At 73.2% G+C, this 57,367-nt stretch carries 47 protein-coding genes, 1 tRNA gene and 2 riboswitches; of the genes, 26 read left to right on the forward strand and 22 right to left on the reverse strand.

The features are described from left to right. Positions 1–192: 192 nt before the first annotated feature. Positions 193–957: a VOC family protein gene (locus ABT048_RS27465; protein WP_350524192.1), complete on the forward strand. Its 765-nt coding sequence runs from the start codon at positions 193–195 to the stop codon at positions 955–957. Here ABT048_RS27465 and lnt read toward each other — a convergent pair. Beyond that, on the reverse strand, positions 933–2,549 hold the full coding sequence (gene lnt, locus ABT048_RS27470; RefSeq protein ID WP_350524193.1) for an apolipoprotein N-acyltransferase: 1,617 nt from the start codon (positions 2,547–2,549) through the stop codon (positions 933–935). The two genes, ABT048_RS27465 and lnt, sit on opposite strands and share 25 nt — an antisense overlap. A 196-nt stretch (positions 2,550–2,745) precedes the next feature. Beyond that, a complete protein-coding gene (gene cobN / locus ABT048_RS27475) occupies positions 2,746–6,372 on the reverse strand; it encodes a cobaltochelatase subunit CobN (protein WP_350524194.1) in 3,627 nt (1,208 codons plus the stop codon). Between the two features lie 178 nt (positions 6,373–6,550). Next, positions 6,551–6,636: riboswitch (cobalamin riboswitch) on the reverse strand. 227 nt (positions 6,637–6,863) lie between these two features. On the opposite strand from cobN, the gene ABT048_RS27480 reads away from it, so the two are divergent. From ABT048_RS27480 to ABT048_RS27490, 3 genes are read left to right on the forward strand one after another with little or no spacing between them, the layout of a single operon-like run. Next, complete coding sequence (locus ABT048_RS27480) at positions 6,864–8,153, forward strand: ferredoxin-like domain-containing protein (protein WP_350524195.1); 1,290 nt, start codon at positions 6,864–6,866, stop codon at positions 8,151–8,153. Beyond that, positions 8,150–8,776: a precorrin-8X methylmutase gene (locus ABT048_RS27485; protein ID WP_350524196.1), complete on the forward strand. Its 627-nt coding sequence runs from the start codon at positions 8,150–8,152 to the stop codon at positions 8,774–8,776. Before ABT048_RS27480 ends, ABT048_RS27485 begins: the two co-directional genes overlap by 4 nt. After that, positions 8,773–10,311, forward strand: a complete 1,539-nt coding sequence (locus tag ABT048_RS27490) for a precorrin-2 C(20)-methyltransferase (RefSeq protein ID WP_350524197.1) — start codon at positions 8,773–8,775, stop codon at positions 10,309–10,311. Before ABT048_RS27485 ends, ABT048_RS27490 begins: the two co-directional genes overlap by 4 nt. Before the next feature lie 107 nt (positions 10,312–10,418). On the opposite strand, the gene ABT048_RS27495 is transcribed toward ABT048_RS27490, so the two are convergent. Then, positions 10,419–12,158 (reverse strand): TIGR03767 family metallophosphoesterase, encoded by a 1,740-nt coding sequence (locus tag ABT048_RS27495; RefSeq protein WP_350524198.1) that lies wholly within the window; start codon positions 12,156–12,158, stop codon positions 10,419–10,421. 415 nt (positions 12,159–12,573) lie between these two features. Here ABT048_RS27495 and ABT048_RS27500 point away from each other — a divergent pair, with 415 nt between their 5' ends. Both ABT048_RS27500 and ABT048_RS27505 read left to right on the forward strand, forming a co-directional pair. After that, on the forward strand, positions 12,574–13,737 hold the full coding sequence (locus ABT048_RS27500; RefSeq protein WP_350524199.1) for a cobalt-precorrin-5B (C(1))-methyltransferase: 1,164 nt from the start codon (positions 12,574–12,576) through the stop codon (positions 13,735–13,737). A 146-nt stretch (positions 13,738–13,883) separates the two neighbouring features. Beyond that, on the forward strand, positions 13,884–15,413 hold the full coding sequence (locus tag ABT048_RS27505) for a UDP-N-acetylglucosamine 1-carboxyvinyltransferase (protein ID WP_350524200.1): 1,530 nt from the start codon (positions 13,884–13,886) through the stop codon (positions 15,411–15,413). 43 nt (positions 15,414–15,456) lie between these two features. Here ABT048_RS27505 and ABT048_RS27510 read toward each other — a convergent pair whose 3' ends face one another. From ABT048_RS27510 to ABT048_RS27535, 6 genes are all read right to left on the reverse strand, one after another. Beyond that, positions 15,457–15,963, reverse strand: a complete 507-nt coding sequence (locus ABT048_RS27510; RefSeq protein WP_350524201.1) for a protein-tyrosine phosphatase family protein — start codon at positions 15,961–15,963, stop codon at positions 15,457–15,459. 31 nt (positions 15,964–15,994) lie between these two features. Further along, entirely contained in the window at positions 15,995–16,498 is a 504-nt protein-coding gene (locus tag ABT048_RS27515) for a DinB family protein (RefSeq protein ID WP_350524202.1), read from the reverse strand. 55 nt (positions 16,499–16,553) lie between these two features. Next, positions 16,554–17,294 carry a cobalt-precorrin-6A reductase gene (locus ABT048_RS27520; RefSeq protein WP_402806536.1) on the reverse strand — a complete coding sequence of 247 codons (741 nt, stop codon included), beginning with the start codon at positions 17,292–17,294 and terminating at the stop codon, positions 16,554–16,556. Continuing rightward, positions 17,294–18,055: a precorrin-4 C(11)-methyltransferase gene (gene cobM / locus ABT048_RS27525; RefSeq protein WP_350524204.1), complete on the reverse strand. Its 762-nt coding sequence runs from the start codon at positions 18,053–18,055 to the stop codon at positions 17,294–17,296. The genes ABT048_RS27520 and cobM overlap by 1 nt, the downstream gene beginning before the upstream one ends. After that, positions 18,052–19,305: a precorrin-6y C5,15-methyltransferase (decarboxylating) subunit CbiE gene (gene cbiE / locus ABT048_RS27530; RefSeq protein ID WP_350524205.1), complete on the reverse strand. Its 1,254-nt coding sequence runs from the start codon at positions 19,303–19,305 to the stop codon at positions 18,052–18,054. Before cbiE ends, cobM begins: the two co-directional genes overlap by 4 nt. Positions 19,306–19,494: 189 nt before the next feature. Continuing rightward, the gene (locus ABT048_RS27535; protein WP_350524206.1) at positions 19,495–19,920 is read right to left on the reverse strand and encodes a gamma-glutamylcyclotransferase family protein; all 426 of its coding nucleotides are present in this window, start codon (positions 19,918–19,920) and stop codon (positions 19,495–19,497) included. Between the two features lie 132 nt (positions 19,921–20,052). On the opposite strand from ABT048_RS27535, the gene ABT048_RS27540 reads away from it, so the two are divergent. Then, positions 20,053–21,177, forward strand: a complete 1,125-nt coding sequence (locus ABT048_RS27540; protein WP_350524207.1) for an EamA family transporter — start codon at positions 20,053–20,055, stop codon at positions 21,175–21,177. Between the two features lie 109 nt (positions 21,178–21,286). On the opposite strand, the gene ABT048_RS27545 is transcribed toward ABT048_RS27540, so the two are convergent. From ABT048_RS27545 to ABT048_RS27570, 6 genes are all read right to left on the reverse strand, one after another. Next, the gene (locus tag ABT048_RS27545; RefSeq protein WP_350524208.1) at positions 21,287–21,850 is read right to left on the reverse strand and encodes an EF-hand domain-containing protein; all 564 of its coding nucleotides are present in this window, start codon (positions 21,848–21,850) and stop codon (positions 21,287–21,289) included. A gap of 129 nt (positions 21,851–21,979) precedes the next feature. After that, a complete protein-coding gene (locus ABT048_RS27550; RefSeq protein WP_350524209.1) occupies positions 21,980–22,417 on the reverse strand; it encodes a cytidine deaminase family protein in 438 nt (145 codons plus the stop codon). 142 nt (positions 22,418–22,559) lie between these two features. Beyond that, complete coding sequence (locus ABT048_RS27555; RefSeq protein ID WP_350524210.1) at positions 22,560–24,341, reverse strand: dipeptide ABC transporter ATP-binding protein; 1,782 nt, start codon at positions 24,339–24,341, stop codon at positions 22,560–22,562. A 13-nt stretch (positions 24,342–24,354) separates the two neighbouring features. Next, the gene (locus ABT048_RS27560) at positions 24,355–25,347 is read right to left on the reverse strand and encodes an ABC transporter permease (protein ID WP_350524211.1); all 993 of its coding nucleotides are present in this window, start codon (positions 25,345–25,347) and stop codon (positions 24,355–24,357) included. 100 nt (positions 25,348–25,447) lie between these two features. Then, a complete protein-coding gene (locus tag ABT048_RS27565) occupies positions 25,448–27,202 on the reverse strand; it encodes an ABC transporter substrate-binding protein (RefSeq protein ID WP_350524212.1) in 1,755 nt (584 codons plus the stop codon). A gap of 141 nt (positions 27,203–27,343) precedes the next feature. Continuing rightward, on the reverse strand, positions 27,344–28,321 hold the full coding sequence (locus ABT048_RS27570) for an ABC transporter permease (RefSeq protein ID WP_350524213.1): 978 nt from the start codon (positions 28,319–28,321) through the stop codon (positions 27,344–27,346). Positions 28,322–28,624: 303 nt separating this feature from the next. Beyond that, positions 28,625–28,721: riboswitch (ZMP/ZTP riboswitch) on the forward strand. A 21-nt stretch (positions 28,722–28,742) separates the two neighbouring features. On the opposite strand from ABT048_RS27570, the gene ABT048_RS27575 reads away from it, so the two are divergent. Continuing rightward, on the forward strand, positions 28,743–30,200 hold the full coding sequence (locus ABT048_RS27575) for a glycine hydroxymethyltransferase (protein ID WP_350524214.1): 1,458 nt from the start codon (positions 28,743–28,745) through the stop codon (positions 30,198–30,200). Between the two features lie 241 nt (positions 30,201–30,441). On the opposite strand, the gene ABT048_RS27580 is transcribed toward ABT048_RS27575, so the two are convergent. Together ABT048_RS27580 and ABT048_RS27585 are read right to left on the reverse strand one after the other, a co-directional pair. After that, positions 30,442–31,869, reverse strand: a complete 1,428-nt coding sequence (locus tag ABT048_RS27580) for an aldehyde dehydrogenase family protein (protein WP_350524215.1) — start codon at positions 31,867–31,869, stop codon at positions 30,442–30,444. A gap of 112 nt (positions 31,870–31,981) precedes the next feature. After that, positions 31,982–32,503: a DUF6624 domain-containing protein gene (locus ABT048_RS27585; protein ID WP_502894084.1), complete on the reverse strand. Its 522-nt coding sequence runs from the start codon at positions 32,501–32,503 to the stop codon at positions 31,982–31,984. Positions 32,504–32,894: 391 nt separating this feature from the next. Between ABT048_RS27585 and ABT048_RS27590 the strand changes: the two genes are divergently transcribed. Then, positions 32,895–33,896, forward strand: coding sequence for a class I SAM-dependent methyltransferase (locus tag ABT048_RS27590; protein ID WP_350524216.1), 1,002 nt, complete (start codon positions 32,895–32,897; stop codon positions 33,894–33,896). 213 nt (positions 33,897–34,109) lie between these two features. On the opposite strand, the gene ABT048_RS27595 is transcribed toward ABT048_RS27590, so the two are convergent. After that, positions 34,110–35,768 carry an APC family permease gene (locus tag ABT048_RS27595; RefSeq protein ID WP_350524217.1) on the reverse strand — a complete coding sequence of 553 codons (1,659 nt, stop codon included), beginning with the start codon at positions 35,766–35,768 and terminating at the stop codon, positions 34,110–34,112. A gap of 295 nt (positions 35,769–36,063) precedes the next feature. Then, positions 36,064–36,148, reverse strand: a tRNA-Leu gene (locus ABT048_RS27600). Positions 36,149–36,481: 333 nt separating this feature from the next. Here ABT048_RS27600 and ABT048_RS27605 point away from each other — a divergent pair. After that, on the forward strand, positions 36,482–37,063 hold the full coding sequence (locus tag ABT048_RS27605) for an ATP-binding protein (RefSeq protein WP_350524218.1): 582 nt from the start codon (positions 36,482–36,484) through the stop codon (positions 37,061–37,063). A gap of 35 nt (positions 37,064–37,098) precedes the next feature. Here the strand turns inward: ABT048_RS27605 and idi are convergent, their stop codons facing one another. Beyond that, positions 37,099–37,743, reverse strand: a complete 645-nt coding sequence (gene idi / locus ABT048_RS27610; RefSeq protein WP_350524219.1) for an isopentenyl-diphosphate Delta-isomerase — start codon at positions 37,741–37,743, stop codon at positions 37,099–37,101. Between the two features lie 523 nt (positions 37,744–38,266). On the opposite strand from idi, the gene ABT048_RS27615 reads away from it, so the two are divergent. The 15 genes from ABT048_RS27615 to ABT048_RS27685 all read left to right on the forward strand — a co-directional run bounded on the left by ABT048_RS27615 (position 38,267) and on the right by ABT048_RS27685 (position 55,942). Next, entirely contained in the window at positions 38,267–39,022 is a 756-nt protein-coding gene (locus tag ABT048_RS27615; RefSeq protein WP_350524220.1) for a phosphocholine cytidylyltransferase family protein, read from the forward strand. Continuing rightward, positions 39,010–40,071: an iron-containing alcohol dehydrogenase family protein gene (locus tag ABT048_RS27620; protein WP_350524221.1), complete on the forward strand. Its 1,062-nt coding sequence runs from the start codon at positions 39,010–39,012 to the stop codon at positions 40,069–40,071. The genes ABT048_RS27615 and ABT048_RS27620 overlap by 13 nt, the downstream gene beginning before the upstream one ends. A 91-nt stretch (positions 40,072–40,162) precedes the next feature. Next, positions 40,163–40,900, forward strand: coding sequence for a CDP-alcohol phosphatidyltransferase family protein (locus ABT048_RS27625; RefSeq protein ID WP_350524276.1), 738 nt, complete (start codon positions 40,163–40,165; stop codon positions 40,898–40,900). After that, positions 40,897–41,796 carry a glycosyltransferase family 2 protein gene (locus ABT048_RS27630; protein WP_350524222.1) on the forward strand — a complete coding sequence of 300 codons (900 nt, stop codon included), beginning with the start codon at positions 40,897–40,899 and terminating at the stop codon, positions 41,794–41,796. Before ABT048_RS27625 ends, ABT048_RS27630 begins: the two co-directional genes overlap by 4 nt. A gap of 143 nt (positions 41,797–41,939) precedes the next feature. Beyond that, on the forward strand, positions 41,940–42,881 hold the full coding sequence (locus tag ABT048_RS27635; RefSeq protein WP_350524223.1) for an ABC transporter permease: 942 nt from the start codon (positions 41,940–41,942) through the stop codon (positions 42,879–42,881). Further along, entirely contained in the window at positions 42,874–43,683 is an 810-nt protein-coding gene (locus ABT048_RS27640) for an ABC transporter ATP-binding protein (protein ID WP_350524224.1), read from the forward strand. Before ABT048_RS27635 ends, ABT048_RS27640 begins: the two co-directional genes overlap by 8 nt. Positions 43,684–43,998: 315 nt before the next feature. Then, complete coding sequence (gene hpnC / locus ABT048_RS27645) at positions 43,999–44,946, forward strand: squalene synthase HpnC (RefSeq protein ID WP_350524225.1); 948 nt, start codon at positions 43,999–44,001, stop codon at positions 44,944–44,946. Positions 44,947–44,987: 41 nt separating this feature from the next. Further along, positions 44,988–45,845 (forward strand): presqualene diphosphate synthase HpnD, encoded by an 858-nt coding sequence (gene hpnD / locus ABT048_RS27650; RefSeq protein WP_350524277.1) that lies wholly within the window; start codon positions 44,988–44,990, stop codon positions 45,843–45,845. 127 nt (positions 45,846–45,972) lie between these two features. Further along, positions 45,973–47,406: a hydroxysqualene dehydroxylase HpnE gene (gene hpnE, locus ABT048_RS27655; RefSeq protein ID WP_350524226.1), complete on the forward strand. Its 1,434-nt coding sequence runs from the start codon at positions 45,973–45,975 to the stop codon at positions 47,404–47,406. A gap of 233 nt (positions 47,407–47,639) precedes the next feature. Then, positions 47,640–48,728: a polyprenyl synthetase family protein gene (locus ABT048_RS27660; RefSeq protein ID WP_396553413.1), complete on the forward strand. Its 1,089-nt coding sequence runs from the start codon at positions 47,640–47,642 to the stop codon at positions 48,726–48,728. Positions 48,729–48,735: 7 nt separating this feature from the next. Beyond that, entirely contained in the window at positions 48,736–50,817 is a 2,082-nt protein-coding gene (shc, locus tag ABT048_RS27665; protein ID WP_396553412.1) for a squalene--hopene cyclase, read from the forward strand. After that, positions 50,814–51,494, forward strand: coding sequence for a 5'-methylthioadenosine/S-adenosylhomocysteine nucleosidase family protein (locus ABT048_RS27670; RefSeq protein ID WP_350524227.1), 681 nt, complete (start codon positions 50,814–50,816; stop codon positions 51,492–51,494). The genes shc and ABT048_RS27670 overlap by 4 nt, the downstream gene beginning before the upstream one ends. Before the next feature lie 2 nt (positions 51,495–51,496). After that, a complete protein-coding gene (gene hpnH, locus ABT048_RS27675) occupies positions 51,497–52,525 on the forward strand; it encodes an adenosyl-hopene transferase HpnH (RefSeq protein ID WP_350524228.1) in 1,029 nt (342 codons plus the stop codon). Positions 52,526–52,641: 116 nt separating this feature from the next. Beyond that, positions 52,642–54,552 (forward strand): 1-deoxy-D-xylulose-5-phosphate synthase, encoded by a 1,911-nt coding sequence (dxs, locus tag ABT048_RS27680; RefSeq protein ID WP_350524229.1) that lies wholly within the window; start codon positions 52,642–52,644, stop codon positions 54,550–54,552. Beyond that, a complete protein-coding gene (locus ABT048_RS27685) occupies positions 54,542–55,942 on the forward strand; it encodes an aspartate aminotransferase family protein (protein WP_350524230.1) in 1,401 nt (466 codons plus the stop codon). The genes dxs and ABT048_RS27685 overlap by 11 nt, the downstream gene beginning before the upstream one ends. Positions 55,943–56,054: 112 nt before the next feature. Here the strand turns inward: ABT048_RS27685 and ABT048_RS27690 are convergent, their stop codons facing one another. Beyond that, positions 56,055–56,327, reverse strand: a complete 273-nt coding sequence (locus ABT048_RS27690) for a DUF6343 family protein (protein WP_350524231.1) — start codon at positions 56,325–56,327, stop codon at positions 56,055–56,057. 77 nt (positions 56,328–56,404) lie between these two features. Here ABT048_RS27690 and ABT048_RS27695 point away from each other — a divergent pair, with 77 nt between their 5' ends. Next, entirely contained in the window at positions 56,405–56,623 is a 219-nt protein-coding gene (locus ABT048_RS27695; protein WP_350524232.1) for an I78 family peptidase inhibitor, read from the forward strand. Between the two features lie 38 nt (positions 56,624–56,661). Here ABT048_RS27695 and ABT048_RS27700 read toward each other — a convergent pair whose 3' ends face one another. Next, positions 56,662–57,330 (reverse strand): phosphatase PAP2 family protein, encoded by a 669-nt coding sequence (locus ABT048_RS27700; protein WP_350524233.1) that lies wholly within the window; start codon positions 57,328–57,330, stop codon positions 56,662–56,664. Positions 57,331–57,367: the final 37 nt, after the last annotated feature.

Here is a 57,367-nt window from a genome sequence, read left to right on the forward strand (position 1 = left end):
TTCCGATCTAACAGATGACAGCTGACAGATTTCGAAATCTGTCAGCTGTCATCTGTTATCTGTTTCCCGTCTCCTGTCGTCCCGTCTCCCGCCCCGCCCCGTTCGGCCCACCAGCGCCCGCCCCCGGCCCTCCTGCCCCGCATCCTGGGCGGGGAGGGCCGGGGGCCGAGAACGAGCTGGAGAACCGACGCCATGAAGCAGACCTCCGTGACCACCGACGGCCCCTGCTGGGTCGAGCTGGGCACCTCCGACCCCACCGCCGCCCGGGCCTTCTACCGCGAGCTGTTCGGCTGGCGGGAGGACGACGGCGAACGGCCCGAGGACGGCGACTACGTCCAGATGCTCCTCAAGGACACCCCGGTCGCCGCGATCACCCCGCGCTACGCGCCGCAGCAGCCGACGGCCTGGTCGGTCTGCTTCGCCGTGGCCGACGCCGACGCCACCGCGGCCAGGGTCGAGAGCGCCGGCGGCACCCTCCTCAAGGCGCCCGCCGACGTCCTCGACCGCGGCCGCTTCGCGGTGGCCGCCGACCGCTCCCACGCGGTCTTCCTGCTCTGGCAGGCCCGCTCCTTCAAGGGCGCCGGGGTGTTCAACGAGCCCGGCTCGCTCGGCTGGGTGGAGCTCCTCACCCGGGACCGGGACGGCGCGGTCGCCTTCTACCCGGCGGTCTTCGGCTGGTCCGTCGCCCCCTCCGAGCACTACACCCAGTGGGGCCTGGCCGGTGAGGACTTCGGCGGCATGCTGGTGATGGGCGACGCCTTCCCGCCGGAGGTGCCGCCGCACTGGCTGCCGTACTTCTCGGTCGCCGACGTGGACAACACCGTCGACCGGGCGGTGGCCCTCGGCGGGGACGTGCTGATGCCCGCCTACTCCATGCCGGGCGGCCGGCGGATCGCCGTGCTGCGCGACCCGCAGGGCGCCGCCTTCGGCGTCTACCGGCCCCCGACGGAGGGCTGAGCCGGGCGCGGCTCCGTGCGCGGGCGCCGTCGCGCCGCCACCGTCGTCACCGCCGCCCCCGCCGTGATCAGCAGCGCCCCGGCCGGCACCACGTCGCCGACGCGGTCGTACCAGGTCATCGTGGCGGGCTCGGTGAGCGGCAGCCGGACGGTCAGCGCGCCGGTGCCGTCGGTGCCGAGCCGGGCCAGTTCCCGGCCCTGCGCGTCGAAGGCCGCCGAGACCCCGGTCAGCGAGGCCTGGACGGCCGGCCGCCCGGTTTCCGCCGCCCGGATCGCCGCCAGTGAGACGTGCTGCTCGGGCGCCCAGGTCTGCTGGAAGGTCGAGGTCGAGGACTGGTAGACGAGCACCCGGGCGCCGTCCCGCGCGGCGGTGCGGGCCATGTCGGGGAAGGCCGACTCGAAGCAGATCAGCGCCCCGACCGGCAGCGGAGCGCCCGTCCGGTCGGTGGCCGGCAGCAGGTGGAACGCGGTGCCGGGCGCCCGGTTCTCGCCCGCCGCGCGGCTGACCCCGGCGACCCAGCCGAGCACCGGCCGCAGCGGGATGTACTCGCCGAACGGCACCAGCCGGATCTTGCGGTAGCGGTCCACCACGCCGGCCGGGGAGACCAGCACCGCGTCCTTGGAGATCCGCCCGTCCGCCTTGCGCGCGTCCTCCCCGGCGATGACCCGGGCGCCGGTGGTCGCGGCGAGGCCGCGCAGCGTGTCCAGCGCGGCCGGGTCGTGGTCCAGGTCGGCCGTGGTGCTGCTCTCGCCCCACACCACCAGGTCCACCGGCTGTCCGACCAGTGCGGCGGTGGCCCGCGCGCTCGCGTCGAAGCGGGCCTGCGGGTCCTCCACGACGCCGGGCTGGACGAGCGCGACCGTGACGGCCCCGGCCCCGGCGGGCGCCTCGCGCAGCGCGAACAGCAGCGGACCGGAGGCCACCACCAGTACCGCCGCCGAGGCCGCGACGGCCCGCGGTCGCCAGTGCACCGCGGTGAGCGCGATCAGTACCCCGGTGTTCACCGCCGCCACCGCCGCGCTGACCAGCCAGATCCCGCCCGCCGAGGCCAGCCCGAGGATCGCCGGGTGCTGCCACTGGGTGGCGCCGAGCAGGGCCCACGGCCCGCCCAGCGCCGGCCAGGACCGCCCGTACTCGGCGGACACCCAGACCGCCGGGACGACCACCAGCGCGAGCAGGGCCCGACGGGCGGTCAGCGGCGGGTGCAGCAGCCGGTGCACGGTGTACCCGACGGCGCCCTGCAGCGCCCCGAACAGCACCGCGAGCACCGGGAGTCCGGGCCCGATGGACGGCACCAGCCAGTACATCGCGGTCAGGATGAACCCCGCTCCGAACCACCAGCCGCGCACCGCCGCCTCCCGGCCCCCGGGCGCCCGCTGCATCAGGAGCAGCCCGGGGACGAGCGCGATCCACGCCAGCCAGGCCTGCCCCGGCGCCGGGAACGCGAGCACCGGTACCGCCCCGGCCGCGAGCGCCCCGAGCCGCGCCCGGTAGCGGTGTGGCGCGGGCGGCTCGTGTTCCTCCGCTTCCCGGGCTTCGTCGGCGGGGGTCGTGCTCAGGTCTGGGCTGGTGGGACCGGTGCGGCGCGGCATGCCCCGTATTGTCCGCTCGGACGGCGTGCGCCACCAGTGTTCCCCTCACCCGAATGGACGACGGGAACACCGTCAGCGAGCTGCCGCCCCGCCCTCCCGGACGGCTGCGGGACCGCCCGGGAGGCCGGGGACCGCCCGCGGGACCGGGAGGCCGGGGACCGTCCGGGAGATCGCCCGGGAGATCGCCCGGGAGGCCTCAGCCCTCGTCGCCCTCCAGGTCCCCCTCGGTCTCCAGGAACGCGGCCTGCAGCTGCGCGATCAGCTCCGGGTCCGGCTGCTCCCACAGCCCGCGGCTCGCCGCCTCCAGCAGGCGCTCGCTGATCCCGTGCAGCGCCCACGGGTTGGCGCCCGCGAGGAACTCCCGGTTGACCGGGTCGAGCACGTACTCCTGGGTCAGCTTCTCGTACATCCAGTCCGCGACCACGCCCGTGGTGGCGTCGTAGCCGAACAGGTAGTCGACCGTCGCGGCCATCTCGAAGGCGCCCTTGTAGCCGTGCCGGCGCATCGCCTCGATCCAGCGCGGGTTGACCACGCGGGCGCGGAAGACGCGGGCGGCCTCCTCGGTCAGCGTCCGGGTGCGGACCGTCTCCGGGCGGGTGGAGTCGCCGATGTACGCGGTCGGCGCCTTGCCGGTGAGGGCGCGGACGGTGGCCACCATGCCGCCGTGGTACTGGAAGTAGTCGTCCGAGTCGGCGATGTCGTGCTCGCGGGTGTCGGTGTTCTTCGCGGCGACGGTGATCCGCTTGTACGCGGTCTCCATCTCCTCGCGGGCCGGCCGCCCGTCCAGCCCGCGCCCGTACGCGTAGCCGCCCCACACCGTGTACACCTCGGCGAGGTCGGCGTCGGTGCGCCAGTCGCGGCTGTCGATCAGCTGGAGCAGGCCGGCCCCGTACGTGCCCGGGCGGGAGCCGAAGACGCGGACGGTGGCCTTGCGCTCGTCGCCGTGCACCGCCAGGTCGGCCTGGACGTGGGCCCGGACGAAGTTGTCCGAGTCGGCCTCCTCCTGGGCGGCGGCCAGGCGCACCGCGTCGTCCAGCAGGGCGACCACGTGCGGGAAGGCGTCGCGGAAGAACCCGGAGATGCGCAGCGTCACGTCGATGCGCGGGCGGCCCAGCTCCTCCAGCGGGATCGGCTCCAGGCCGGTGACCCGGCGGGAGGCGTCGTCCCAGACCGGGCGGACGCCGAGCAGGGCGAAGGCCTCGGCGATGTCGTCGCCGGCGGTGCGCATCGCGCTGGTGCCCCACAGCGAGAGCCCGACCGAGGGCGGGTACGCGCCGTCGTTGTCGGCGGTGTACCGCTCGACCAGCGAGGAGGCGAGCGCCTGGCCGGTCTCCCAGGCGAGCTTGCTGGGGACGGCCTTGGGGTCGACGGAGTAGAAGTTGCGGCCCGTCGGCAGCACGTTGACCAGGCCGCGCAGCGGCGAGCCGGACGGGCCGGCCGGGACGAAGCCGCCCTGCAGCGCGTGCAGCACGGCGTCCAGCTCGTCGGTGGTGGCGGCCAGGCGCGGCACCACCTGGGTGGCGGCGAAGGTCAGCACCTCGTGGACGGCCTCCCGGACGGTCTCCGGCAGCTCGGCGGTGACCTTCTCGACCGCCTCGGGCGCCCAGTCCTGCGCCTCCATGGCCTCGACCAGGGCGCGGGCCCTGGCCTCGGCCGCGTCGGTGGCGCCGAGGGTCAGCGCCGCCTCGTCCAGGCCGAGCGCCTCGCGCAGACCGGGCAGGGCGCTGACGCCGCCCCAGATCTGCCGGGCGCGCAGGATGGCGAGCACGATGTTGACGCGGTCGGTGCCGGACGGCGCCTGGCCGAGGACGTGCAGGCCGTCGCGGATCTGGGCGTCCTTGACCTCGCAGAGCCAGCCGTCGACGTGCAGCAGGAAGTCGTCGAAGCCGTCGTCCTCGGGGCGCTCGTCCAGGCCGAGGTCGTGGTCGAGCTTGGCCGCCTGGATGAGGGTCCAGATCTGGGCGCGGATGGCGGGCAGCTTGGCCGGGTCCATCGCGGCGATGTTGGAGTGCTCGTCCAGCAGCTGCTCCAGGCGCGCGATGTCGCCGTAGGAGTCGGCGCGGGCCATCGGCGGGACGAGGTGGTCGACCAGGGTGGCGTGGGCGCGGCGCTTGGCCTGGGTGCCCTCGCCCGGGTCGTTGACCAGGAAGGGGTAGACCAGCGGGAGGTTGCCGAGGACGGCGTCCGGGCCGCACTCGGCGGACAGCGCGGCGGTCTTGCCGGGCAGCCACTCCAGGTTGCCGTGCTTGCCGAGGTGGATCACGGCGTGGGCGCCGAAGCCGCCGTCCTCCTGCGTGGCCTCGATCCAGCGGTAGGCGGCCAGGTAGTGGTGGCTCGGCGGCAGGTCGGGGTCGTGGTAGATGGCGACCGGGTTCTCGCCGAAGCCGCGCGGCGGCTGGATCAGGACCAGCAGGTTCCCGGAGCGGATCGCGGCCAGCACGATGTCGCCGTCCGGGTTCTGCGAGCGGTCGACGTACAGCTCGCCGGGGGCCGGGCCCCAGTGCTCCTCGACCTGCTCGCGCAGGGCCTGCGGGAGGGTGGCGTACCAGCGGCGGTAGTCGGCGGCGGGGATGCGCACCGGGTTGCGGGCCAGCTGGTCCTCGGTGAGCCAGTCCTGGTCGTAGCCGCCGGCCGCGATCAGGGCGTGGATGATCGCGTCGCCCTCGTGCCCCTCGTCCTCGGTGCCGTCGAAGCCGGGCAGGTCGTGCCCGAGGTCCATGCCCTCCTCGCGCAGCCGCTCCAGCAGGCGGACGGCGCTGGCCGGGGTGTCCAGGCCGACGGCGTTGCCGACCCGGGCGTGCTTGGTCGGGTACGCGGACAGCACCAGCGCGAGGCGGCGCTCGGCGGCCGGGACGTACCGCAGCCGGGCGTGGCTGACGGCGGTGCCGGCGACGCGGGCGGCGCGCTCCGGGTCGGCGGCGTAGACCGTCAGGCCGTCCTCGTCCAGCTCCTTGAAGGAGAACGGGACGCTGATCAGGCGGCCGTCGAACTCCGGCACGGCGATCTGGGTGGCGGTGTCCAGCGGGGACAGGCCGTCGTCGCTGGCCTCCCACTGGGCGCGCGACCAGGTCAGGCAGAGCGCCTGCAGGATCGGGCGGTCCAGGGCGGCGAGCGCGCCGGCGTCCCAGGCCTCCTCGTCGCCGCCGGCCTGTGCGTCGGCCGGGCGGGTGCCGCCGGCGGCGAGCACGGTGGTGACGATCGCGTCGGCCTCGCCGAGCGCGGCCAGCAGCTCGGGCTCGGCGCCGCGCAGCGAGGCGCAGTAGTAGGCCCGGGCGCGGGCGCCCTGGTCCTCGATCGCCCGGCAGAGCGTCTCGACGAAGGCGGTGTTGCCGCTCATGTGGTGGGCACGGTAGTAGAGCACCGCGACCGTCGGGCCCTCGCCGGTACGGGCTTCGCGCTCCAGCGGGCCCCAGGCCGGGGCGGAGGCGGGCGGGGCGAAGCCGTGGCCGGTCAGCAGCACGGTGTCGGAGAGGAACGAGGCCAGCTCGGCCAGGTTGGCCGCGCCGCCGTGGGCGAGGTAGGCGTGCGCCTCGGCGGCGATGCCGGCCGGGACGGTGGACAGCTCCATCAGCTGGGCGTCGGGGGCCTGCTCACCGGTCAGCACCACGACCGGGCGGGGGCCGGCCAGCAGTGCGTCCAGGCCCTCCTGCCAGGCGCGGCGTCCGCCGAGCAGGCGGACCACGACGAGGTCGGTGCCCTCCAGCAGCGCGGGCAGGTCCTCGGGGGTCAGCCGGGCCGGGTTGCCGAGCCGGTAGCGCACCGGCCCCTCGGCGGCACGGGCGCTGAGCAGGTCGGTGTCGGACGTCGACAGCAGCAGGATCATGCGAAGGCCCTCCCGGCCTCGTCGGTGGCCGGGACGGCCGTGAAATGGGCCGGGACGGCCGTGAAGTGAGCCGGAGTGGCCGTGGGGACGGCCGTGGACGCGTGTGCGGGCATGCGACAGCGCTGGTGCATTTCTGCCTTCCTCGGGGTCCGCGCCCCGGGCCGGTGGAGGACGGCAGGAGTTCCTGGCTCCCGCGGCCGACCGGTTTCCCGGTGAACCGCGGTCACAGTGGCGGGACCGCACCGGGCTTGCACCGGTTTCCTCCCCTGCGCCGTCGCTGGCGTGTGCGGACGGTCCGCCGGACCGTCCGCCCAGCATCGTACGGGGTACGGCTGACCTGGGGGAGAGTGAGCTTTCGGTCGCGGGCTCTGGACCGCCCGGCGCACGGCTGTCCGTCGTGCGGACCGGCCGCCCGGCGTACGCGGCGGGTGCGCCGGAGTGTGATGCAGCGGACGGAGGCAAGCGATCGGATCATCTGTATGCTCGCCGCCATGCCACCGACACCCGACGCCACCGCGCCGGGCGCCGCCGTGCCCGACCGGGAGGTGCCCGACCGGGGGCGCGGGGACGCCTGCCCCGGAGCGCTGCGTCTGCACCAGGCCGACGACGGCGCCCTGGCCCGGATCCGCCTGCCCGGAGGCCTGCTGACGGACCGTCAGGCGCTCGCCCTGGCCGAGGCCGCCGAGGCCCTGGGCGACGGGGAGTTGGAGACCACCTCGCGCGGCAACGTCCAGCTGCGCGGCCTGGCACCGCAGTGCGCGGCGGACCTCGCGGAGCGGCTGCGCGCCGTCGGTCTGCTGCCCTCGGACACCCACGAGCGGGTCCGCAACATCGTCGCCTCGCCGCTGGCGGGGCTGGACGGCACGGACTCGGCCGATGTCCGGGCCTGGGTACGGGAACTGGACGCGCGGCTGTGCGCGAGCGACTGGGCGGCCGGGCTCTCCGGCAAGTTCCTGTTCGCGCTGGACGACGGGCGGGGCGACGTCGCCGCGCTCGACGCCGATGTGACATTGATCGCAGGCTCGGGGGCCGCCACCGCGGACCGCGACCGGCCCGCCCTGCTGCGCCTCGGGCGCGCGGGCCACGGGCACCCGGTCGAGGCCGGGCAGGAGGTGACGGCCGTGCTGGACGCGGCCCGCTCCTTCCTGGACGCGCTGCGGACGAGCGGCCGCAAGGCCTGGCACCTGCGCGAGGTCCCCGAGTTGCTGCCCGCCGGCTCGGTGCCGCTGCCCGCCTTCGCCGGTGCGGCGCCCGCCGTGGGCGCGCTTCCCGGCGGGCTCTCGGTGGGCCTGCGCTTCGGCCGGGCGAGCGCCGCTCAGTGGCGGGCGCTGGTCGCCGCCGCGACGGCTTCGGCCGGTGAGCTGCGGCTGACGCCCTGGCGCGGTGCGGTCGTGCCCGGCGCCTCCGCCGACCTGCTGCCCGCGCTCGCCGGGGCCGGTTTCCGTACCGAACCGGGCTCGCCCTGGGAGCGGGCCACCGCCTGCACCGGGCTGCCGGGGTGCGCCAAGTCGCTCGCCGACGTCCGCTCGGACGCGGCCCGGGCGCTGGACACCGACCCCCGGTCCGCGGCCGGTGACGGGGGCCACGACGCGCTGCCCGTCCACTGGTCGGGCTGTGAACGGCGCTGCGGCCACCCGGCCGGGCGGTGGGTGGACGTGCTCGCCACGGGGCACGGCTACCGGGTGACGGTGAACGGACCGGCGGCTGCCCCCACGGCCGCCGAGGTGACGAACGAGGAGATGGCCGAGGCGGTCGCCGAGGCCAGGAGGACCACGAAGTGATCGAGTACGAGAAGGACGGCGCGTCCATCTACCGCCAGTCCTTTGCCACCATCCGCGCGGAGGCCGATCTGGCCGCCCTCCCGGCGGACGTCTCCCAGGTCGCGGTGCGGATGATCCACGCCTGCGGGATGGTCGACCTGGTCGAGGACCTGGTGTACTCGCCCGGCGTGGTCGCCTCCGCGCGCGCCGCGCTGCACGCCGGTGCGCCGATCCTCTGCGACGTCAACATGGTCGCGAGCGGGGTGACCCGCAAGCGGCTGCCCGCCGACAATGAGGTGATCTGCACCCTCACCGACCCGTCGGTGCCCGAGCTCGCCCGGAAGATGGGCAACACCCGCAGCGCCGCGGCCATGGAGCTGTGGCTGCCCCGGCTGGAGGGTGCGGTGGTCGCCGTCGGCAACGCGCCGACCTCGCTGTTCCGGCTGCTGGAGATGATCGAGGCGGGCGCGCCGCGCCCGGCTGCGGTGATCGGCGTCCCGGTCGGCTTCATCGGTGCCGCAGAGTCCAAGCAGGCCCTGGCCGAGCACCCCTCCGGCCTGGAGCACATGGTGGTGCGCGGCCGGCGCGGTGGCAGCGCGATCGCCGCCGCCGCCGTCAACGCGATTGCGAGCGAGGAAGAGTGACGGAGCATCAGAACGCCTCGGTCGGACGGCTGTACGGTGTCGGGCTCGGCCCGGGCGACCCGTCGCTGGTGACCGTCCGCGCCGCCGACCTCATCGGCAAGGCCGACGTGGTGGCGTACCACAGTGCCCGCCACGGCCGGTCCATCGCGCGCTCGATCGCCGAGCGCTATCTGACGGGTGGTCAGATCGAGGAGAAGCTGGTCTACCCGCTCACCGTCGAGACCACCGACCACCCCGGCGGCTACCGGGGCGCGCTCGACGACTTCTACGAGGAGGCCGCCGCCCGGCTGGCCGCCCACCTGGACGCCGGCCGCGACGTCGTCGTCCTCGCCGAGGGCGACCCGCTCTTCTACGGCTCCTACCAGCACATGCACAAGCGGCTCGCGCACTGCTACCCGACCGAGGTCGTGCCCGGCGTGACCTCGGTCAGCGCCGCGGCGGCCCGGCTCGGACAGCCGCTGACCGAGGCCGAGGAGACGCTCACCGTCATCCCGGGCACGCTGCCCGAGGAGGAGCTGACGGCGCGGATCGCGTCGGCCGACTCCGCCGTGATCATGAAGCTGGGGCGCACCTTCCCGACCGTCCGCCGGGCCCTGGAGCGGGCGGGGCGGCTGGCGGACGCCCAGTACGTCGAGCGGGCCTTCATGGCGGGGGAGCGCATCGCGCCGCTCGCGGAGGTCGACGAGGAGACGGTGCCGTACTTCTCGGTCGCGGTGCTGCCGAGCAAGGTCGCGCCGCTGGAGCCCGAGGTCCGGCTGTCGGAGGGCACCGGCAGCGTGACCGTCGTCGGCACCGGGCCGGCCGGACCGCTCTGGCTCACCCCCGAGGCGCGCGGCGCGCTGGCCGAGGCCACCGACCTGGTCGGCTACACCACCTACCTGGCCCGGGTGCCGGAGCGCCCGGGGCAGCTCCGGCACGGCTCGGACAACAAGGTCGAGTCGGAGCGCGCCGAGTACGCGCTGGACCTCGCGCGGCGCGGGCACCGGGTCGCGGTGGTCTCCTCGGGCGACCCGGGCGTGTTCGCGATGGCCACCGCCGTGCTGGAGGTCGCCTGCGAGGAGGCCTACCGGGACGTACCGGTGCGGGTCCTGCCGGGGATGACCGCCGCCCACGCGGCCGCCTCCCGGGCCGGCGCCCCGCTCGGGCACGACTACGCGACGGTGTCGCTCTCGGACCGGCTCAAGCCCTGGGACGTGGTGGCCAAGCGGCTGCGCGCCGCCGCCGAGGCGGACCTGGTGCTCGCGCTGTACAACCCGGGCTCGCAGTCCCGCACGACCCAGGTCGGCCTCGCCCGGGACCTGCTGCTGGAGTACCGGGCGCCGGAGACGCCGGTGGTGATGGCCCGCGACGTCGGCGGGCCGACCGAGCGGGTGCGGATCGTCCGGCTCGGCGAGCTGGACCCGGGGCTGGTCGACATGCGGACGATCCTGCTGATCGGCTCCTCGCAGACCCGGGCGGTCGAGCGCGGCGGCGGCGTGGAGGTCGTCTGGACGCCCCGGCGGTACCCGGAGACCGAGGGCCCCGCGGCGGAGTGACGGCGATCGACTGACGGATGACAGCTGACAGATTTCATCATCTGTCAGCTGTCATCTGTTTTCCGTCAGCCGTCAGCCGCACGTTGTCAGCCGTCAGCCGTCGGCCGTCAGCGGGTCGGCTTGGCGAGCAGCAGCTCCGTGTTGTGGTCCTCGCCCGAGCCCAGCAGCGACGTCACCCGCCCGTTCGGGTCGTTGTACGACAGCTCGCGGTAGAGCGCCGCGAGGTTGGCGTCCGAGGTGCTGCCGAAGTCCGTGCCGTACGGCGCGGAGGACTCGATCAGCGTGGTGAACAGCGAGATCGTGGCGTCCCCGTTGTCCACGACCTCGATGATCCGGCCGTGCTGCGGGTAGTCGATGTGCGAGGCGGTGTTGATCTCCCAGAACGCCCGCTCCGGCACCGCGTGGCCGTGCGGCGTGATCTTGTTCATGTGGGTGTGCCCGTTCACCCACCCGACCACGTTCGGGTAGCGCTGCAGCAGCGCCACCAGCTCGTTGCCGTCGTGCCGCTTCTCGAAGATGTTCCGCGGGTCCGGCAGCAGGTTGCCCATGCTGGTGCTGGTGTGGTGGCTGAAGACCAGGATCAGGTCGTCCGTGCTGCCGCCCGTCACCCGGTTCCCGTTGGTGTCGTACCAGTGCCCGCTGTGCGCCTTCAACTGCTGCTCCAGCCACCGCAGTTGCGCGGTACCCAGCGAACCGTCGGCGAACCCGGCCTGGTTGGTGGTGTCCAGGCTGATGCCGACCACCTTCTCCGAGATGCGGAAGGTGTAGTAGAGCTTCCCGCTGCCCACCATGTCCGAGGTGAAGCCGTGCCCGTACGGGCCCGCGCCGGTGGCGGCCGGGTCCAGGTGGGCCTTGGCGAACTCCTTGAGCGTGAACGGCTTCCGGCGCTCGTCGGGGGTGATCCGGCGCACCGCCTCGCCGTTGGCGATCAGCTTGGCGAGCAGCAGCACGGCACCCGCGGGGTCGCGGCGCAGCGAGTCCATCAGCTGGGCGGCCGTGGCGTCGTCGCAGCCCTCCAGCTTGTACTGGCCGGTGTAGAGGTCGTTGAGCAGCCCGAGGTCCGGCAGGGTGCCCTCGATGCTGTCGTCGTGGTTGCCGACCGTCGTGTACCAGGGCGTACGCAGGCCCGGCGCGTCGAAGGGGCGCCCGGCGGCGGAGAGGAAGCCCGGCACCTGCGGGAAGCCCTTGGCCTTGTAGCCGTCGCTGTAGGCGAGTTCGGGGTTCCAGTAGGCCGCGTTGCCGGAGTTCTGCACGCCCTCGTAGCGGTTCGGGTCGCCGGTGTTCTGGGCCAGTCGGCCACCACCCATGACCTTGAGGTACCAGTCGAGCTCGGCCAGTTCGTGGTTGTCGGTGTTGTCACCGGTGGCCATCACCATGCTGAACGGCATCCCGGTGTAGGGGCCGCCGGCGAGCGAGTTGACCCGCTCGACGAGGGCCGACACACCGCGGGCGTTCAGGGCCTCCTGCGGCCGGTAGGCGCTGCCGTTGAACCGGGCCAGGTACTCGAAGCGCACCGGGGACTCGGTGTCCACCAGGTGCAGGTCGCTGAACTGGACGAAGCTGGCGAGGCCGGTGCGGCGGTCGTCCCGGCCGGAGCCCGCTGCCGCCAGGTCGCCGCGCACCACCAGCGGCCAGCCCGGACCGGCCGTCAGCCGCTTGTAGCCGCCGGTCCCGACCGGCGTGGCCACCTGCTCCAGGGTGGTCCCGGTGACTCTGACCGCCCGCGCGGCCGTGGCCGCCAGCGCCTGGTCGCGTACCGCGGCCGAGGCGAACTGTGCGCCGCCGAGCGACAAGGCCGACCACGCTGCGGCCACCGACGTACCGGTGAGGAACGTACGCCGACTCATCCCTGCCACAGAAAACCCCCACATAGTGATGGCCCGGTAGGGCGGACAACCCGTGCACCGGACCGACGTGTCATGAACCCGTATCTAACGGACGGCCAGATTACTCACTGGTAGGCCGCGGGACGAGACCCGTGCAGAGAACTATTCGGGAACGGATCGGAAGGACTCCTCCGCAAGTCGCACACGGCTCCCCGGCGGCCCGTGCCGCCGCTCGCGCTCCGGCCGCCACTTGCGCTCCGCCCGCTACGGCCCGCCGCCGGGCACCGTCCGCCGCCTGCTACGGCCCGCCGTCGGTCACCGCCGGTCACCCCGGTCGGGCCCCGCCCGGGCGAGTGGGGGAAAATCGGCGGCGGCGGCCGAGGTGGCCGCCCGGGAAGACGGGACGGCGCGGGGCGCCGTCGGAAGCGAGGCGCAGGTGGCCGCAGCGGGAGCCGATGGCGGAGCCCAGGCGGGGGCCGGGGCGGGCGGCCGGGCCGGCCAGCTGAAGAGCAGCGGCCTGCGGCACGGCTGGACGACTGGTGCCTGCGCCACCGCCGCCACCAAGGCCGCGTACACCGCGCTGCTCACCGGCGAGTTCCCCGACCCCGTGGCCGTCACCCTGCCCAAGGGCCAGCAGCCCTCCTTCGCCCTCGCCGCCGAGGAGCTGGGGACGAACGGGCGGCCCCACGCCACGGCCGGGGTGGTCAAGGACGCCGGCGACGACCCCGACGTCACGCACGGCGCGCTGATCCGGTCGACCGTCCGGGCCGGGGAGCCCGGCGCCGGGGTGGTGTTCCGGGCCGGTCCCGGGGTGGGGACGGTCACCAAGGCGGGCCTGCCGCTGCCCGTCGGCGAGCCGGCGATCAACCCGGTGCCCCGGCAGATGATCCGGGACGCCGTCGCCGAGGTGGCCGCCGAGTTCGGCGGCACCGGGGACGTGGTGGTCGAGATCTCCGTCGACCACGGCGAGGAGATCGCCCGCTCGACCTGGAACCCGCGGCTCGGCATCCTCGGGGGCCTGTCGATCCTCGGGACCACCGGGATCGTCGTCCCCTACTCCTGTTCGGCCTGGATCGACTCCATCCGCCGCGGCGTGGACGTGGCCCGGGCGGCGGGGCGCACGCACGTGGCCGGCTGCACCGGCTCGACCTCGGAGAAGGTCGCGGTCGCGGTGCACGGGCTGCCCGAGGACGCGCTGCTCGACATGGGCGACTTCGCCGGTGCCGTGCTCAAGTACCTGAAGCGCCACCCGGTGCCCCGGCTGACCATCGCGGGCGGCTTCGCCAAGCTGTCCAAGCTCGCGGCCGGCCACCTCGACCTGCACTCGGCGCGCTCCCAGGTGGACAAGGGGTACCTGGCCGAACTGGCGCGCCGCGGTGGGGCGGACGAGGCGCTGGCCGCGGCGGTGGCGGCCGCCAACACCGGTCTGGAGGCGGTGCAGCTGTGCCGTGCGGCCGGGGTCCCGCTCGGGGACCTGGTCGCCGAGGCGGCGCGGGCGACGGCGCTCGGCGTGCTGCTGGGCTCGCCCGTCGCGGTGGACGTCATCTGCATCGACCGTGCCGGAACCGTCGTCGGCCGGGCGGAGCCGTTGGGCCCGTGACATCGTCACGACTGTCATGGGAGCGTGACAACGCCGCGTGGTGATGTGAAGATCTGACGGCCATACAGGGAGAGAAACGGACAAAAGGAGCGCCACGCCGTCCTCGGGTTCCGTTGCCATCTCAACCATGAGATATGGTCTGGCGAGTGACAGGCGACTACCTCACCCGTATCGGCACCCTCATCCGCACCGCGCGTCAGCACCGTGGCTGGTCCCAGGCGCAGCTCGGAGAGGCACTCGGCACCAGCCAGAGCGCGGTCAACCGCATCGAACAGGGCAAGCAGAACGTCAGCCTTGAGATGATCGCTCGCATCGGCGAAGCCCTCGACAGCGAGATCGTCTCCCTCGGCTACTCCGGCCCGATGCACCTGCGGGTCGCCGGCGGCACCCGGCTCTCCGGCGCGATCGACGTCCGCAGCAGCAAGAACGCCTGCGTCGCGATCCTCTGCGCCTCGCTGCTGACCACCGGTCGCACCACGATCCGCAGCGTCGCCCGGATCGAGGAGGTCTACCGCATCCTCGAAGTGCTCACCAGCATCGGCGTCAAGAGCCGCTGGATCAACGACGGCCGCGACCTCGAACTCACCCCGCCCGCCGAGCTGGACCTCGCCGCGATGGACGTCGAGGCCGCCCGCCGCACCCGCAGCGTGCTGATGTTCCTCGGCCCGCTGATGCACCGCGCCGAGCACTTCGAGATCCCGTACGCGGGCGGCTGCGACCTCGGCACCCGCACCGTCCAGCCGCACCTGACCGCGCTGCGCCGCTTCGGCCTGGAGGTCGCCACCACCGGCGGCGCCTACCACGCCTCGGTCCAGCCGGGCGTGCCGATGGACCGCCCGATCGTGCTGACCGAGCGCGGGGACACCGTCACCGAGAACGCCCTGCTGGCCGCCGCGCGCCACGACGGCGTGAGCGTCATCCGCAACGCCTCGCCCAACTACATGGTCCAGGACCTCTGCTTCTTCCTGGAGGAGCTGGGCGTCAGGATCGAGGGCATCGGCACCACCACCCTCACCGTGCACGGCGTCCCGCAGATCACCCGCGACGTCGACTACACCCCGGCCGAGGACCCGGTGGAGGCGATGAGCCTGCTCGCCGCCGCCGTCGTCACCTCCTCCGAACTGACGATCCGCCGGGTGCCGATCGAGTTCCTGGAGATCGAGCTCGCGGTGCTCGAAGGCATGGGCCTCGACTACGACCGCACCCCCGAGTACCGGGCCCACAACGGGCACACCCGTCTGGTCGACCTCACGGTGCGCCCCTCCAAGCTGACCGCGCCGATCGACACCATCCACCCGATGCCGTTCCCCGGCATCAACATCGACAACGTGCCGTTCTTCGCCGCCATCGCCGCGGCCGCCCACGGCACCACGATGATCCACGACTGGGTCTACGACAACCGCGCGATCTACCTCACCGAGCTGACCCGCCTCGGCGCGGACGTCAAGCTCCTCGACCCGCACCGCGTGCTGGTCCAGGGCCCCACCCGCTGGCGCGCCGCCGAGATGATGTGCCCGCCCGCGCTGCGCCCGGCCGTGGTCATCCTCCTTGCGATGCTCGCCGCCCAGGGCACCTCCGTCCTGCGCAACGTGTACGTCATCAACCGCGGTTACGAGGACCTGGCCGAGCGCCTCAACTCGATCGGCGCCCGGATCGAGACCTTCCGCGACATCTGACGCACAGTCATCGACGTCATCACCGCCATCCTGCCGGCCGGCCTCACGCGTTGAGCCCGGTCAGCAGGATCGCCACGTCCAACCCGGTGTTCAGGTACTCCGTGAACACCGGGTTGTTCAGTGCCCAGGGCGAACGCCGCTCCCGCACCAGCCGGACCGCCTCACCGGTGTCCCGGCCGAGCCCGACCAGTGCCTGCGCCACCACCAGGCCCGAGCGGTTGTAGCCCGAGTGGCAGCGCACCAGCGTCCGGCGGCCCCGGCGGACGGCCGCCGTCGTGAGCTCCGCCGCCTCCTGCACCGCCAGCAGCTGGCCGGCGGAGAGCGGATCGTCCGGCACCTCCCGGACGACGTGCTCCACCCCCGGCGCCGGGCCGTGGCCGGGCAGCGTGAACAGGCTGACCACCAGGTCGAACTCGTGCCGGACGACGGCGGGTTCCAGCTCGCCGCCGGGCGGGGTGAAGTAGTGCCCGCCCATCCAGAGCCCGGGGACGATCTCGTTCCACGGGTCCGACGGTCCGGGGGTGCCGCGTTCCTTCTGGCGGGTCCGCACCGGTGCTCCCTCTCGGCCGACCCGTCCGGCGCTACTCGCCGGTGGTGCCGTCGAGGTGTTCGCGCAGGAGGTCGGCGTGGCCGTTGTGGCGGGCGTACTCCTCGATCATGTGGGTGACGATCCAGCGCAGCGAGAAGACCTCCTCGCCGTAATGGCCCAGGACGTCCAACGACTCGGCGGCGGCGACGAGTTCCCGGGCGTGGTCGCATTCGCCGCGCCAGGTCGCGAAGGCCTCGTCCGGGTCGGCGGTGTCGACGTCGAACTCGGCGAAGGAGCCGTCGGGGTGCTTCCAGAAGCCGGGCGCGTCCTCGCCGGCGAGGACGTTGCGGAACCAGCTGCGCTCCACCTCGGCGAGGTGCCGGACCAGGCCAAGCAGGGAGAGTCCGGAGGGTTCCAGCACCCGGGCGCGGAGCTGCTCGGTCGTCAGACCGGCGCACTTCATCGCGAGGGTGTCCCGCTGGTAGTCCAGGAAGCCTGCCAGGGTGGCGCGTTCGTCGGCGGCCTGCGGGGTCCGGGTGCGCTGATCGTCGCTCATCGGGCCATCCTGCCGGGCGGACGGCGCCGCCGCCCGGCTTTTCCACGGACCGGACTCAGCCGAGCTGCTCCAGCCAGTGCACCGCGCCCGCCACGTCCGGAACGACCGGCACGCCGTCCGGCACCGGGGGGCGCTCCACGATGACGACGGGCAGCCGGAGCCCGCGGGCGGCGGTCAGCTTGGGCGCGGTCGCGGCGCCGCCGCTGTCCTTGGTGACCAGGACGTCGATGCGGTGCGCGCGCAACAGCGCCTCCTCGCCCTGGACCGTGAACGGGCCGCGGTCCAGCAGGACTTCGAAGGAGGGCGGCAGCGGCGGTTCGGGCGGGTCGACCGAGCGGGCGATGAAGTGCACCCCGTCGACGTGGGCGAACGCGGCGATGCCCTGCCGTCCCGTGGTGAGCAGGACCCGCTCACCGCGCCGCGGCAGCAGGTCGGCCGCCGCGGCGAGCGAGGGGACGGGGAGCCAGCGGTCCCCCTCCACGGGGGTGAAGCCGGGGCGGCGGAGCACCAGCAGCGGTACGCCGGTGGCGGCCGCCGCGAGGGCCGCGTTCTGCGACATGCCGGCCGCGAACGGGTGGGTGGCGTCGACGACGGCGTCCACCCGCTCGGCGCGCAGCCAGTCGGCCAGACCCTCCGGGCCGCCGAACCCGCCGATCCGCACCTCCCCGGCGGGCAGTCGGGGGTTGGCGACCCGGCCGGCCAGCGAGCTGGTGACCCGCAGGGCCGGTCGGCCGTCGAGGGCGGCGGCCAGCTCCCGGCCCTCCGTCGTCCCGCCGAGGACGAGCAGGTGGCGCATCACGACCCGCAGGGCTCGTGCGGCCGCTCGCGGTCCGCCGAGTAGAGGTGGCTGTCGCGGAACTGTTCGGCGGCCAGCGTCCGGCCGACGAGGATGACGGCGGTGCGGACCACGCCCGCCGCCTTGACCTGCCCGGCGATGTCGCCGACGGTGCCGCGCAGCACCAGCTCGTCCGGGCGGCTGGCCATCGCGACGACGGCGGCCGGGCAGTCGGCGCCGTAGTGCGGGAGCAGCTGCTCGACCACGTCGTCCACGTACCCGGCGGCCAGGTGCAGCACCAGCAGGGCGCCGCTGCGGCCGAGGGTGGCGAGGTCCTCGCCCTCGGGCATGGGCGTGGCGCGCTTGGCGATCCGGGTGAGGATGACGGTCTGGCCGACGGTCGGCACGGTCAACTCCCGCTTCAGCGCGGCCGCGGCGGCGGCGAAGGCGGGCACGCCGGGGACGACCTCGTACGGGATGCCCACCGCGTCCAGGCGGCGCATCTGCTCGGCGACCGCGGAGAAGACGGACGGGTCGCCGGAGTGCAGCCGGGCCACGTCCTTGCCCTGGTCGGACGCGCTGGTCATCTCGTCGATGATCGTGTCCAGGGTCAGGTTGGCGGTGTCGACCAGGCGGGCGCCGGGCGGGCACTCGGCCAGGAGCTCCTCCGGGACGAGGCTGCCGGCGTACAGGCAGACCTCGGCGCGGGCCAGGAGCCGCTGGGCGCGCAAGGTGATCAGGTCGGCGGCACCCGGGCCGGCTCCGATGAAGTAGACGGTCACGAGGCGTCCTCCTGGCGGGTGTTGGGCGTGCCGGTTTCGGGTTTGACGGCGGACCACTGGGTGACCGGCATGGCCTGGCGCCAGCCGGTGAAGCCGCCCACCGGGACGGCGTGGGCGACGGCCAGCTTGACGAGCTCGCCGCCGTGCCGCCGGTACCACTCGGTGAGCAGCGCCTCGGACTCCAGGGTCACGGTGTTGGCGACCAGCCGGCCGCCCGGCCGCAGTGCGGCCCAGCAACCGTCCAGCAGGCCGGGCGCGGTGAGGCCGCCGCCGATGAACACGGCGTCGGGGGTGGGGAGTTCGGCGAGCGCGGCGGGGGCGCGGCCGGTCACCACGCGCAGTCGGGGCACGCCGAGCGCGGCGGCGTTGCGGGTGATCCGCTCGGCGCGCACCGGGTCGCGCTCGACGCTGACGGCCTGGCAGTCGCGGTGGGCGCGCAGCCACTCGATGGCGATCGAGCCCGAGCCGCCGCCGACGTCCCAGAGCAGCTCGCCGGGGGAGGGGGCGAGCGTGGCGAGGGTGGCGGCGCGGACGTGGCGCTTGGTGAGCTGTCCGTCGCTCTCGTACGCGGCGTCGGGCAGGCCGGGGACGAGGGAGCTGCGGGGGCCGTCGCCGAGGTCGACGGCGATGAGGTTCAGTGCGTCGCCGGGCGGGTGCGGCCAGCCGTCGGCCGGGCCGTCCAGGTGCCGTTCGGCGGGGGAGCCGAGCTGTTCGAGGACCCGCAGTCGGGCGGTTCCGTAGCCGCGCGCGGTGAGCAGCGCGGCGACGGCGGCCGGGGTGGCGGCGTCGGCGCTGAGCACCAGCAGGCGGCGGCCGGGGTGGAGGGTGAGCGCGAGGGTGTCCAGCGGGCGGCCGACCAGGCTGACCACCTCGGTCGCCTCCAGCGGCCAGCCGAGCCGGGCGCAGGCGTGGGAGACGGAGGAGGGGTGCGGCAGGACGCGCAGCCGCTCGGCGCCGAGGGTCTCGGCGAGGGTGCGGCCGATGCCGTAGAACATCGGGTCGCCGCTGGCCAGGACGGCGACGCGGCGGTCGGCGTGGGCGGCGAACAGGGCGGGGACGGCGGGGCGCAGCGGGGACGGCCAGGGGACGCGCTCGGCGGTGACCTCGTCCGCGGGGAGGAGGTCCAGTTGGCGGGGGCCGCCGACGACCACCTCGGCGTCCCGCAGCGCGGCCCGGGAGGTGGCGGCGAGGCCGGGCCAGCCGTCGGCCCCGATCCCGACGACGGTGATCGGGGGTGGCAGCTCGGGCACCGGGTGGCTCCTCGTCGTTCGGTCCGGGGTCCAGCGATCCTGCTGGTCGGGGCAGCCTACCTGGCGGTATCCGGGCGGGTCCGGGGGGTCAGCCGACTGCCGGCGGGCGACGGAGAACAGCTGACAGATTTCAAACTCTGTTCGCTGAAATCTGAAAGCTGTCACCTGTCACCTGTCACCTGTCACGCGTCACCTGTCCGCCCAGTCCCCCGACGCGATCAGCGCCGGCCGCTCCCGGAGCCGCGCCGCCACGGCCGGCCCGGCGAGGTAGACCCACGCGTCCCGCGACCCGCCCGCCGCCGTCCGCACCGCCAGCCGCCGCCGCACGTACAGTCCGGTTCCGTCCGCCCGGCACTCCTCCAGCACGTCCAGGTCCGCCAGTGCTCCGGCGTACGCGCCCGGGCGTACGGTGATCAGCTCGCCCAGGATCCGGCGCCCGGGCCTCGCATCGAGCAGCGCGTACGGGAAGCCGGGGCCCGCGTGCAGCGCGGCGCCCTCCAGCACCGCCGGGCGGATGTCCGCACAGCGTCCGGCCAGGTGCACCGCGTGGTTGCGGCCGCCGCTGCGCAGGGTTCCGTAGACGAAGAAGGGCAGGTCCTCGTCGGATGCGGACACGGGTTCGACCTCCTGGCTGGGGAGCGCCCACGGTACGTGCTCCGGTCCGATTCGTGATACCGACTGGCGCACCGGGCCGTCGATGCGCTGTCATATCGGATGTTCGGCCAGCACCATTCAAGGGGGACACACATGACACCGCCCGCTTCCTCACAACCGGCCACCACCCCCGACCCGCCGTCCGACGCCATCCCCACCCCGGTCGACGACGCCGTTCCCTCCCCGCTGGGCGACGCCGCCGCCACCCCGGTCGACGACGCCGTCCCCTCCCCGCTGGGCGACGCCGTCCCCTCCCTGCTCAAGGACGCCCGCCCGGCCGCTCGCCTGGGCGGCGCGGTCTGGCTCGCGCTCGCCGTGGTCTACGTCGTCTGGGGCTCGACCTACCTGGCGATCCGGATCGCGGTGGAGACGATGCCCTCCTTCCTCTCCGCCGCCGCCCGCTTCCTCGTGGCAGGGCTCCTGCTGACCGGCTACCTGCTGGTGCGTCAGGGCCCGGCCGGGCTGAAGGTGAGCGGGCGCCAGCTGGCCTCCTCCGCCCTGGTCGGCGTGCTGCTGCTGACCGGCGGGAACGGACTGGTGGTCCTGGGCGAGACCTCCGTCCCGTCCGGCCTGGCGGCCCTGCTGGTGGCCGCCGTCCCGCTGTGGATGGTGGTGCTGACGTCCTTCGGCGGCGAGCGTCCGAAGCCGGCCGAACTCGTCGGTGTGCTGCTCGGGCTGGTCGGCCTCGGGGTGCTCTCGGCCCCGGCGATCGGCGGGTCCGTCGAGCCGCTCGGCGTGATCCTGATCATCTGCGCCACGCTGCTCTGGGCGTCCGGCTCGTTCGCGAGCAAGAAGGTCCCGATGCCGGGCAACGTGCTGGCCGCGAGCGCCTACCAGATGCTGGCCGGCGGCCTCTGCGATCTGGTGATCGGCCTGGTCCGCGGCGAGCAGCACGGGCTGGACCCGGCAGCCGTCTCCGGCCGCTCCTGGCTGGCCCTCGCCTACCTGGTGCTGTTCGGCTCGCTGCTCGCCTTCACCGCGTACGCCTGGCTGCTGCGCTCGGCGCCGCTGACACTGGTCGCCACCTACGCGTACGTGAACCCGGTGGTCGCCGTGCTGCTGGGCTGGCTGATCCTGGCCGAGCCGCTGACCGGCCCCACCCTGGCGGGCGGGGCGATCGTGGTCGTGGGCGTCTGCCTGGTGGTGAGCGTCAGCCGGCGGCCGCGGCGCGGTCCGTCGTCGACGCCTCCGGCGAAGGGCGTGTCCGGGCGTCGGTGAGGTGACGAGCCGCCGTCGGGGTGACGGTCGCGGGGCCGCCCCCGAGCTTCCGGCTCGCGGGGGCGGCCCCGGGTTCGTGCAGGTCGGAGGCGCGGGGCCGAGGCCCGGCTCAGAAGGCGTGCGGGGGCTTCCCCGTCCACCAGTTGCCGGGTGCGTCGGGGTCGCGGCTGGTCCAGTACTCGATGATCGCGTTGGTGAACTCGGTCGCGGACAGCACGCCGTCGCCGTCGGTGTCGAGGTGGCGGAAGGCCTCGTCGGCGTCGTCGCGGCACAGGCCGGCGAAGTGGCCGCGCTGGAAGACGAAGAACTCGCCGGCGTCCACCGTTCCGCTGCGGTCGGCGTCGGCGACGGCGAGGAAGGCCTCGGCGAGTGCCCCGAGGATGTCCCGGGCGGCCTCGGGGTCGTCGACGAGCGAGCCGGTCGAGACGACGAACTGCTGCCGGGTGATCGCCTCGGTGCCGGCGGGCAGCCGGGCGAGGTGCAGGTCGTGCCAGATCGTCAGGTAGGCGCGGACGATGACGGCTTCCGCCTCCGAGCCCTCCTGGTGCCCGAGCGAGCGGGCCACCGAGTGGCCCATCAGGACGTGGTCCCGTTCGGTGATGAGGCCGTCGCCGTCGGCGTCGAGGTGGTCGAAGCCGTGGTTGATCTTTGCGATGAGAAGGTCGTCCGACAATGTGTCCCCTCGGCTGGCGGTTCCTGGGTCTCCTACGTCACATCGCCTGCACGCTAACGCCTCGGGTCGCGCTCGCGCAGCCGAACGAAGGGCGAACGCAGGGCCGTGCCGCCCCGCGCCCCGCAGCCCTCAGTCGACCTGGTGGTCGGCCCAGACGTACGTCTCCGGCAGCAGGTCCGCCACCGGCACGGTACGCAGGTCGGCCCCCTGCCCGACGACGATCCGCACCTCCGGGAAGTAGTCCAACAGCACCTGGCGGCAGCGCCCGCACGGCGGGATCACCCCGCGCTCCCGGTCGCCGACCGCCACGACGGTGGTGAGCTCGTACGCCCCCTGCCCGGCCGCCGCGCCGATGAGCACCAGCTCGGCGCACGGCCCGCCGGTGAAGTGGTAGGCGTTCAGGGCGGTGACGATCCGCCCGTCGGCATTGCGCCCGGCCGCCGCCACGGTGTGGTTGTCACCCCGCGCGTACCGCCGCGCCACCTCCAGCGCCGCCGCGACGAGCTCCTCGTCCACGGGCGCCCCGTTGCCGCTCGCCGTGTCCGCCGCATTCGTCGTGTTCACCATGTTCGTCGCACCTTGCTCTCCGGTCGGACCTGACAGGGCTGGATCATGATCCACCCGCCGTCGATCGTGCCAACCCTTTTGCCGCCGCCTCCCCCCGTGTCCCCGCTGCTCCCGTGTCCCCGCCGCCTCCACCCCCGCGCCCTCAGTGCGCCGACGCCAGCAGCTCCCGGGTGTAGTCGGTGTGCGGCGCGGCGAACAGCCGGTCCCGGTCGGTGGACTCCACCAGCCGGCCCCCGTGCATCACCGCCACCCGGTCGCAGAAGTGCCGGACCACGGCCAGGTCGTGGGAGACGAACAGGAAGGCCACGCCGAGGCGTTCGCGCAGCTCCATCAACAGGTTGAGCACCTGCGCCTGCACCGACACGTCGAGCGCCGAGACCGGCTCGTCCGCGATGATCAGCCGCGGCCGGGGCGCCAGGGCCCGGGCGATGCCGATCCGCTGGCGCTGCCCGCCGGAGAACTCGTGCGGGTAGCGGTCCAGGTGCGCGGCCTCCAGTCCGACCTGCTCCAGCAGTTCGGCGGAGCGCTCCCGCCGTTCGGGCGCGGTCAGCGGGGTGTGCAGGCGCAGCGGGGTGTCGAGGGTCTGGGCGACGGTGCGGCGCGGATTGAGCGAGGCGTACGGGTCCTGGAAGACCAGCTGGATCTCGCGGCCGAGGCGGCGCCGCAGCTCCCGGTCCGGGCGGGTGACGTCCCGGCCGTCGTACGAGACCCGTCCGCCGGTGGGTCGTTGCAGGCCGGCCAGGACCCGCGAGGTGGTGGACTTGCCGGAGCCCGACTCGCCGACCAGGCCGACCGTCTCGCCGGGCGCGATCCGCAGGCCCACGCCCTCGACCGCCCGGACCGGCTCGGCCCGCAGGCCGGGGAGGCGCCGCCGCCCGGGGAAGTGCACGGTGAGGTCGTCCACCTCGACCAGCCACCGCGCGGGCCGCTCGACGACCCTCGGCCGGAACGACCGCCGAGGTGACGGGTCGTCGACTGTCGGCAGAGCCGTGCCGGGTACGGAGTCGAGGCGGAGCGCCGCTCCCACCAGCGCCCGGGTGTACGGCTCGCGCGGTGCGGCCAGCAGGTCGGCGGTCGGCGCGGACTCGACCCGGACGCCGCCGCGCAGCACCAGCGTGCGGTCCGTCGTGCCGGCCACCACGCCCAGGTCGTGGCTGACCAGCAGCACCGCGGTGCCGTGCTCGCGCTGCAACTCGCCCAGCAGGTCGAGGACCTGCCGCTGGACGCGGGCGTCCAGGGCGGTGGTCGGCTCGTCGGCGATCAGCAGCTGCGGGTCGTTCATCAGCGCCATCGCGATCATCACGCGTTGCCGCATCCCGCCCGAGAACCGGTGCGGGTGGTCGCGCACCCGGGCCGCCGGGATGCCGACCCGGTCGAGCATCTCCACCGCCCGCCGACGGGCTTCGGCGCGGCCCGCCCCGGGGTGGTGCAGGCGGTACGCCTCGGCGAGTTGGGCGCCGACACCGTGGAAGGGGCTGAGCGAGGTGAGCGCGTCCTGGAAGACCAGGGCGGCCCGGCCGCCCCGCACCGCGCGCAGCGTCGCCTCCCCGGCACCGACCAGCTCCTGTCCGCCCAGCCGGATCGAACCGGAGACGGTGGTGGTGCGCGGGTCGTGCAGGCCGAGGACGGCGAGGCCGACCGTCGACTTGCCCGAGCCCGATTCGCCGACCAGGCCCAGGACTTCACCCGGGGCGAGGTCGAAGGACAGCCCTTGGACGGCGGTCACCGGCGGGCCGCCGCGTGGGTCGGCGAAGCTGACGGTCAGGTCGCGGACGCTCAGCACCGGCTCGGCCGTGCTCCGGTCGAGACCCGGCACGGCACCGTCGGCGCCGACACCCGTGTCGGCGGCAGTGGCAGTGGCCGTGCCGACGGACCTCGTGCCGGCGACCCTCGTGCCGGCGGCCCTCGTGGCAGTGGACTTCATCGAACCGTTCCCCTCAGCTCAGCCGGACACGCGGGTCGAGCCAGGCCACCGCGAGGTCGGCCAGCGCGACGAACAGCACCACGAAGCAGGCGGCCAGCAGCACCGTGCCGACGACGGCGGGCAGGTCCTGCCCGGCGACGGCCTGCGCGGCGAACCGCCCGACCCCGTTCAGCCCGAACACCGTCTCGGTGATCACCGCCCCGCCGAGCAGCGCCCCGGCCTCCAGGCCGAGCAGCTGCACCAGCGGCCCGGCGGCGCCGCGCGAGGTGTACTTGAGGTGGGCGCGCAGCCGCCCGAGCCCCTTGCCGCGGGCCGTGCGGACGTACTCCTCGTTCATCGTCTCCAGCAGCTGCGAGCGCGAAAGCCGTGCGAAGACGGCCGAGTTGACGAAGCCGAGGACGATCCAGGGGAGCAGCATCCCGCCCGCCCAGGCCGCCGGGTCCTCGCCCGGCGGGGTGTAGGAGGGCAGCGGCAGCAGGCCGGTGGAGTAGACCAGGAGCCACTGCGCGATGTACCCGAGGAAGTAGATCTGCACGCTGGCGCCGACCAGGGTGAAGCCGGAGAGCAGCCGGTCGGTCCGCCGTCCGTGCCGCAGCGCGGAGACGAATCCGGTGCCGAGGCCGAGCACCAGCAGGACGGCCAGGGCCCCGGCGGTCAGCGAGAAGGTGACCGGCAGGTGGTCGGCCAGGGCCTCGCTGACCGGCTGGTGCAGCCGGTAGGAGTAGCCGAGGCAGGGTGCGGCGCAGTGGATGGTCGAGCCGTCCACGTCGTCGATGTCCCGGCCGGCGACGATCCCGGCCAGGTAGTCGGTGTACTGGGCGACGAGCGGCTGGTCCAGGCCCATGCTCCGGCGCACCGCTGCGACCTGCCCGCTGTCGCAGCGCGGACCGCAGGCGGCGCGGGCCGGGTCGGCGGGCGCGGCGTAGAAGAGGGCGAAGGCGGCGGCGGAGACCGCGACCAGGACGGCGAGGGCCTGGGCGGTCCGCCGCAGGACGAAGGAGAGCATGGCCGATCCGGGGGAGGGGTGGCAGGGGAAGGAGACGGCGGGACCTCAAGGCCCGAAGGCCTCAAGACCTCAGGACTTGAGGCCTTCGGACTTCAGAGCTTCAGGACTTCAGGTACAGCCAGGCCAGCGACACCGTCCCGTAGATCGGGTGGATGAACGCCCCGCCGACGTTGCTGCCGTGCAGCTGGCTGACGGTCGGGTAGGCGAACGGCAGCACCGGCACGTCCTTCATCACCGTCTGCTCCAGCGCGTACAGCTCCTTGGCCTTGGCGCGCGGCTCGCCGATCCGGTTGATCCGGTCGATCTCCGCGTCCACCGTCGGATTGCGGTAGCGCGCGGAGTTGATGTCGCCGCCGGCGCGCCCGTCGAAGGAGAACGGGACCAGCGTGGACGGCGTGGGCCAGTCGACCGACGAGGTCTCCTCGAACAGGTCGTACGGGGAGTCGGCGCGGTGCACCTCGTCCAGGAAGGCCTTGGGGTCGATCGGCTTGGGCACGACGGTGATCCCCGCCTTGGCGAAGCCGTCGACCAGCACCTGCGCGACGCGCTGCCCGTTCGGCGTGTTCCTGTACGCGTAGGTCAGGCTGCCCGGGGCCTGCTTGGCCTTGGCGAGCTCGGCCCTGGCCGCCTCCGGGTCGCCCTCGGGCTTGGCCGGGTACAGGTCGTACTTCTGCCAGTCGATCAGCGCGGGCGAGCTGAGCGTGGTGGCGAGTTCGCCGGTGCGGGCGCCGCCCTGGACCTGGCGGGCCTGCTGGCGCGGGTAGGCCAGGTGCAGTGCCTTGCGGACCTCGACGTCCGGCACCCGCTCGTTGTTGATCACCAGCTGGGTGACGAAGGCGCCCTGCCGGCCGGAGACGACCAGCTCGCGGGCCTTCGGGTCGGTGTCGGTCGTCTGGTACAGCTCGGGGGAGAGGGTGTCGGCGGCCGTGGTGGCGTCGGCGCCGCCGTCCCGTCCGGAGAGGATCTCCTGGTTGAGGTTGAGCGCCTCCTTGCCGTACGTGAAGACGAACCGCTCCGGGTACTGGTTGCGGATCGGGTCGGTCTCGGGCTTCCAGGCCGGATTGCGCTCCAGCACCATGCGGGTGTTCTGGACGTGCTCGACGATCCGGTACGGGCCGGTGGCGAACGGCTGCCGGTCGTAGTCCGTCCCGGTGTCCTTGTCCCGGCGCACCGGTGAGGAGGAGGACTGCGCGGCCATGTACGGCACGTCGGCCTGCGGCTGCGGGAAGTGGAAGACGACGGTGCGCTCGTCCGGCGTCTCGATCGCGGCCAGGTCGCCGTCCTGCGGGCCCTTGTACGCGGCCCGCGCCGCCTCGTAGTCGGCCGCGCCGGTGAGCCACTGCGGCCAGTAGGGCGGGCCGACCTCGTAGCCCTTGCCGAAGGTGCGCTCGATGCCGTACCTGACGTCCTGGGCGGTGATCGGCTTGCCGTCCTCCCAGGCCACGCCCTGCTTGAGCCGGTAGGTCCAGGTGCGCCCGCCGTCGGTCGGGGTGCCGGTGTCGGTGGCCAGGTCGCCGACCAACTTGGCCTTGCCGTCGACGACCTGATACTGCGTCAGTTGCCGTCCCCAGAGCAGCGAGGCGTTGTAGGTGGCCCCGGCGTAGACCTTTTGCGGGTCGAGGTGGCGGAACTCGACGCTGTTGTACACGTTGACCGTTCCGCCCGCGCGGGCGCCCGGGACGGCGGGGGCGGGGCCGGCGCTCTCCTGCTCGGTGCCGAGCGCGGCGGTCAGCGGGGAGGTCTCCTTGGCGGAGGTCCCGGTGCCGGCGGAGCCGGTGCTGCCCGCGCCGGCCGAGCAGGAGGTCGCCAGCAGGGCGGTGGCGATGACGGCGAGGGACGGTCGGGTCCAGCGCATGGCGAATCTCTCCTCGCCCCGGCGGATCGCGCCGGGAGGGTTCGGGTGACGAACGGGAACGGACGGAAGGGCGTAACGGAACAGAACAGAACGGAAGGGAGCGGAAAGGAAAGGAAAGGCGGAGCAGGGGCCGCGGATCGCTCAGCGGGTGCCGGAGCGCGGGTCCAGCGCGTCCCGGACGGCGTCGCCGAGCAGGTTGAAGGCGATCACGAAGAGCAGCAGTGCCACCCCGGGGAAGGCCAGGTACGTCGGGTCGGCCCGGAAGACCTCGGAGCCGCGCGAGATCATCCGCCCCCAGTCCGGGACGGGCTCGGTGATGCCGACGCCGAGGAAGGACAGCGCGGCCTCGGAGGCGACGTACGTCGGCACTGCCATGGTGGCGTGCACCAGGAGCTGCGACCGGACGTTCGGCAGCAGTTCGCGGACGACGACGTGGAAGCGGCTCGCGCCCTGGGCCCGGGCGGACTGCACGAAATCCCTTTCCCGGAGCGAGCGCACGGCGGCCCGCAGGGAAAGCGCGAGCGGAATCCAGCCGAACGCGGAGAAAACCAGGACCAGCACCAGGAACTGCATCCACTCCGGTTCCGCGGTGCCCGGATCGACCAGTCGGGACTCGATGACCGGGCTGAGCGCGAGCAGCAGGAGCAGTGTCGGAAAGGCCAGCAGCACATGGGCGAGGAATCCGAACAGCCGGTCCGCGATTCCGCCGAGATAGCCGACCGCGACACCGGCCAGGACGCCCAGGGCGGTGGTCACGGTGGCGGCGGCGAGAGCGATCAACAGTGAGGTGCGGATGCCGTACAGCAGCTGGGTGAGGACGTCCCGGCCGAGTCCGGGCTCCAGGCCGAACCAGAAGTCGCCGGAGATCCCGCCGTTCGGCAGCATCGGCAGGCCGCCGTCACTGAGCAGGCCCGGAGTGTTCTGGCCGTAGTGCTCGACCGGATTCCGCCCGTACAGCGCGGCGATCAGCGGGGCCGCCGCGGCGAGCAGCAGGAACAGCAGGACGACGGCCAGTGCGGCGGCACCGACCCGGTCCCGCAGGAGCCGGCGGAGCAGGCCCGGGGTCGCGGGGGCCGCGGGCCCGGCCGCGCGGACTGGGACTGTGTCGACCGCTGCCATGAGGCATGACCCCCGAATTCTCCGCCGCCCCGTGGGTGGGGGTGTGCTGGTGTGCATTTCCGGTACGGCATCCGGGGGTTTCCCGGGGCCGTTCGAGCGCCATTCGATCGGATGCGTCCGACGTTCCGCAAATCGCTTCCGACGGCTCTCCGGGGAATTCCTGCGGGACTGTTTCGGGAATTGTGGCGGCTTCATTTCGCCGAAACAGTGGCGTTGCAGAGGAACGGACATATCCGATGAAACCGGACCGGCCGTTCCGCATTCTGAGACCTCCGCCACAGTCCCTCCGATGTTGCTACGATTCCGGTGGGCTGCGACTGGCGCGTAGGGATGGAATCAACCATCGGGAAGCGGCCTCGTGAAACCTCACGTGAAGTTGCCGAGCGCCTGGGCCATCCGCAATCCCCACCAGGAGACCGCCTTGGCCCAGCAGCCCCACACCGCCGCGACCCCCGCCGCCGACACCGCGTTCCGCAGCGCCCTCGACGTGGTCGCCGGCGTCGAACCGCGGATCGCCGCCGCCATCGGCCGGGAACTCGCCGACCAGCGCGCCTCGCTCAAGCTGATCGCCAGCGAGAACTACGCCTCCCCGGCCGTCCTCCTCGCCATGGGCAACTGGCTCAGCGACAAGTACGCCGAGGGCACCGTCGGCCGCCGCTTCTACGCGGGCTGCCGCAACGTCGACACCGTCGAGGCCATCGCCGCCGAGCACGCCCGCGAGCTGTTCGGCGCCGACCACGCCTACGTCCAGCCGCACTCCGGCATCGACGCCAACCTCACCGCCTTCTGGGCCGTCCTCTCCCAGCGGGTCGAGAGCCCGGCCCTGGAGCGGTCCGAGGTCCGCAACGTCAACGACCTCACCGAGGAGGACTGGGCGAAGCTGCGCCACGAGCTCGGCAACCAGCGCATGCTCGGCATGTCCCTGGACACCGGCGGCCACCTCACCCACGGCTTCCGCCCCAACATCTCGGGGAAGATGTTCGAGCAGCGCAGCTACGGCACCGACCCGGTCACCGGCCTGATCGACTACGACGCGCTGCGCGAGACCGCCCGCGAGTTCCGCCCGCTGATCATCGTGGCGGGCTACTCCGCGTACCCGCGGCTGGTGGACTTCCGCACCATGCGCGAGATCGCGGACGAGGTCGGTGCCACCCTGATGGTCGACATGGCGCACTTCGCCGGCCTGGTCGCGGGCAAGGTGCTGACCGGCGACCACGACCCCGTCCGGCACGCCCACATCGTCACCACGACCACCCACAAGTCCCTGCGCGGCCCGCGCGGCGGCATGGTGCTCTGCACCGCCGAACTGGCCGAACACGTCGACCGCGGCTGCCCGCTGGTGCTCGGCGGCCCGCTCTCGCACGTCATGGCCGCCAAGGCCGTCGCCTTCGCCGAGGCCCGCCGCCCCGAGTTCCAGGCCTACGCCCACGCCGTCGTCGACAACGCCCGGGCGCTCGCCGAGGGCCTGCTGCGCCGCGGCGGCACGCTGGTCACCGGCGGCACCGACAACCACCTCGTGCTCGCCGACGTCTCCGGCTACGGCCTGACCGGCCGCCAGGCCGAGGCGGCGCTGCTCGACTCGGGCATCGTCACCAACCGCAACTCCGTCCCGCAGGACCCGAACGGCGCGTGGTACACCTCCGGCATCCGGATCGGCACCCCGGCCCTCACCACCCGCGGCCTCGGCGTCGCCGAGATGGACGAGATCGCCGAGCTGATCGACACCGTCCTGCGCGCCACCACCCCCACCACCGCCGCCAACGGCACCCCGTCCAAGGCCGGCTACAGCCTCGACCCGGCCCTGCGCGACGCCACCGCCAAGCGCGCCGCCGACCTCCTCGCCCCGTACCCGCTCTACCCGGGCGTCGACCTGGTCTGACCGGCACCCCGGGCTGCCGCACTCGCCGGGAACGCCTGAAACGCCCGGGAATGCCCGGGAACGCCCGGGAACGCCGGGGAACGCCGGGAACACCTGAACCAACGGGACCACCGGCAACGCCAGAAAAGCCCCGAGCACCCGGACCACCCCGAGCACCCGGACCACCCCCAGCACCCGGACGTCCGGGGCCGCCGGCACCTCCGCCGACGGCCCCGGGCCACGTCCGGCCCCGGTGCGGCGGCTAGTACTGCAGCGACTTGTACTGCAGGAACTCCTCCAGCCCGTGGCGCCCCAGTTCGCGCCCGAGGCCGGAGTTCTTGTAGCCGCCGAAGGGGGCGAGGGGGTTGAAGCGCCCGCCGTTGAGGTCGACCTGGCCGGTGTCGAGGCGGCGGGCGAAGGCGGCGGCGGTGTCGGTGTCGCGGGCCCAGACGCCGCCGGCCAGGCCGTACGGGGTGCCGTTGGCGAGCTCGACGGCGTGGTCCTCGTCGCGGTAGGCGAGGATCACCAGGACCGGGCCGAAGACCTCCTCCTGGGCGACCGCCATGTCCGGCTTCACGTCGGCGAGCACGGTCGGGCGGACGTAGAAGCCGGTGGGCAGTTCGGCGACCGGCTCCGAGCCGCCGACGACCAGCCGGGCGCCCTCGGCCAGCGCACCGTCGATGTAGCCGCGCACCCGGGCCAGCTGCTCGGCGCTGACCACCGGACCGATCCGGGTCTGCGGGTCGGTCGGGTCGCCGGGCACGTACTGGGCGGCGGCCTTGGCGGCCCGGGCGACGGCCTCCTCGTACTGATCCTCGTGGACCAGCAGGCGGGTCCAGGCGCTGCAGGTCTGGCCCGAGTTGGCGAAGACCCCGGCGACGTTGGCCTTGACCGCGCGGGTGATGTTGGAGCCCGGCAGCACCACGTTGGCCGACTTGCCCCCCAGCTCCAGGGCGACCCGCTTGAGGTCCCGGCCGGCCGTCGCGGCGACCTGCCGGCCGACGGCGGTGGAGCCGGTGAAGGAGACCACGTCCACCTCCGGGTGGGCGACGAGCGCCGCGCCCGCCGCCTCCCCGGTGCCGGTGACCAGGTTGAACACGCCGGCCGGGAAGCCCGCCTCGTGCACCAGCCGGGCGAACAGCCGGGCCACCAGCGGGGTTTGCTCGGCGGGCTTGAGGACCACCGGGCAGCCGGCCGCCAGCGCGGGGACGACCTTGGCGACGATCTGGTGCAGCGGGTAGTTCCACGGCGTGATCGCCGCGACCACCCCGGCCGGCTCGGCGTGCACCACCGAGTTGCCGATCCGCTCCTCGAAGGGGTGTTCGGCGAGCAGGGTCAGGTAGGAGGTCGCCACGGTCAGCGGCAGCCCGGCGTGCACGGCGGCGGTGAAGCCGACCGGGGCGCCCAGCTCGGCGACCACCGTCCCGGTGATCTCGTTCTGTGTGGCGGCGAGCCCGTCCCGCAGCCGGGTCAGCAGGTCCAGCCGCTCCTCGCGGGTGGTCGCGGCCCAGCTCCGGGCGGCCCGGCGGGCCGCTGCCACCGCCGCGTCGACGTCGGCCGTCCCACCGGCCGGCACGGTGGCGAGCACCTGCTCGGTCGCGGGGTTCAGCACGGCGATCGAACCGGGGTCCCCGGAGGGCCGCCAAGAGCCGTCGATGTACTGGTCGCCGTACTCCGCGTACTCCTGCACCGAGTTGTCCTCTCATGGGATCAGCCGATTGACCGACAGTGCTCGTCGGAGGCCAGTCAAAACGGCCGGGCGGCAGCGCGCAAGAGCCAATCCGGACCGGCAGACTTGCCGGTCAGCGTGGGGCGAACCGTGCGGTGTACTCGTCGAACGGCTCGATGCCCACCTCGGCGCGCCGCTCGTCCAGCCGCTCAGGCTCCTCGCACGGCCACGGCACCGGCCGACCGTCCGTCACCGCACCGATCTGGGTGCCGAAACGCTGCTCACGGCCCTCGTTGACGGCCAGTCGGTCCTGGAGGAAGGCGAGGTCGCGCGGGCTCGCCTCGCCGCACGCCACGGCCTCGCCCATCAGCGCCACCGCCCGCCGCTGGACGTCGAGTTGCCGGTCCGCGTGCTGGGCGACGAGCCAGGCCGCCCGCGCCGCCTCGGGGCCGACGGTCCGCTCGGTCGGCCAGCCGTGCTCCGCCATGAGCTCCGCGAGCCGGTCGCCGTGCCGGGCGGTGAGCCGCCGCCAGGCCGCCTGCTCGGCCAGGTCCGCGCTGTTCGCCGACCGGGCGTTCGCCCCGTCCTCGGCCATCATCGCGACCAGCTCCCGGGCGAGCGCCCCGTCCTGCTCGCTCCGCCGTGCTTCCGTCATGCCGTCGACGCTCCTCGCCGTACGGGCCCTCCTGTCGAGGGCCGCCCGGCCCCAACGCTAGGCGCGGTAATCGGAACGAAGATCATCCGCTGGGACGGTGCCCCGCGGGCCCCGAACGGGACATACTGGATCCACGCTCGGGATGCGCCGTGTTCACCCTCCGGCGGTTCCGTGACGGTTCCGGAAACTCCCCTCGCCAAGACCTCCACACGGTGGTCGGCACGCAGGTACATTGCAGTGAACTCAGCGGCGGGGGTTTAAAGCTGACGACGCTTCGACGTGCCTGCGCGTACGGTCGGGTCGGCGCATTCTGCGACCGGCCCGGAACTCCTGCTTCCGCTGAGGTCCGGTTAGAGATCCACAGGTCCACCCGTGCCCCGAAGGAGCTTCCATGACCGACGCCGCGTTCCCGGGCGAGTCGCAGCAGGCCGCCGAGCCGGCGAGCCTGGATGACGTCCCGGGGTGGTTCTGGGACCACGACCGGCATTCCTTCGACTGGTTCCTGGGGCGTCAGGAGAAGGCCGGTGTCACCGGCGATCTGCTGGAGATGGGGGCCTACCTCGGCCGCAGCGCGATCGTGATCGGCGAGCACCTCCAGCCCGGCGAGACGTTCACCGTCTGCGACCTCTTCGACTCGGACGCGCCCGACGAGGAGAACGCGGCCGAGATGGACCTGTCCTACCGGAAGACGCTGACCCGCGAGGCCTTCGAGCGCAACTACCTCGCCTTCCACGACGAGCTGCCGGAGATCATCCAGGCGCCGACCTCCGTCCTGTCCCGCGGCCACATTCCCGTCGGCGCGTTCCGCTTCATCCACATCGACGCCTCCCACCTGTACGAGCACGTCGTGGGGGACCTCCAGGTCGCCCGGGTCGCGCTGCAGGAGCAGGGCGTCGTCGTGCTGGACGACTACCGTTCCCAGCACACCCCGGGCGTGGCGGCCGCGACCTGGGAGGCCGTGTTCAACCACGGGCTGAAGCCGATCCTGCTCACCGAGTGCAAGTTCTACGGCACCTGGGGGGACGTGGAGCCGTTCCAGCGCGAGCTGCTGGAGCGGGTCGACCTCGCGGTCGGCTGTCAGCTGAGCGCCGAGACCGTCAACGGCCGCCAGGTGCTGCGCATGACCGGTGACTCGGAGGGCATCGACCGCTTCCGCGGCTCCCGCCACCGGGAGCGACTGGCCGCCGAGGCCGCCCGGCGCGAGGCCGACCAGTCCGCGGTCGAGGCCCGCCGGGCGCTCCGGTCGGCCCACGACGAGGCCGCCGTCGACCTGGCCGCCAGACGAGCCCGGGCCGCCGAGGCACGCCGCCCCGTCAACGTCGCCAAGCGCGCCGCCCGGGACCTCCTGCCGCCGGTCGTCACCTCCGCGATCCGCCGGGCCCGCCGCGGCTGACCGGGGCGCGAGCCCCCTCGGACGACACCGAGGACGACACCGAGGTCGACACGAGGACGACACGAGGTCGACACGAGGACGACGCTGAGGACGACGAAGGCAGCCGTGCGGTCCCGGAAGGCGCACAGCTCCCCCGTCGTACGGCTCCGAAGACGCCGAAGGGCCGGTCGGAACATCCGACCGGCCCTTCGGCACGTCACGCGCTGCGGTGGCTCAGACCCGCGAGGGCTCGCCCGCCTCGACGGGAGCCTGGGCGTCCTGGGCGGCCTGGTCGTCCGCCATCTCCTGGCGGACGGTGGCCAGCGAGGGGTTGGCCCAGGCGCTGGCGACGCCCCAGTAGTAGAACGCCAGCCCGATCGCGGCCACGATCAGCAGGTCCCAGCCCGCGGGCAGGTAGCCCTGCCCGCCGAAGTCGGTGCTGCCGGCCCAGGAGACTCCGGCCATCACGAACAGGTAGGCGACCATCCAGGCGCCGGCCAGGAGGTGCGGCTTCAGCTCGGCGAACGGCTTGCGCAGCTCGTACCAGGCCCAGATCGGCAGGCCGGCGGCCATCAGCAGGATGACCTTGCCGGTGAGCGGCCAGCGGGCCCAGTACAGCACCAGCGAGCCGAAGACCATCGCGACCGGGGCGATGACCGGCATGGCGCGCAGCCGCACCGGGCGCGGCAGGTCCGGGGCGAGGCGGCGCAGGGCCATCACGGCGACCGGGCCGGTGATGTACGAGATCACGGTGGCCACCGAGACGATCTCGGCCAGCGAGCCCCAGCCGCGGAAGACCGCGAGGAACAGGAAGGCGACGACCAGGTTGAGCACCAGCGCCGGGCGCGGGATGCCGGTCTTGGCGTCGACCTTGCCGAAGAGCTTCGGCAGGTGGCCGTTCTCCTGCACGCCGTGGATCATGCGCGAGGTGGTGGCGGCGTAGATCATGCCGGTGCCGGAGGGCGAGACGAAGGCGTCCGCGTAGAGCAGGATCGCCAGCCAGTTGATGCCCCAGGCGATGGCCAGGTCGGCCAGCGGCGAGGTGTAGGAGAGGCTGCTCCAGCCGCCCGAGAGGTCGGCGGCCGGGATGGCGCCGAGGAAGGCGATCTGCAGCGCGACGTAGATCACCAGGGCGATCAGGATCGAGCCGATGACGGCCTTGGGCAGCGACTTGCCGGGGTTCTTGGCCTCGCCGGCCAGGTTCAGCGGCGACTGGAAGCCGTTGAAGGCCCAGACGATGCCGGAGACCGCGACGGCGGTGAAGACCGCGCTCCAGCCGTTCGGCGCGAAGCCGCCGTGGTCGGTGAAGTGCGCGGTGTCGAAGTGCGCGAGCAGCAGCGCACCGGCGGTGAGCGTCGGCACGACGACCTTGAAGACGGTGATCGCCGTGTTGGTCTTGGCGAACAGCGTGATCGCGAACCAGTTGAGGGCGAAGTAGACGAGCAGCAGCACGCTGGCGAGCGCCACACCGCTGAGGGTGAGCTCCTGACCGTTGAAGAGCCCCTTGGCCCAGCCGAAGTGCCAGGAGCTCATGTACTGCACGGAGGCGGTGGCCTCACCGGGGATGACCGAGACGATGGCGATCCAGTTGGCCCAGGCCGCCAGGTAGCCGGCCAGCGAGCCGTGCGAGTACTGGCCGTACCGGACCATGCCGCCGGCCTTGGGGAACATCGAGCCCAGCTCGCTGTAGGTGAGGGCGATGGTCAGCGCCACCGCGGCACCGATCACCCAGGCGAGGATCGAGGCCGGCCCGGCGAGCTTGGCGGCCCGCTCGGCACCGAACAACCACCCGGATCCGATGATCGACCCCAGCCCGACCGCGGTCAGGCTGATGGTGCCGAGCGATCGGCGGTAGTTCTGGTGAGACGCCGTCGAGGAATCGGGCTCACTCAACGTATCGGTCCTTTCGCTCGGGGTTCATCGGGTGGTGTCGGTGTTTTTGCTGTTTTGAGTCGGTATTCCGGACAAACGCACAGCAGCTTATGGTCCAAAAACGGGCGAATACCTCAGAGGAAGCTCAAACCGTTCGATCGTTGCCATCTCGTGTCCGGTTTCCGGACCGGCGGGCCCCGCGAAGAGGCCGGCGCCATGCCGCCACGGGGGTGGCGGTCGGGGCCGGCCGGGGAGTCGGCGGGGAAAAAGGAAATTCCCCGTGGGTTCCTTTCGGATCCCACGGGGAATTCGGCTGTGTCCGAGGGGGGACTTGAACCCCCACGCCCGATAAAGGGCACTAGCACCTCAAGCTAGCGCGTCTGCCATTCCGCCACCCGGACGGGGTGTGTGCTCCGGGGGTTTTTCTCTCGCCCCCTCGGCGACAGAGAGAACATTACCAGGGTTCTGGAGTGCTTCTCACCTGCGCTTCCTCCGGCCCGCGCCCCCGGGGCCGCCGGAGCCGCCCCGGGCCCCCGGCGGCTCCGGCGCACACGTTGGTACGGCTGGCGAACACGCTCGAACCGGGCCCGAAGCGATGGCGACCGCGAAGGAACCGGTCGACTCCGGTGTCGCCCGCGATCGGTTCCGGCCGGAAGCGGTCCGACACGGGCAAGTTGTCGACGGTGCCGCAGCCGTCGCGACCGCTCTCCTAGCCTCTGTGGACCGAGGGCGCCATGAGCGGATCGCCTGATTCCCGGGTCGCGGACGAAGGGCGGCTGGACGTGGAGCAGATCAGCGGGACGGCGGAGGCCGAACCGAGACGCGGCAGGCCGGGGGAGGGGCAGGGCGACGCCGTCGCGGCGCCCGGCGGTCCGGCGCGCGGCCCCGTCGAGGGGGTGTGGCGATTCCCGGTGCCCGCCGCCGAGGCCTCGGTGCCGCGCACCAGGCACGCGGTGCGCGACCGCCTGCTGGCCCAGGGCATGGCCGGGGTGCGCTACCAGGAGCTGGTGGACGACCTGCTGCTGATCGTCTCGGAGCTGGTGAGCAACGCGGTGACGCACGCGGCCGAACTCTCGCCCGAGGTGGTCACGGAGCTGTCGGTGCGCGGCGGCTGGGTGCGGGTGTCGGTCGAGGACGGCGATCCGTACCGGCCGAAGGCGCTGGAGAACGACACCGGACGCACCGGCGGTCGCGGCCTGCTGCTGGTGAAGAGCGTCACGCTGCAGGCGGGCGGGGTGTGCGACGTCGAGCGGACCGGGGAGGGCGGCAAGGTCATCTGGGCCTCGCTGCCCGTCCCCCCGGAGTCCGACCGCTGACCGGCCCGCCGGGGCGGGCGAGGCGACCGGAGCGCCTACCAGTCCCGTCCGGCGATCTCCCGGATCCCGGGCAGCGCAGCCTCGAAGACGGTCTCGAACCAGACCGAGAAGGGCCGCTCGTCCCGCAGCTCCCGCAGCTCCTGCGCCGTCACGAAGGCGAAGTCGTCCACCTCGTCCGGGTTCGGCCGGACCGGAGCGGTGACCAGTCCCACGAAGAGGTGGTTCCACTCCCGCTCGATCAGCCCGGAGGCCTCGTCCGGCAGGTCGTAGCGGACGGTGCCGGCCTCGCAGAGCAGCGCCGGTGCGACTCCCAGCTCCTCCGCGGTGCGCCGGGCGGCGGCGACGAAGGGCGGCTCGTCCGGGTACGGGTGGCCGCAGCAGGTGTTCGACCAGACGCCGGGGGAGTGGTACTTGCCCAGCGCCCGGCGCTGGAGCAGCAGGCGGCCCTGGCGGTCGAAGAGGAAAACCGAGAAGGCGCGGTGCAGGCGGCCCGGCTGCTGGTGGGCCCAGTGCTTCTCGGCGGTGCCGATCGTCACGCCCTCGTCGTCGACCAGTTCCAACAGGATCTCGGTAGCGGCCGGGGCGGTCCGGGGGTCGGCCGACACATCGGTCTCCACGTCGAGACCGGTGTCGACCTCGGCGTCGAAATGGGTCGGCTCGGTCGGCAGACTCTGGGGCATGGGGCCTCTTTCCGGGGGCGGGAGCAACGGGAGCATCGGGTGCGTCCGGCGCACCGGGTGGCGCACGGCGGACGCAGCGGGGGCACCGGCGCCGGCGTCGGGCTCCAGTCTGCCGTATGGGTGGCACCGGGTAGGGGTCCCACGCACAACCGGGCGGATCATGACCCGGAGGAGAAGGAATTCGAGCAGAGAAGGGTCGCGGAAGCCCTCGTAAGGGTCACGATCGTCGCAGAATCGTTCGACGTGCGTTCGGGGGGCGTTCGAGCCCGCGGGCCCGGCCGGGCCCGGACGTCGGCCCGCTCCCCGGCGCCGTCCCCCGGTCACCCCTCCGTCACCGTCCCGTCTCCGGGCGCGTTCGGGCCGGTCGTCCACGTCGCCTACCATCACATACGACACGGTGCCCGGATCTGTGCCGGTACCGGCGCGCCGCTGCCCGGCCGGGTCGCACACCGGTCCGGCGAAGCGGCGCCGCCTCCCCTCGGCACGGCCCGCGCGCACAGCACGACGGATCAGGAGACCCCGCATGATCGGCCTCGTTCTGGCAGCCGGCGCCGGCCGCCGGCTGCGCCCGTACACCGACACCCTGCCCAAGGCGCTGGTGCCGGTCGACGGGGAGCGGACCGTCCTGGACCTCACCCTCGGCAACTTCGCCGAGGTCGGACTGCGCGAGGCCGCGATCGTCGTCGGCTACCGCAAGGAGGCGGTGTACGACCGCAAGGACGCCCTGGAGAGCAAGTACGGCGTCAAGCTCCACCTGGTCGAGAACGACAAGGCCGAGGAGTGGAACAACGCGTACTCGCTCTGGTGCGCCCGCGAGCTGTTCGGCGAGGGCCTGCTGCTGGCCAACGGCGACACCGTCCACCCCGCCTCCGTCCAGCGCACCATGCTGGAGGGCAACCGGCGCCTCCTCGACGACGGTGCCGCCCCCGGCATCCTGCTCGCCCTCGACACGGTGAAGAAGCTCGCCGACGAGGAGATGAAGGTCGTCGTCGACCCGGCCGCCGGGATGCGCCGCATCACCAAGCTGATGGACCCCTCCGAGGCGAGCGGCGAGTACATCGGCGTCACCGTGATCAACCCGTCCGCCGCCGCCGACCTCACCGACGCGCTGCGCGCCACCTACGAGCGCGACCCGCAGCTGTACTACGAGGACGGCTACCAGGAGATGGTCGACCGCGGCCTGCGGATCGACGTGCAGCCGATCGGCGAGGTCTCCTGGGTCGAGGTCGACAACCACGACGACCTGGCGAAGGCGCGGGAGATCGCGTGCCGGTACTGACGCGACTGGTCCCGTCGCCGCTGTTCGTGGAGATCCGCTCGGGCGCGCTGGACGCGCTCGGCGGGATCCTCGCGGACCAGCGGCTGTCGGCGTCGGGCCGGATCGCGGTGGCGATCAGCAACGGCTCCGGCGCCGCCATGCGCGCGCGCCTGGAGCCGGCCCTGCCGGGCGCCGACTGGTACAACGTGGACGACGGCAGCCTGGACAGCGCGGTGCGCTTCGCCGAGGAGATGCGCGGCGGGCACTACGACGCGATCGTCGGCCTCGGCGGCGGCAAGATCATCGACGCCGCCAAGTACGCCGCCGCCCGGGTCGGGCTGCCGCTGGTCGCGGTCGCCACCAACCTGGCCCACGACGGCATCTGCTCGCCGGTCTCCACCCTCGACAACGACGCCGGCCGCGGCTCCTACGGGGTGCCCAGCCCGATCGGCATCATCGTCGACCTGGACGTGATCCGGCAGGCCCCGCCGCGCTTCGTGGCGGCCGGCATCGGGGACGTCGTCTCCAACATCTCGGCCTGCGCCGACTGGGAGTTGTCGCACGCGGTCACCGGCGAGCCGGTGGACGGACTGGCCGTCGCGATGGCCCGCTCGGCGGGCGAGAACCTGCTGCGGCACCCAGGAAACACTCAGGATCAGGACCTCCTGACAGCGCTCGCCGAAGCCCTGGTACTGTCCGGCATCGCGATGAACATCGCGGGCAGCACCCGGCCCTCGTCGGGCGCCTGCCACGAGATCTCGCACGCCCTGGACGTGCTGTTCCCCAAGCGGTCCGCCCAGCACGGCGAGCAGGTCGGCCTCGGCGCCGCGTTCGCCAGCTTCCTGCGGGGCGAGCACGAGCTGACCGGTCTGATCGTGGAGCGCCTGGCGAGCCACGGACTGCCGGTGACCGCAGCTCAGATCGGCTTCACCGAGGCGGAGTTCACCGAAGCGGTGCACTACGCTCCGAACACCCGACCGGGGCGCTTCACCATCCTTGAACACCTCGACCTCTCCCCTTCCGCAATCAGGGACGCGTACGCCGACTATGTCCAAGCCGTCAACAGCTGACCCCTCCACCGCGGGCGCCGAACGGCCCCCGGTGGACCTGACCCGCCGGCCCTCCATCGAGGAGCTGCGCGCGGTGATCCACCCGGAGGGCATGCTCCAGCGCCGCAGCGCCGAGCACTGGGCCGGGCGCCTGTACATGCGGAAGATCTCGCTGCGGATCACCCGTGTGCTCTCCACCATGACGGCGATCACGCCCAACGGCCTGACCTACCTGATGATGTTCACCGGCATCCTGGCCGGCCTCGCGCTGGTCGTGCCGGGCATCGCGGGCGCGGTCCTGGGCGCCCTGCTGATCCAGGTCTACCTGCTGCTGGACTGCGTGGACGGCGAGGTGGCCCGCTGGCGCCGGCAGACCTCGCTGACCGGCGTCTACCTGGACCGGGTCGGCCACTACATGTCCGAGGCGGCCCTGCTGACCGGCCTCGGCCTGCGCGCCACCGACCTGCTGCACCGCGAGGGCGGCGGCTCCCACTGGGAGTGGGCCTTCCTGGGCACGCTGGCCGCGCTCGGTGCCATCCTGATCAAGTCCGAGACGGACCTGGTGGACGTGGCCCGGGCCCGCAGCGGCCTGACGGCCGTCGAGGACAGCGCCTCGGTGCCGCGCTCGGCCACCGTCGCCAAGGCGCGCAAGGCGGCCTCCCTCCTGAAGTTCCACCGCCTGGTCGGTGCGGTCGAGGCCTCGCTGTTCATCCTCGCGGCCGGGATCGCCGACGCCGTGCACGGCGGGCTCTTCTTCACCCGGCTCGCGGTGGTCGTCCTGGCGGCGATCGCCATGCTGCAGACCGTGCTGCACCTGCTGAGCATCGTCCTGTCGAGCAGGCTGCGATGACCGGCCCGACCACCGCGGAGAGCTTCCGCCTCGGCGCCGTGATCATCACGATGGGCAACCGGCCCGCCGAGCTCAACGCCCTGATCGAGTCCGTCCGCGCCCAGGAGGGTCCCACGGTCGAGCTGGCCGTGGTCGCCAACGGCGCCCCGCTGCCCCCGCTGCCGGAGGGCGTGCGCACCGTCGAGCTGCCGGAGAACCTCGGCATCCCGGGCGGTCGCAACGTCGGTATCGAGCTGTTCGGCCGGGACGGCGAGGACGTGGACGCCGTCCTCTTCCTGGACGACGACGGCCACCTGCCGCGCACCGACTCCGCCCGGCTGCTGCGCGAGGCCTTCGCCGCCGACCCGGAGCTGGGCATCGTGTCCTTCCGGATCGCCGACCCGGACACCGGGGTCACCCAGCGGCGGCACGTCCCCCGGCTGCGCGCCAGCGACCCGCTGCGCTCCTCCCGGGTGACCACCTTCCTGGGCGGCGCGAGCGCCGTGCGCTGCAAGGTGTTCGAGGAGGCCGGCCAGCTGCCCGCCGACTTCTTCTACGCCCACGAGGAGACCGACCTCGCGTGGCGCGCGGCGGACGCCGGCTGGGCCATCGACTACCGGGCGGACGTGGTGCTGCACCACCCCACGACCTCCCCGGCCCGGCACGCCACCTACTTCCACAACGTGGCCCGAAACCGGGTTTGGCTCGCGAGGCGGAACCTTCCGGCCCTGTTGGTGCCTCTCTATCTGGGAACCTGGTTTCTGCTCACCCTGGCTCGCCGCCCCTCCCCCGAGGCGCTGAAGGCCTGGTGGGGCGGATTCCGGGCGGGCTGGCGCGAACCCTGCGGTCCGCGACGGCCCATGCGATGGCGTACCGTTTGGCAACTGACCAGGCTGGGCCGACCACCGATCATCTGATCTGATCTGATCGAATGATCGATCGCTGCGGCCGGTGGCCACACACCGGCCGGCTCCCCCGAGATCCAGTGGATCCCCATCGGCGCCGCCGGCGGACCCCCGCCGACCGGCCGCCCCGACCGATCCCCGCGTGAAGGACGAATGTGTCGACAGTGAGTGAACCCGTCAGCCTCTCGACCCCCAGGGGGGTGGACGCGGGCCTGACCCCCAAGCAGCTTGCGGACAAGTACGGTCTGTCGGTGAGCGGCGCCCGGCCGGGTCTGTTCGCCTACACCAAGCAGCTCTGGGCCCGGCGCCACTTCATCTGGGCCTTCGCCACCGCCCGCCTGGTGGCCCAGTACACCGACGCCAAGCTCGGCCAGCTGTGGCAGGTCGTGACCCCGCTGCTCAACTGCGCGGTCTTCTACCTGGTCTTCGGCGTGATCCTGTCGAGCAAGGACGGCTTCCCGCCGGGCACCTACATCGCCTGGCTCTGCATCGGCGTGTTCGTGTTCCAGTTCACCCAGAACGCGGTGCAGTCCGGCACCCGGGCGATCTCGGACAACCTCGGCCTGATCCGGGCCCTGCACTTCCCCCGTGCCAGCCTGCCGATCGCCTTCACCGTGATCCAGCTCCAGCAGCTGCTGATCTCGATGGTCGTCCTGGTCGTGACCGTCCTGGCCAGCGGCATCGCCCCGGGCAGGACCTGGCTGCTGATCGTCCCGGCGCTGATCCTGCAGACCCTGTTCAACACCGGCATCTCCCTGATCATGGCCCGGATCGGCGCCAAGACCAGCGACATCTCCCAGCTGATCCCGTTCGTGATGCGCGCGTGGATGTTCCTGTCCGGCGTGATGTTCAGCATCCAGGACCGCGTCCACAAGTGGCCGCACTACATCCAGGTGATCTGCAACATCAACCCGGCCTCGGTCTACATGGACCTGCTGCGGCACGCCTTCGCGCCGGTCATCTACAACCCGCACCAGAACCCCCACCAGTCCCTGCCGCCGCACCAGTGGGTGTACGGCCTCGCCTGGGGCGTCGGGATGTTCGTCATCGGATACGTCTTCTTCTGGAAGGCCGAGGAGGAGTACGGCCGTGGCTGACGTCGACCTGAGCAAGAACGACAACGTCCTGGACACGGACGTGGCCCGCGAGCCCACCGTCGTCGTCGACGACGTGCACATCGTCTACCGGGTGCACGGCGCCGGCTCCGGCAAGGGCAGTGCCACCTCGGCCCTGAGCCGCATCCTCAGCCGCAGGCGCGCCGCCGGCGTGCGCGAGGTGCACGCGGTCAAGGGCATCAGCTTCACCGCGTACAAGGGTGAGGCGATCGGCCTGATCGGCTCCAACGGCTCCGGCAAGTCGACCATGCTGGCCGCCATCGCGGGCCTGCTGCCGACCGAGAAGGGCGGCATCTACACCAACGGCCAGCCCTCGCTGCTGGGCGTCAACGCCGCGCTGATGAACGAGCTCACCGGCGAGCGCAACGTCGTCCTGGGCTGCCTGGCGATGGGGATGTCCCCGGCCGACGTCCGGGCGCGCTACCAGGACATCGTCGAGTTCTCCGGCATCAACGACAAGGGCGACTTCATCTCCCTGCCGATGCGCACCTACTCGTCCGGCATGGGCGCCCGCCTGCGCTTCTCGATCGCCGCGGCGAAGACCCACGACGTGCTGCTGATCGACGAGGCCCTGGCCACCGGTGACCAGGCCTTCCAGCAGCGCAGCAAGCGGCGCATCGACGAGCTGCGCGGGTCCGCCGGTACGGTCTTCCTGGTCAGCCACGACAACAACTCGATCCGCGAGGTCTGCGAGCGGACCATCTGGATCGAGGCCGGCGAGCTGATCATGGACGGCCCGACCGACGAGGTCGTCGGCCGCTACGAGCGCGGCGAGCGCCCGTAGCACCGTGCGCCCCGCGGTGCCCGGCTGAGCCACCCCCCGCCACCAGGGCCGGTTCCGGAACCTCCGGGACCGGCCCTGCGGCGTGCCCCGCCGGTGCCCCGGGTGGCCGCCGCCGCGGGGGTGAGCGCCCCGGTCCGCGGGCGGGGCGCTCTTCTCCGGCGCGCCCCGGGGTGTCAGGCTGGTAGTCGCGGGGGCGCTGTGCCGTACGTGACGCCCGCGCTCGGACGCGTGTCCGAGTCGGGCCGGTGGTACCCAGCGGTGTAGAACGGGGGAGTGACAGCAGTGTCGGCTTCGGCCCAGCCCAGTGATACGCCGGTGAACCGTTCCGCAGGTCAGACCCTGGAGAAGGCGGGGGCCGAGAACTTCCCGGTCGCCCCGTTCTTCCTGCCCGCGGCCTGGCGCGACGACCTGATGGCGGTGTACGGCTTCGCCCGCCTCGTCGACGACGCCGGCGACGGCGACCTGGCCGACCCGGCCGCCACCGCCCGCGTGCTCGGGGTCGAGCGGATGCCCCCGGTCACCCCTTCGGAGCAGTCCGGCCCGCCGACCGCGCACGAGGTCGCCTTCCGCCTCGCCCTGCTCGACGGGCTGGAGCACGACCTCGACCGGGTCTTCGAGAAGGCGCTGCACCCCTCCGGCGCCGAGACCCCCCGCCACCCGCTGATGCGGGCCCTCGTCCCGCTGGTCGACCGGCACGGCCTGACCCCCGAGCCGTTCCGCCGTCTGATCGAGGCCAACCGGGTGGACCAGACCACCGCCCGCTACGCCACGTACGACGACCTGATCGGCTACTGCACCCTCTCCGCCGACCCCGTCGGCCGCCTCGTCCTGGCCATCGCGGGCGTCTCCACCCCCGAGCGGATCGAACTCTCCGACGCCGTCTGCAGCGCCCTCCAGGTGGTCGAACACCTGCAGGACGTGGCCGAGGACCTGCGCCACGGCCGGATCTACCTCCCCGCCGAGGACATGGAACGCTTCGGCGTGACCGAGGCCGACCTCGCCGCCCCCTCCGCCGACGGCGCGGTGCGGGAGCTGATCGCCTTCGAGGCGGAGCGGGCCCGCACCCTGCTCGATCACGGCGCACCATTGGTAGGTACGGTTCGGGGGAGGCTTCGACTGCTCCTGGCGGGATTCACCGCCGGCGGGTACGCGGCCCTGGCGGCCGTGGAGGACGCCGGGTACGACGTGCTCGCCCGGCAGGCGAAGCCGGACAAGCGCCGCCTCGCAGTGAAGGCGGCGGCCATCTTCGCGAAGGGAAGGTGAACGCCCGAGTGGCGGCATCACCACTGGCGTCGGCCCAGGTCATGGCGGCGTACCGGTACTGCGAGGCAGTCACCGGTCTGCAGGCGCGCAACTTCAGCTACGGCATCCGGCTGCTGCCCGAACCCAAGCGGCTGGCCATGTCGGCCCTGTACGCCCTGGCCCGCCGGGTGGACGACATCGGCGACGGCGACCTCCCGTCCGACCGGAAGGCCGAGGCGCTGCTGCGCACCCGGGAACTGGTGGACGAGGTCCGTTCCGGGGTGGTCGCCGAGGACGACACCGACCCGATCAAGGTCGCCCTGGCCGACACGGCCCGGCGCTTCCCGGTCCCGCTCGGCGGCTTCGACGAGCTGATCGACGGTGTCGAGATGGACCTCAAGGGCGCCGAGTACCAGACGTACGAGGAGCTGAAGGTCTACTGCCGCTGCGTCGCGGGGGCGATCGGCCGGCTCTCGCTGGGCGTCTACGGCTGCGACGACCCCGAGCTCGGGGCGCGCTACGCGGACACCCTGGGCTTGGCGCTGCAGCTCACCAACATCCTGCGCGACCTGCGCGAGGACGCCCTGAACGGCCGCACCTACCTGCCCACCGAGGACCTCGTCCGGTTCGGCTGCGAGCAGGGCTTCGCGCTGCCCAAGCCGCCGGTCGGCGCCGACTTCACCGGCCTGGTGGCCTTCGAGGCCGCCCGTGCCCAGGCCGCCTTCGAGGAGGGCCTGCGGCTGCTGCCGATGCTCGACCGCCGCAGCCGCGCCTGCACCGCCGCCATGGCCGGGATCTACCACCGGCTGCTCGGCCGGATCGCCGCCGATCCCGAGTCGGTGCTGCGCGGCCGGGTCTCGCTGCCGGGCTGGGAGAAGGCGTACGTGGCGCTTTCCGGGCTCGCCGGGGGGCGTTCTTGATTCTCGCCACCGTTCTGTCACGCTGTGTCAGCGGGGAATCACGTGCGGGCAGTTCCGTGTTGACCGAACGAGTACCGGCTTCAGCGACCGCCTCCCGGCGGTCCAGCGACTGCGAGGGGGAGGGCCGATGACCGGGCGAGCCGATGCCGCGCGCCCGGCCGCCATCGTGGTCGGCGGCGGTCTGGCCGGGATCACCGCGGCGCTGCGCCTGGCCGAGGCCGGTCACCGGGTCACCCTCGCCGAGGGCCGCCCCCGGCTCGGCGGCCTGGCGTTCTCCTTCCGGCGCGGCGAGCTCACCGTCGACAACGGCCAGCACGTCTACCTGCGCTGCTGCACCGCCTACCGCGGCCTGCTGGAGCGGCTCGCCGCCACCCGCCTGGTCCACCTGCAGGACCGCCTCGACGTCCCGGTGCTCTCCGTCACCGGCCCCGACGACGCCCCCGTGCGCACCCTCGGCCGGCTGCGGCGGGCCGGCCTGCCCGTCCCGCTGCACCTGGCCGCCAGCCTCGCCCGCTACCCGCACCTGTCCCCGGCCGACCGCGCCCGGGTGGTCCGCGGCGCGCTCGCGCTGAAGGGCCTGGACCTCGCCGACCCGGCGCTGGACCGGATCTCCTTCGGCGAGTGGCTGCGCGACAACGGGCAGAACGCCGCCACCCAGGCGGCCCTGTGGGACCTGGTCGGCGTCGCCACCCTGAACGGGCGGGCCGACCAGGTGTCGATGGCGCTCGCGGCGAAGGTGTTCCAGACCGGTCTGCTGTCCGACCCCGGCGCCGCCGACATCGGCATCGCCGCAGCCCCGCTGGGCGCGATCCACCACGACCGGGCGCTGGCCGAGCTGGAGCGCGCCGGCGTGACGGTGCTGCTGCGCGCCCGGGTGGCCGAGCTCAAGCCGGCCGCGCTGCAGCACGCCGTCCGTCTGGAGGGCGGTGAGCTGCTCACCGCCGACACCGTCGTCCTGGCCGGCGCCCAGGACAGCGCGGCCGCCCTGCTGCCGCCGAACGCCGTCCCGGGCCAGGAACGGCTCGCCGGGTTCGGCACCACGCCGATCCTCAACGTGCACGTGATCTACGACCGCAAACTGCTGCGCCGGCCGTTCTTCGCCGCTCTCGGCTCCCCGGTCCAGTGGGTCTTCGACCGCACCGCGCACTCCGGCCTGGCCGCCACCGAGCTCGGCCGGGCCCACCCGGGCGCCCAGTACCTGGCGCTCTCGCAGTCCGCCGTGCAGGACGAGATCGACCTGCCGGTGTCAGAGCTGCGCAGCCGCTACCTGCCCGAGCTGGAACGGCTGCTGCCGGCCGCGGCCGGCGCCCGGGTGCTCGACTTCTTCGTCACCCGCGAGCGCACCGCGACCTTCGACCCGGCTCCGGGCAGCGCAGCGCTGCGCCCGTCGGCCCGCACCGGGGTGCCCGGCCTGCTGCTGGCCGGCTCGTGGACGGCCACCGGCTGGCCCGCGACCATGGAGGGCGCCGTGCGCAGCGGCCACGCCGCCGCCGACGCCGCGCTCGCCGCCGCCGGCGCCAGGGTGCCGGTGGACCACGGCGACGGGAGGTGGCCCAGGTGACGGCGGGCCGCGCCGCCGGAGAGCCCGCCAGAGCCGACGGGCGTACCGTCGTGCGCATCGACGGAATCGGCGGAAGCGACGGAACCGGCGGAACAGGCGCCGTCGGCCGGAGCGGCCGGACCGGGGCCTCCGGCACCTGCGTCACCGCCACCGGCACCATACGAATCGACACCAGCCGCACCGACAGCACCCGGCCGCCCCGTGCGGTCGGGCACCAGGGAGAGGGAACGCACGTGGAGTCACGCACCGGCTTCGCCGTCGGAGGCACGGCGCACGCCGAACCGGTCTCGGTGCCGGAGCTGCTCGCTCGCAGCCGTACGCTCTGCACCCCGCCGCTACGGGCCGCCGTCGCCCGTTTGGCCGCACCGATGGACACCGTCGCGGCCTACCACTTCGGCTGGATCGACCGGGACGGCACACCGGTCACGGGCGACGGCGGCAAGGCCGTGCGCCCGGCGCTGGCCCTGCTGTCCGCGCAGGCCACCGGTGCGGCGGCCGAGGCGGGGGTGCCCGGCGGGGTCGCTGTTGAACTGGTGCACAACTTCTCCCTCCTTCATGATGATCTGATGGACGGTGACGAGACCCGACGGCACCGGGCGACCGCCTGGACGGTCTTCGGGCCGGCCCAGGCGATCCTGGTCGGCGACGCCCTGGCGACGCTCGGCACGGAGGTGCTGCTCGACGCCGCGGTGACGGGCGGCGCGAGCCCCACCGACGCCGCGCGGGCCGTCCGGCTGCTCACCACGGCGACCCGTCGGCTGATCGACGGCCAGGCCCGGGACGTCGCCTTCGAACAGCGCGACACCGTGACCGTCGCGGAGTGCCTGGAGATGGAGGGCGGAAAGACGGCGGCGCTGCTGGCCGCCGCCTCGGCGATCGGCGCCGTCCTGGCCGGGGCCGACGACAAGGTCTCCGACTCCCTCCAGCGCTACGGCCACCACCTGGGGCTGGCCTTCCAGGCGGTGGACGACCTGCTCGGCATCTGGGGCGCCACCGAGGTCACCGGCAAGCCGCACTGGGGAGACCTGCGCCAGCGCAAGAAGTCCCTGCCGGTCGCCGCCGCACTGGCCGAGGGCGGTCCGGCCTCGCGCCGGCTCGCCGAGCAGCTGGCCGACCCGAAGGGACGCGGGGAGGAGAGCGAGCCCGAGCTCGCCGCCCGGGCCGCGCTGATCGAGGAGGCCGGCGGCCGCGCCTGGACCCAGGAGGAGGCCCGCCGCCAGCACACGACTGCCCTCGCCGCCCTGGACGAGGTGCCCATGTCCGACGAGGTGCGCGAGCACTTCGTCGCACTCGCCGAATTCGTGGTGGTACGAGAGAGGTGACGTTACGTTGACAGCAACCGCGGACGGCCGGCTCGACCCTGAGTACGATCCCGAGCCGGTCGCGGTGGGCGACCGCCCCCCGGCCCTCCTGGGCACGGGGCGGTGGCAGCCCGAGGACGCCGACCAGCTCCGGCCGGCCGGTGAGGCGGACCTCCGACCGGCCGACGCGCGGGAGGCCCTGGCCCGCGCCACCACCCACCTGCTCTCCCTGCAGTCCTCCGAGGGCTGGTGGAAGGGTGACCTGGAAACCAACGTCACCATGGACGCCGAGGATTTACTGCTCCGCCAGTTCCTCGGGATCCGGACCGAGGAACAGACGAACGCCACCGCCGAGTGGATCCGCTCCCAGCAGCGTGAGGACGGCACCTGGTCCACCTTCCACGGCGGGCCGCCCGAACTGTCCACCACCGTCGAGGCCTACGTCGCGCTCAGACTGGCCGGCGACGACCCGACCGCCCCGCACATGGCGGCCGCCGCCCGCTACGTCCGCTCCGCGGGAGGCATCGCGGCCGCCCGGGTGTTCACCCGGATCTGGCTCGCGCTGTTCGGCTGGTGGCCCTGGGACCGCCTGCCCGAGATGCCGCCCGAGATCATCTTCCTGCCCAAGTGGCTGCCGCTGAACATCTACGCCTTCGGCTGCTGGGCCCGCCAGACCATCGTCCCGCTGACCGTCGTCTCGGCCCACCGGCCCGTCCGCCCGGCGCCCTTCCCGCTCACCGAGCTGCACACCGACCCGGACGATCCGTACCCCGAACGGCCGCTCGCCCCCGCCACCACCTGGGACGGCCTCTTCGAACGCCTCGACAAGGCGCTGCACGCCTACCACCGCCGGGCCTTCCGCCCGCTGCGCCGCCTGGCCGTGTCCCAGGCCTGCCGCTGGATCGTCGAACGGCAGGAGGCCGACGGCTGCTGGGGCGGCATCCAGCCCCCCGCCGTCTACTCGCTGATCGCCCTGCACCTGGAGGGCTACGAGCTGGAGCACCCGGTGGTGCAGGCCGGACTCTCCTCCTTCGACCGCTTCACCGTGCACACCGAGGACGGCAAGCGCTGGCTGGAGGCCTGCCAGTCCCCGGTGTGGGACACCTGCCTGGCCACCATCGCACTGGTCGACGCCGGGGTCCCCGCCGACCATCCGGCGCTGGTCTCCGCCGTCGACTGGATGCTCGGCGAGGAGATCCGCAAGCGCGGCGACTGGTCCGTCCAGCGGCCCGGGCTCCCCGCCGGCGGCTGGGCCTTCGAGTTCGAGAACGACACCTACCCCGACATCGACGACACCGCCGAGGTGGTCCTGGCGCTGCGCCGGGTGGCTCACCCCGACCCGGCCAAGGTCGACGCGGCGGTGGACCGCGGCGTGCTGTGGAACCTCGGCATGCAGTCCAAGAACGGCGCCTGGGGCGCCTTCGACGTCGACAACACCAGCACGCTGCCCAACAAGCTGCCGTTCTGCGACTTCGGCGAGGTGGTCGACCCGCCGTCCGCCGACGTCACCGCCCACGTGGTGGAGATGCTCGCGGAGACCGGCCGCGCCCGCGACCCCCGGACCCGGCGCGGCATCGAGTGGCTGCTGCGCAACCAGGAGGCGGACGGCTCCTGGTTCGGCCGCTGGGGCACCAACTACATCTACGGCACCGGCTCGGTGCTGCCCGCGCTGGTCGCGGCCGGCGTCCCGGACGAGCACCCGGCGATCCGCCGGGCGGTGCGCTGGCTGGAGGACCGGCAGAACACCGACGGCGGCTGGGGCGAGGACATGCGCTCCTACGACGACCCGGCGCGCTGGGCCGGCCGCGGCGACTCCACCGCCTCGCAGACCGCGTGGGCCCTGATGGCGCTGCTGGCCGCCGGCGAGGGGCCGGACGGCCGGGCCAACCCCGCGGTGGAGCGCGGCGTGGACTGGCTGGTGCGCACCCAGCTGCCCGAGGGCACCTGGGACGAGCCACAGTTCACCGGCACCGGCTTCCCCTGGGACTTCTCCATCAACTACCACCTGTACCGACTGGTCTTCCCGGTCACCGCGCTCGGCCGCTACCTCCACGGCAGCCCGGGCACCGGACGGACGACCGGGACCCCGACGATCGGGGCGGCGCGGTGACCACCGCCCCCCTGCTGGTGCTCTGCGCCCTGGGCCCCGAGGTCTGGGCCCTGCGCGGCGGCGACTGGCGCGGCGCGACCGGCGGACCCCCGGTGCTGGTGCGCACCGGCGTCGGCCGGCGGCGCGCCGGGCTGACCGTGCGACAGCTGCTCGGCCCCACCCCCGGCGGCTACGGCGCGGTCGTCGTGGCCGGCTTCGGCGCCGCGCTCGGACCCGGCGTGCAGCCGGGCGACGTCGTCGCGGCCGACGGCGTGCGCGACCCGGAGGGGCACCTCTACCCGGTCGGCTCCGGGCCGGAGCTCACCCGGGCGCTGAAGCAACGCGGCCTGACCGTGCACACCGGGGTGCACCACACCGCCGACCACGTGGTGCGCGGCATCGAGCGCCGGGCACTGCACCTGCAGGGCGCGCTCGCCGTCGACATGGAGGCCGCCGCCGTCCTGGCCGTGCTGCGGGAGGTGCGGCCCGCGCTGCCCGCGGCCGTCCTGCGGGTGGTGGTCGACACCCCCGAACACGAGCTGCTGCGCCCCGGCACCCTCCCGGCCGGGGTACGGGCCTGGCGGACCCTGCGGGCGACCGTCCCCGCCCTGGTCGACTGGTACCGCCAGGATCTCGCGCCCCGCCCCGCAGACCTGAACCACCCCACATCCTCGACGCTCCCCCAGGAGGCGAGCTAGCCATGGCCATGCCGTTGCGCCAGACCGTGCGGGTCGGCACCTACCTCATGCAGCAGAAACTGCTCAAGCGACGGGACAAGTTCCCGCTGATCGTGGAACTGGAACCGCTCTTCGCCTGCAACCTCGCCTGCGAGGGCTGCGGCAAGATCCAGCACCCGGCGGGCGTCCTGAAGCAGCGGATGCCCGTCGCCCAGGCGGTGGGTGCGGTCCTGGAGTCCGGTGCCCCGATGGTCTCGATCGCCGGCGGCGAGCCGCTGATGCACCCGCAGATCGACGAGATCGTCCGCCAGCTGGTCGAGCGGCGCAAGTACGTGTTCCTGTGCACCAACGCGCTGCTGATGCGCAAGAAGATGGACAAGTTCACGCCCTCGCCGTACTTCACCTTCGCCGTGCACATCGACGGCCTGCGCGAGCGGCACGACGAGTCGGTGGCCAAGGAGGGCACCTTCGACGAGGCGGTGGCGGCGATCAAGGAGGCCAAGCGGCGCGGCTTCCGGGTCACCACCAACAGCACCTTCTTCAACACCGACACCCCGCAGACCGTCATCGACGTCCTGGACTACCTCAACGACGAGCTGAAGGTGGACGAGATGATGATCTCGCCCGCCTACGCCTACGAGAAGGCCCCCGACCAGGAGCACTTCCTCGGCGTCGAGCAGACCCGGGAGCTGTTCCGCAAGGCCTTCGCCGGCGGCAACCGCAGGCGCTGGCGGCTCAACCACAGCCCGCTCTTCCTGGACTTCCTGGAGGGCAAGGCCGACTTCGAGTGCACCCCCTGGGGCATCCCCAACTACTCGCTGTTCGGCTGGCAGCGGCCCTGCTACCTGATGGCCGACGGCTACGTGCCGACCTACCGCGAACTGGTCGAGAAGACCGACTGGAGCAAGTACGGCCGCGGCAAGGACCCCCGCTGCGCCAACTGCATGGCGCACTGCGGTTACGAGCCGACGGCCGTCCTCGCGACCATGGGCTCGCTGCAGCAGTCGCTGCGCGCCATCACCGAGACCGTCAGCGGCAACAAGGGCCGCTGAGCCGGGAGTTGACCGCCAGGTCGGCACCCCGGCCCGGGCTCCCGAGCCCGGGCCGGCTCCGCCCCCAAGCCGGGGCGGAGGCACCACCGCACCGCTCCGAGTCGTGAGGTGTACCCATGTCACTGCTCTCCCGCGTCACGTCGCCGGCCGAGCTGCGCAAGCTACCGGCGGCCGAACTCCCACTGCTCGCCGACGAGATCCGCGACTTCCTGATCGACGCCGTCACCCGCACCGGCGGACACCTCGGGCCCAACCTCGGCGTGGTGGAGCTCACCATCGCGCTGCACCGGGTCTTCGACTCGCCGTACGACCGGATCGTGTTCGACACCGGCCACCAGAGCTACGTCCACAAACTCCTCACCGGCCGCCAGGACTTCACCCGGCTGCGGATGCGGGGCGGACTCTCCGGCTACCCCTCGCGCGGCGAGTCCGAGCACGACCTGGTCGAGAACTCGCACGCCTCCACCGCACTGTCCTACGCCGACGGCCTCGCCAAGGCCGCCCAGCTGCTCGGCCAGCACGACCGGCACACCGTCGCGGTGATCGGCGACGGCGCGCTCACCGGCGGGCTCGCCTGGGAGGCGCTCAACAACATCGCCGAAGCCCGCGAGCGGCCGCTGGTCATCGTCGTCAACGACAACGAGCGCTCCTACGCCAAGACCATCGGCGGCCTCGCCAACCACCTCGCCACCCTGCGCACCGCCCAGGGCTACGAGCGCGTCCTCGCCCTCGGCAAGGGGGCGCTGCAGCGCACCCCGCTGGTCGGCCAGCCGATCTTCGACGCGCTGCACGGCGCCAAGAAGGGCTTCAAGGACGCCTTCGCCCCACAGGGCATGTTCGAGGACCTCGGCCTCAAGTACCTCGGCCCGATCGACGGCCACGACCTGGGCGCGGTCGAACAGGCGCTGCGCCAGGCCCGCAACTTCGGCGGGCCGGTCATCGTGCACTGCCTGACCGTCAAGGGGCGCGGCTACCGGCCCGCCGAACAGGACGAGGCCGACCGCTTCCACGCCGTCAACCCGATCGACCCGTACACCTGCCTGCCGATCTCGCCCAGCGGTGGCGTCTCCTGGACCTCGGTGTTCGGCGAGGAACTGCTCGCGCTCGGCACCGAGCGGCCGGACCTGGTGGCGATCACCGCGGCCATGCTGCAGCCGGTGGGCCTGGCTCCGTTCGCCAAGGCGTACCCGGAGCGGACCTTCGACGTCGGGATCGCCGAGCAGCACGCCGTCACCAGCGCCGCGGGGCTGGCAACCGGCGGGCTGCACCCGGTGGTCGCGGTGTACGCCACCTTCCTCAACCGGGCCTTCGACCAGGTGCTGATGGACGTCGCCCTGCACAGGCTCGGCGTCACCTTCGTGCTCGACCGCTCCGGGGTGACCGGACCGGACGGCGCCTCGCACAACGGCATGTGGGACATGTCGATCCTGCAGGTCGTCCCGGGCCTGCGGCTCGCCGCGCCGCGCGACGCCGAACAACTGCGGGCGCAGCTGCGCGAGGCCGTCGAGGTCCGGGACGCGCCGACGGTCGTGCGCTTTCCGAAGGGGAACGTCGGCCCCGCCGTACCGGCTGTCGAGCGGACCGGCGGGGTGGACGTCCTGCTGCGCACCGGACGGCCGGCCGAGATCCTGCTGGTCGCCGTCGGCACCACCGCCCCGGCCTGCCTGGACGCCGCCCGGCTGCTGCTCGCCGAGGGCTTCACGGCGACCGTGGTCGACCCCCGCTGGGTCAAGCCGGTCGACCCGGCACTCCCCGAACTCGCCGCCGCCCACCGGCTGGTGGTCACCGTCGAGGACAACGGCAGGACCGGCGGGGTCGGTTCGGCGATCGCCCAGGCGCTGCGCGACGCCGACGTCGACGTACCGGTGCGGGTGCTCGGCCTGCCGCAGGAGTTCCTCGGGCACGCGTCGCGCGGAGAGATCCTGGAGGAGGCCGGGCTCACCGGGACCGGGGTCGCCGCCCAGGCCGCCGTCTTCGCCAAGAACCTGCTACCGACCCGAGGAGCGAACCCGCGCCATGCCGGCTGACCCAGACCGCCCCGCCTTCGACCTCGCCGCCCTCCTCGCCGAACGCGGCCGTGAGCGCTACGAGTTGAACAGCCGCTACCTCAACCCGCAGCTGTCCCGGATGCTCCACACCATCGGCTTCGACAAGTACTACGAGCGCGCCGAGGGCCCGTACTTCTACGACGCCGAAGGCAACGAGTACCTCGACATGCTGGCCGGCTTCGGCATCTTCGCCCTCGGCCGCCACCACCCGGTGGTGCGCTCGGCGATCCGGCAGGTGATGGACCTCGACCTGCCGGACCTGGTCCGCTTCGACTGCTCGCCCCTGCCCGGACTGCTGGCCGAGCGGCTGCTGTCGTACGCGCCCGGGCTGGACCGGGTGTTCTTCGGCAACAGCGGCACGGAAGCGGTGGAGACCGCGCTCAAGTTCGCCCGGTACGCCACCGGCCGCAAGCGCATCCTCTACGCCGACCACGCCTTCCACGGGCTGACCACCGGCTCGCTGTCGGTCAACGGGGAGAGCGGCTTCCGCAAGGGGTTCGACCCGCTGCTCCCGGACACCGCGATCCCGCTCGGCGATCTCGGGGCACTGGCCAAGGAGCTGAAGCGCGGCGACGTCGCGGGGCTGATCGTCGAGCCGATCCAGGGCAAGGGCGTCCAGGCGCCACCGCCCGGCTGGCTGCGTGCCGCCCAGGCGCTGCTGCACGAGCACAGGGCGCTGCTGATCTGCGACGAGGTGCAGACCGGGATCGGCCGCACCGGCGAGTTCTTCGCCTACCAGCACGAGGACGGCGTGCTGCCCGACCTGGTCTGCGCGGCGAAGGCGCTCTCCGGCGGGTACATCCCGGTCGGGGCGACGCTCGGCAAGGGCTGGATCTTCGAGAAGGTGTACTCCTCGATGGACCGGGTGCTGGTGCACTCGGCCAGCTTCGGGTCGAACGCCCAGGCCATGGCGGCCGGCCTGGCGACCCTGGAGGTGATGCGGGACGAGAAGGTGGTCGAGAACGCCCGCACGGTCGGCGACCTGTTCCGCGAGCGGCTGACCGCGCTGGTCGACCAGTACGAGCTGCTCGCCGAGGTGCGCGGGCGCGGGCTGATGATCGGCATCGAGTTCGGGCGGCCCAAGTCGCTCAAGCTGCGCACCGGGTGGACGGCCCTGCAGGCGGCACGCAAGGGACTGTTCGCACAGATGGTCGTGGTTCCGCTGCTGCAGCGGCACCGGATCCTGACCCAGGTGTCCGGGGACCACCTGGAAGTGATCAAGCTGATTCCGCCGCTGATCATCACCGAGCGGGACGTCGACCGGTTCATGACCGCCTTCACCGACATCATGGACGAGGCACACCGGGGGAGCGGTCTGATGTGGGACTTCGGGCGGACGCTGGTGAAGCAGGCGGTCGGCAGTCGCTGAGGCCCGGGGCGCGGCGGGCGGGAGCCGGGGGCGGTGCCGGCGGGAGCGCGGGGCGGACGCGAGGAGTGGGAAGTCGGCCGGGCCGACTTCCCACTCCATGGGAGACACCGCGTCAGAGCTCGGTCCGGCGGCGCCGGACCACCACCACGAGATCGACGACGGCGAACAGGGAGAGCAGGCCGCAGGCGATGGCGAAGCCGGTGAGCGTGCCCCGGCTGGGGGCGCCGTTGACGGGGGAAGTGGCCGCCCAGACGGCGAAGCCCACCGTGCCCAGGATGAACAGCGGCGTGAAGACCAGCGAGAGCAGGTAGCGGAGCTTGAGGTCGCTGCGGGCGGTGGCCGGCTCGGTGCCGCTGCGCCACCGTCGCGGGGTGGTGGTGCGCATGGGCGTTCACCTCCGGACCGCTCGGGTCGGGCTACGATTCCAGCGTACGTCCGAGGGAGCTGGCCGGGGGAGGCGCGATGTCGGGATCGGACGCGGTGGGGTCGGGAGCGGCCGGGGCGGACGCCGAGGGGTACGCGGGGCTGCGGGTCGAACGGGCCAAGGAGCTGGCCCGGCGGCACGGCTGGGCCTCGGTCCGGGTGCTGGAGCCGGGGGAGCTGATGACCATGGAGTACCGGCAGGGGCGCCTCAACCTGGCGGTGCGGGACGGCGTGGTCGAGCGGAGCTGGGAGGGGTAGCGGTCGCCTCCACCGCCTCCACCATGGGCTGACGGGGATCAGGCCCGGTAGCGGAGGACGCGGCGGCCGAAGCGGCGGTGCAGTCGCTGCTCGGCGACGGCGACCAGGGGCTCCAGCAGGGGCAGTGAGAGCAGGACGAGCAGTCCGGCGGCCCAGCCGGCCAGCACGTCGGTGACCCAGTGGGTGCCCAGGTAGACCGTGGTCAGGCCGATCGAGCAGGCGGTCGCGGCGGCGATCAGCGCGCCGGTGCGGCGCCAGCGGACCGCGAGGTAGGCGAGCACGCCCCAGGTGACCACGGCGTTGGCGGTGTGGCCGGACGGGAAGATGGTGCCGCCGGAGAAGAGCTCGGGCGAACCGACATACTGGGCGTAGTGCGGGCCGAGCCGCCCGGTGACGATCTTCACCGCGCCGACCGTGACATTGAGCAGCAGCAGCGCGACGGCCATGACCAGCAGCGGACGCAGCCGGCCGAGGCGGTGGGCGCGCCAGGCGAGCCAGGCGAAGGCGGCGATCGCCGAGGGACCGCGCTGCCCGGCGACCACCCAGGTGTCGAGCAGCGGCTCCAGCCTGGGCCACCGCTCGTACGGGCGCAGCAGGCGGACCGACCAGTCGAGGTCGACCAGGGCGGTGTTCAGCAGGACGCCGGCCAGTACCAGCAGGTAGACGACGAGGGTGGCGGCGAGCAGTGCGGCCTGCCGTCGGCTCATCGGGGGCCAGCCGGGCTCGCGGTGGCCGGGGCCGGCC

Origin of the sequence: Kitasatospora sp. NPDC096140 (assembly GCF_040303045.1) — a bacterium.
Classification (GTDB): domain Bacteria; phylum Actinomycetota; class Actinomycetes; order Streptomycetales; family Streptomycetaceae; genus Kitasatospora.

Coding starts and splice junctions, on each gene's coding strand:
- ABT048_RS27465 (WP_350524192.1), top strand. CDS start 193: ATGAAGCAGACCTCCGTGACCACCGACGGCCCCTGCTGGGTCGAGCTG.
- lnt (WP_350524193.1), bottom strand. CDS start 2,549: ATGCCGCGCCGCACCGGTCCCACCAGCCCAGACCTGAGCACGACCCCC.
- cobN (WP_350524194.1), bottom strand. CDS start 6,372: ATGATCCTGCTGCTGTCGACGTCCGACACCGACCTGCTCAGCGCCCGT.
- ABT048_RS27480 (WP_350524195.1), top strand. CDS start 6,864: ATGCCACCGACACCCGACGCCACCGCGCCGGGCGCCGCCGTGCCCGAC.
- ABT048_RS27495 (WP_350524198.1), bottom strand. CDS start 12,158: ATGAGTCGGCGTACGTTCCTCACCGGTACGTCGGTGGCCGCAGCGTGG.
- ABT048_RS27515 (WP_350524202.1), bottom strand. CDS start 16,498: ATGAGCGACGATCAGCGCACCCGGACCCCGCAGGCCGCCGACGAACGC.
- ABT048_RS27520 (WP_402806536.1), bottom strand. CDS start 17,294: ATGCGCCACCTGCTCGTCCTCGGCGGGACGACGGAGGGCCGGGAGCTG.
- ABT048_RS27540 (WP_350524207.1), top strand. CDS start 20,053: ATGACACCGCCCGCTTCCTCACAACCGGCCACCACCCCCGACCCGCCG.
- ABT048_RS27550 (WP_350524209.1), bottom strand. CDS start 22,417: ATGGTGAACACGACGAATGCGGCGGACACGGCGAGCGGCAACGGGGCG.
- ABT048_RS27555 (WP_350524210.1), bottom strand. CDS start 24,341: ATGAAGTCCACTGCCACGAGGGCCGCCGGCACGAGGGTCGCCGGCACG.
- ABT048_RS27560 (WP_350524211.1), bottom strand. CDS start 25,347: ATGCTCTCCTTCGTCCTGCGGCGGACCGCCCAGGCCCTCGCCGTCCTG.
- ABT048_RS27565 (WP_350524212.1), bottom strand. CDS start 27,202: ATGCGCTGGACCCGACCGTCCCTCGCCGTCATCGCCACCGCCCTGCTG.
- ABT048_RS27570 (WP_350524213.1), bottom strand. CDS start 28,321: ATGGCAGCGGTCGACACAGTCCCAGTCCGCGCGGCCGGGCCCGCGGCC.
- ABT048_RS27585 (WP_502894084.1), bottom strand. CDS start 32,503: ATGACGGAAGCACGGCGGAGCGAGCAGGACGGGGCGCTCGCCCGGGAG.
- ABT048_RS27590 (WP_350524216.1), top strand. CDS start 32,895: ATGACCGACGCCGCGTTCCCGGGCGAGTCGCAGCAGGCCGCCGAGCCG.
- ABT048_RS27605 (WP_350524218.1), top strand. CDS start 36,482: ATGAGCGGATCGCCTGATTCCCGGGTCGCGGACGAAGGGCGGCTGGAC.
- idi (WP_350524219.1), bottom strand. CDS start 37,743: ATGCCCCAGAGTCTGCCGACCGAGCCGACCCATTTCGACGCCGAGGTC.
- ABT048_RS27615 (WP_350524220.1), top strand. CDS start 38,267: ATGATCGGCCTCGTTCTGGCAGCCGGCGCCGGCCGCCGGCTGCGCCCG.
- ABT048_RS27625 (WP_350524276.1), top strand. CDS start 40,163: ATGCTCCAGCGCCGCAGCGCCGAGCACTGGGCCGGGCGCCTGTACATG.
- ABT048_RS27630 (WP_350524222.1), top strand. CDS start 40,897: ATGACCGGCCCGACCACCGCGGAGAGCTTCCGCCTCGGCGCCGTGATC.
- hpnD (WP_350524277.1), top strand. CDS start 44,988: ATGGCGGCGTACCGGTACTGCGAGGCAGTCACCGGTCTGCAGGCGCGC.
- hpnE (WP_350524226.1), top strand. CDS start 45,973: ATGACCGGGCGAGCCGATGCCGCGCGCCCGGCCGCCATCGTGGTCGGC.
- hpnH (WP_350524228.1), top strand. CDS start 51,497: ATGGCCATGCCGTTGCGCCAGACCGTGCGGGTCGGCACCTACCTCATG.
- dxs (WP_350524229.1), top strand. CDS start 52,642: ATGTCACTGCTCTCCCGCGTCACGTCGCCGGCCGAGCTGCGCAAGCTA.
- ABT048_RS27685 (WP_350524230.1), top strand. CDS start 54,542: ATGCCGGCTGACCCAGACCGCCCCGCCTTCGACCTCGCCGCCCTCCTC.
- ABT048_RS27690 (WP_350524231.1), bottom strand. CDS start 56,327: ATGCGCACCACCACCCCGCGACGGTGGCGCAGCGGCACCGAGCCGGCC.
- ABT048_RS27695 (WP_350524232.1), top strand. CDS start 56,405: ATGTCGGGATCGGACGCGGTGGGGTCGGGAGCGGCCGGGGCGGACGCC.
- ABT048_RS27700 (WP_350524233.1), bottom strand. CDS start 57,330: ATGAGCCGACGGCAGGCCGCACTGCTCGCCGCCACCCTCGTCGTCTAC.